At 31.7% G+C, this 54,156-nt stretch carries 67 protein-coding genes and 1 tRNA gene; 32 read left to right on the top strand and 36 right to left on the bottom strand.

All coding sequences use genetic code 11. From position 1 onward, the window contains the following. Positions 1-460: 460 nt before the first annotated feature. The gene (locus ACW9W4_RS00005) at positions 461-934 is read right to left on the bottom strand and encodes a hypothetical protein (RefSeq protein ID WP_457760508.1); all 474 of its coding nucleotides are present in this window, start codon (positions 932-934) and stop codon (positions 461-463) included. Positions 935-1,016: 82 nt separating this feature from the next. Beyond that, a complete protein-coding gene (locus tag ACW9W4_RS00010; protein ID WP_179362664.1) occupies positions 1,017-1,250 on the bottom strand; it encodes a hypothetical protein in 234 nt (77 codons plus the stop codon). Positions 1,251-1,496: 246 nt separating this feature from the next. Here ACW9W4_RS00010 and ACW9W4_RS00015 point away from each other — a divergent pair, with 246 nt between their 5' ends. Further along, positions 1,497-1,973: a peptidylprolyl isomerase gene (locus tag ACW9W4_RS00015; protein ID WP_457760509.1), complete on the top strand. Its 477-nt coding sequence runs from the start codon at positions 1,497-1,499 to the stop codon at positions 1,971-1,973. Then, positions 1,974-2,867 carry a hypothetical protein gene (locus ACW9W4_RS00020; protein ID WP_457760510.1) on the top strand — a complete coding sequence of 298 codons (894 nt, stop codon included), beginning with the start codon at positions 1,974-1,976 and terminating at the stop codon, positions 2,865-2,867. On the opposite strand, the gene ACW9W4_RS00025 is transcribed toward ACW9W4_RS00020, so the two are convergent. Next, positions 2,854-3,009 carry a hypothetical protein gene (locus tag ACW9W4_RS00025; RefSeq protein ID WP_179362667.1) on the bottom strand — a complete coding sequence of 52 codons (156 nt, stop codon included), beginning with the start codon at positions 3,007-3,009 and terminating at the stop codon, positions 2,854-2,856. The genes ACW9W4_RS00020 and ACW9W4_RS00025 overlap by 14 nt on opposite strands. A gap of 48 nt (positions 3,010-3,057) precedes the next feature. On the opposite strand from ACW9W4_RS00025, the gene ACW9W4_RS00030 reads away from it, so the two are divergent. After that, positions 3,058-3,249, top strand: a complete 192-nt coding sequence (locus ACW9W4_RS00030; RefSeq protein WP_457760511.1) for a hypothetical protein — start codon at positions 3,058-3,060, stop codon at positions 3,247-3,249. On the opposite strand, the gene ACW9W4_RS00035 is transcribed toward ACW9W4_RS00030, so the two are convergent. After that, entirely contained in the window at positions 3,242-3,727 is a 486-nt protein-coding gene (locus ACW9W4_RS00035) for a hypothetical protein (protein ID WP_457760512.1), read from the bottom strand. The two genes, ACW9W4_RS00030 and ACW9W4_RS00035, sit on opposite strands and share 8 nt — an antisense overlap. 129 nt (positions 3,728-3,856) lie before the next feature. Here ACW9W4_RS00035 and ACW9W4_RS00040 point away from each other — a divergent pair, with 129 nt between their 5' ends. The 3 genes from ACW9W4_RS00040 to ACW9W4_RS00050 are packed head-to-tail and all read left to right on the top strand — an operon-like array spanning position 3,857 to position 5,592. Then, positions 3,857-4,306 carry a hypothetical protein gene (locus ACW9W4_RS00040; RefSeq protein WP_457760513.1) on the top strand — a complete coding sequence of 150 codons (450 nt, stop codon included), beginning with the start codon at positions 3,857-3,859 and terminating at the stop codon, positions 4,304-4,306. Between the two features lie 11 nt (positions 4,307-4,317). Further along, positions 4,318-5,211 carry a PfkB family carbohydrate kinase gene (locus tag ACW9W4_RS00045; RefSeq protein WP_457760514.1) on the top strand — a complete coding sequence of 298 codons (894 nt, stop codon included), beginning with the start codon at positions 4,318-4,320 and terminating at the stop codon, positions 5,209-5,211. 39 nt (positions 5,212-5,250) lie between these two features. Further along, the gene (locus ACW9W4_RS00050; protein ID WP_457760515.1) at positions 5,251-5,592 is read left to right on the top strand and encodes a dUTPase; all 342 of its coding nucleotides are present in this window, start codon (positions 5,251-5,253) and stop codon (positions 5,590-5,592) included. Positions 5,593-5,597: 5 nt separating this feature from the next. Here ACW9W4_RS00050 and ACW9W4_RS00055 read toward each other — a convergent pair whose 3' ends face one another. Together ACW9W4_RS00055 and ACW9W4_RS00060 are read right to left on the bottom strand one after the other, a co-directional pair. Continuing rightward, positions 5,598-6,065, bottom strand: a complete 468-nt coding sequence (locus ACW9W4_RS00055) for a tetrahydromethanopterin S-methyltransferase subunit A (RefSeq protein WP_457760516.1) — start codon at positions 6,063-6,065, stop codon at positions 5,598-5,600. Next, positions 6,062-7,144: a DegT/DnrJ/EryC1/StrS family aminotransferase gene (locus ACW9W4_RS00060; RefSeq protein WP_457760517.1), complete on the bottom strand. Its 1,083-nt coding sequence runs from the start codon at positions 7,142-7,144 to the stop codon at positions 6,062-6,064. The genes ACW9W4_RS00055 and ACW9W4_RS00060 overlap by 4 nt, the downstream gene beginning before the upstream one ends. 82 nt (positions 7,145-7,226) lie before the next feature. On the opposite strand from ACW9W4_RS00060, the gene ACW9W4_RS00065 reads away from it, so the two are divergent. Both ACW9W4_RS00065 and ACW9W4_RS00070 read left to right on the top strand, forming a co-directional pair. Further along, positions 7,227-7,802 (top strand): hypothetical protein, encoded by a 576-nt coding sequence (locus tag ACW9W4_RS00065; RefSeq protein WP_457760518.1) that lies wholly within the window; start codon positions 7,227-7,229, stop codon positions 7,800-7,802. A 63-nt stretch (positions 7,803-7,865) separates the two neighbouring features. Then, complete coding sequence (locus tag ACW9W4_RS00070; RefSeq protein WP_457760562.1) at positions 7,866-8,054, top strand: C2H2-type zinc finger protein; 189 nt, start codon at positions 7,866-7,868, stop codon at positions 8,052-8,054. Between the two features lie 2 nt (positions 8,055-8,056). On the opposite strand, the gene ACW9W4_RS00075 is transcribed toward ACW9W4_RS00070, so the two are convergent. Continuing rightward, a complete protein-coding gene (locus ACW9W4_RS00075; protein ID WP_457760519.1) occupies positions 8,057-8,266 on the bottom strand; it encodes a hypothetical protein in 210 nt (69 codons plus the stop codon). 94 nt (positions 8,267-8,360) lie between these two features. Here ACW9W4_RS00075 and ACW9W4_RS00080 point away from each other — a divergent pair, with 94 nt between their 5' ends. Beyond that, on the top strand, positions 8,361-9,407 hold the full coding sequence (locus ACW9W4_RS00080; RefSeq protein WP_457760520.1) for a tyrosine--tRNA ligase: 1,047 nt from the start codon (positions 8,361-8,363) through the stop codon (positions 9,405-9,407). Here the strand turns inward: ACW9W4_RS00080 and cobJ are convergent. Genes cobJ through ACW9W4_RS00110 form a run of 6 tightly spaced genes read right to left on the bottom strand, consistent with a single transcriptional unit; the run spans position 9,404 to position 14,563 of the window. Further along, positions 9,404-10,198 carry a precorrin-3B C(17)-methyltransferase gene (cobJ, locus tag ACW9W4_RS00085; RefSeq protein ID WP_457760521.1) on the bottom strand — a complete coding sequence of 265 codons (795 nt, stop codon included), beginning with the start codon at positions 10,196-10,198 and terminating at the stop codon, positions 9,404-9,406. The two genes, ACW9W4_RS00080 and cobJ, sit on opposite strands and share 4 nt — an antisense overlap. Before the next feature lie 45 nt (positions 10,199-10,243). Then, positions 10,244-11,707, bottom strand: a complete 1,464-nt coding sequence (locus ACW9W4_RS00090; protein WP_457760522.1) for a DUF7482 domain-containing protein — start codon at positions 11,705-11,707, stop codon at positions 10,244-10,246. A gap of 38 nt (positions 11,708-11,745) precedes the next feature. Further along, positions 11,746-13,149: an aspartate kinase gene (locus ACW9W4_RS00095; protein ID WP_457760523.1), complete on the bottom strand. Its 1,404-nt coding sequence runs from the start codon at positions 13,147-13,149 to the stop codon at positions 11,746-11,748. Positions 13,150-13,184: 35 nt separating this feature from the next. Next, positions 13,185-13,931 (bottom strand): proliferating cell nuclear antigen (pcna), encoded by a 747-nt coding sequence (gene pcn, locus ACW9W4_RS00100; protein ID WP_179362692.1) that lies wholly within the window; start codon positions 13,929-13,931, stop codon positions 13,185-13,187. Between the two features lie 34 nt (positions 13,932-13,965). After that, positions 13,966-14,283 (bottom strand): transcription factor S, encoded by a 318-nt coding sequence (locus ACW9W4_RS00105; protein ID WP_457760524.1) that lies wholly within the window; start codon positions 14,281-14,283, stop codon positions 13,966-13,968. Between the two features lies 1 nt (position 14,284). Beyond that, on the bottom strand, positions 14,285-14,563 hold the full coding sequence (locus ACW9W4_RS00110; RefSeq protein WP_179362694.1) for an RpoL/Rpb11 RNA polymerase subunit family protein: 279 nt from the start codon (positions 14,561-14,563) through the stop codon (positions 14,285-14,287). Positions 14,564-14,614: 51 nt separating this feature from the next. Between ACW9W4_RS00110 and ACW9W4_RS00115 the strand changes: the two genes are divergently transcribed. Genes ACW9W4_RS00115 through ACW9W4_RS00125 form a run of 3 tightly spaced genes read left to right on the top strand, consistent with a single transcriptional unit; the run spans position 14,615 to position 15,492 of the window. Then, a complete protein-coding gene (locus ACW9W4_RS00115; protein ID WP_457760525.1) occupies positions 14,615-15,151 on the top strand; it encodes a hypothetical protein in 537 nt (178 codons plus the stop codon). A 31-nt stretch (positions 15,152-15,182) separates the two neighbouring features. After that, complete coding sequence (locus ACW9W4_RS00120; protein ID WP_179362696.1) at positions 15,183-15,335, top strand: hypothetical protein; 153 nt, start codon at positions 15,183-15,185, stop codon at positions 15,333-15,335. A 10-nt stretch (positions 15,336-15,345) separates the two neighbouring features. Further along, complete coding sequence (locus ACW9W4_RS00125; RefSeq protein WP_457760526.1) at positions 15,346-15,492, top strand: hypothetical protein; 147 nt, start codon at positions 15,346-15,348, stop codon at positions 15,490-15,492. A gap of 1 nt (position 15,493) precedes the next feature. On the opposite strand, the gene ACW9W4_RS00130 is transcribed toward ACW9W4_RS00125, so the two are convergent. Next, positions 15,494-15,988, bottom strand: coding sequence for a dual specificity protein phosphatase 23 (locus ACW9W4_RS00130; RefSeq protein ID WP_457760527.1), 495 nt, complete (start codon positions 15,986-15,988; stop codon positions 15,494-15,496). A 45-nt stretch (positions 15,989-16,033) separates the two neighbouring features. Beyond that, entirely contained in the window at positions 16,034-16,675 is a 642-nt protein-coding gene (locus ACW9W4_RS00135; RefSeq protein WP_457760528.1) for a cyclase family protein, read from the bottom strand. A gap of 60 nt (positions 16,676-16,735) precedes the next feature. Here ACW9W4_RS00135 and ACW9W4_RS00140 point away from each other — a divergent pair, with 60 nt between their 5' ends. Further along, positions 16,736-17,008 carry an Lrp/AsnC ligand binding domain-containing protein gene (locus tag ACW9W4_RS00140; RefSeq protein ID WP_457760529.1) on the top strand — a complete coding sequence of 91 codons (273 nt, stop codon included), beginning with the start codon at positions 16,736-16,738 and terminating at the stop codon, positions 17,006-17,008. On the opposite strand, the gene ACW9W4_RS00145 is transcribed toward ACW9W4_RS00140, so the two are convergent. Next, positions 17,003-18,154: an aminotransferase class V-fold PLP-dependent enzyme gene (locus tag ACW9W4_RS00145; RefSeq protein WP_457760530.1), complete on the bottom strand. Its 1,152-nt coding sequence runs from the start codon at positions 18,152-18,154 to the stop codon at positions 17,003-17,005. The two genes, ACW9W4_RS00140 and ACW9W4_RS00145, sit on opposite strands and share 6 nt — an antisense overlap. 26 nt (positions 18,155-18,180) lie before the next feature. Here ACW9W4_RS00145 and ACW9W4_RS00150 point away from each other — a divergent pair, with 26 nt between their 5' ends. Together ACW9W4_RS00150 and ACW9W4_RS00155 are read left to right on the top strand one after the other, a co-directional pair. Then, positions 18,181-18,783: a hypothetical protein gene (locus tag ACW9W4_RS00150; protein ID WP_457760531.1), complete on the top strand. Its 603-nt coding sequence runs from the start codon at positions 18,181-18,183 to the stop codon at positions 18,781-18,783. A gap of 99 nt (positions 18,784-18,882) precedes the next feature. Next, positions 18,883-19,182, top strand: a complete 300-nt coding sequence (locus ACW9W4_RS00155; RefSeq protein ID WP_007402606.1) for an ATP-binding protein — start codon at positions 18,883-18,885, stop codon at positions 19,180-19,182. Positions 19,183-19,223: 41 nt separating this feature from the next. On the opposite strand, the gene ACW9W4_RS00160 is transcribed toward ACW9W4_RS00155, so the two are convergent. Continuing rightward, complete coding sequence (locus tag ACW9W4_RS00160; protein WP_457760532.1) at positions 19,224-20,210, bottom strand: cupredoxin domain-containing protein; 987 nt, start codon at positions 20,208-20,210, stop codon at positions 19,224-19,226. A gap of 137 nt (positions 20,211-20,347) precedes the next feature. Here ACW9W4_RS00160 and ACW9W4_RS00165 point away from each other — a divergent pair, with 137 nt between their 5' ends. Next, the gene (locus ACW9W4_RS00165; RefSeq protein WP_457760533.1) at positions 20,348-22,096 is read left to right on the top strand and encodes a HAMP domain-containing protein; all 1,749 of its coding nucleotides are present in this window, start codon (positions 20,348-20,350) and stop codon (positions 22,094-22,096) included. A 41-nt stretch (positions 22,097-22,137) separates the two neighbouring features. Here the strand turns inward: ACW9W4_RS00165 and ACW9W4_RS00170 are convergent, their stop codons facing one another. Then, complete coding sequence (locus tag ACW9W4_RS00170; protein WP_457760534.1) at positions 22,138-22,503, bottom strand: DUF6659 family protein; 366 nt, start codon at positions 22,501-22,503, stop codon at positions 22,138-22,140. Continuing rightward, positions 22,500-23,828: an ammonium transporter gene (locus ACW9W4_RS00175; RefSeq protein ID WP_457760535.1), complete on the bottom strand. Its 1,329-nt coding sequence runs from the start codon at positions 23,826-23,828 to the stop codon at positions 22,500-22,502. The genes ACW9W4_RS00170 and ACW9W4_RS00175 overlap by 4 nt, the downstream gene beginning before the upstream one ends. 116 nt (positions 23,829-23,944) lie before the next feature. Between ACW9W4_RS00175 and ACW9W4_RS00180 the strand changes: the two genes are divergently transcribed. Then, a complete protein-coding gene (locus ACW9W4_RS00180) occupies positions 23,945-24,274 on the top strand; it encodes a P-II family nitrogen regulator (RefSeq protein ID WP_457760536.1) in 330 nt (109 codons plus the stop codon). 227 nt (positions 24,275-24,501) lie between these two features. Here the strand turns inward: ACW9W4_RS00180 and ACW9W4_RS00185 are convergent, their stop codons facing one another. The 3 genes from ACW9W4_RS00185 to ACW9W4_RS00195 all read right to left on the bottom strand — a co-directional run bounded on the left by ACW9W4_RS00185 (position 24,502) and on the right by ACW9W4_RS00195 (position 26,826). Then, on the bottom strand, positions 24,502-25,083 hold the full coding sequence (locus tag ACW9W4_RS00185) for a P-II family nitrogen regulator (protein ID WP_457760537.1): 582 nt from the start codon (positions 25,081-25,083) through the stop codon (positions 24,502-24,504). A gap of 74 nt (positions 25,084-25,157) precedes the next feature. Next, positions 25,158-26,303 carry a J domain-containing protein gene (locus ACW9W4_RS00190; protein WP_457760538.1) on the bottom strand — a complete coding sequence of 382 codons (1,146 nt, stop codon included), beginning with the start codon at positions 26,301-26,303 and terminating at the stop codon, positions 25,158-25,160. 100 nt (positions 26,304-26,403) lie between these two features. Then, positions 26,404-26,826, bottom strand: a complete 423-nt coding sequence (locus ACW9W4_RS00195; protein ID WP_457760539.1) for a universal stress protein — start codon at positions 26,824-26,826, stop codon at positions 26,404-26,406. A gap of 101 nt (positions 26,827-26,927) precedes the next feature. On the opposite strand from ACW9W4_RS00195, the gene ACW9W4_RS00200 reads away from it, so the two are divergent. Then, positions 26,928-27,611 carry a VIT1/CCC1 transporter family protein gene (locus ACW9W4_RS00200; protein WP_457760540.1) on the top strand — a complete coding sequence of 228 codons (684 nt, stop codon included), beginning with the start codon at positions 26,928-26,930 and terminating at the stop codon, positions 27,609-27,611. A gap of 28 nt (positions 27,612-27,639) precedes the next feature. On the opposite strand, the gene glnA (ACW9W4_RS00205) is transcribed toward ACW9W4_RS00200, so the two are convergent. Together glnA (ACW9W4_RS00205) and ACW9W4_RS00210 are read right to left on the bottom strand one after the other, a co-directional pair. Then, positions 27,640-29,085 (bottom strand): type I glutamate--ammonia ligase, encoded by a 1,446-nt coding sequence (gene glnA, locus ACW9W4_RS00205; RefSeq protein ID WP_457760541.1) that lies wholly within the window; start codon positions 29,083-29,085, stop codon positions 27,640-27,642. A 72-nt stretch (positions 29,086-29,157) separates the two neighbouring features. After that, positions 29,158-30,522, bottom strand: a complete 1,365-nt coding sequence (locus ACW9W4_RS00210; protein ID WP_457760542.1) for a KamA family radical SAM protein — start codon at positions 30,520-30,522, stop codon at positions 29,158-29,160. Between the two features lie 147 nt (positions 30,523-30,669). Here ACW9W4_RS00210 and ACW9W4_RS00215 point away from each other — a divergent pair, with 147 nt between their 5' ends. Genes ACW9W4_RS00215 through ACW9W4_RS00235 form a run of 5 tightly spaced genes read left to right on the top strand, consistent with a single transcriptional unit; the run spans position 30,670 to position 35,942 of the window. Beyond that, a complete protein-coding gene (locus ACW9W4_RS00215) occupies positions 30,670-32,457 on the top strand; it encodes a mechanosensitive ion channel family protein (RefSeq protein ID WP_457760543.1) in 1,788 nt (595 codons plus the stop codon). 42 nt (positions 32,458-32,499) lie between these two features. Continuing rightward, positions 32,500-33,375 (top strand): ribose-phosphate diphosphokinase, encoded by an 876-nt coding sequence (locus ACW9W4_RS00220; RefSeq protein WP_457760544.1) that lies wholly within the window; start codon positions 32,500-32,502, stop codon positions 33,373-33,375. A gap of 2 nt (positions 33,376-33,377) precedes the next feature. Beyond that, the gene (locus ACW9W4_RS00225; protein ID WP_457760545.1) at positions 33,378-34,325 is read left to right on the top strand and encodes a DNA methyltransferase; all 948 of its coding nucleotides are present in this window, start codon (positions 33,378-33,380) and stop codon (positions 34,323-34,325) included. Continuing rightward, a complete protein-coding gene (gene rnz, locus ACW9W4_RS00230) occupies positions 34,322-35,221 on the top strand; it encodes a ribonuclease Z (protein WP_457760546.1) in 900 nt (299 codons plus the stop codon). The genes ACW9W4_RS00225 and rnz overlap by 4 nt, the downstream gene beginning before the upstream one ends. Before the next feature lies 1 nt (position 35,222). Continuing rightward, positions 35,223-35,942, top strand: coding sequence for an SIR2 family NAD-dependent protein deacylase (locus ACW9W4_RS00235; RefSeq protein WP_457760547.1), 720 nt, complete (start codon positions 35,223-35,225; stop codon positions 35,940-35,942). A gap of 1 nt (position 35,943) precedes the next feature. Here the strand turns inward: ACW9W4_RS00235 and ACW9W4_RS00240 are convergent, their stop codons facing one another. From ACW9W4_RS00240 to ACW9W4_RS00250, 3 genes are all read right to left on the bottom strand, one after another. Then, positions 35,944-36,666 carry a hypothetical protein gene (locus tag ACW9W4_RS00240; protein WP_457760563.1) on the bottom strand — a complete coding sequence of 241 codons (723 nt, stop codon included), beginning with the start codon at positions 36,664-36,666 and terminating at the stop codon, positions 35,944-35,946. Between the two features lie 89 nt (positions 36,667-36,755). Continuing rightward, positions 36,756-37,148, bottom strand: a complete 393-nt coding sequence (locus tag ACW9W4_RS00245) for an RNA-binding domain-containing protein (protein WP_457760564.1) — start codon at positions 37,146-37,148, stop codon at positions 36,756-36,758. Then, positions 37,145-37,696 (bottom strand): AAA family ATPase, encoded by a 552-nt coding sequence (locus tag ACW9W4_RS00250; protein ID WP_457760548.1) that lies wholly within the window; start codon positions 37,694-37,696, stop codon positions 37,145-37,147. The genes ACW9W4_RS00245 and ACW9W4_RS00250 overlap by 4 nt, the downstream gene beginning before the upstream one ends. A 69-nt stretch (positions 37,697-37,765) precedes the next feature. Between ACW9W4_RS00250 and thpR the strand changes: the two genes are divergently transcribed. From thpR to ACW9W4_RS00265, 3 genes are read left to right on the top strand one after another with little or no spacing between them, the layout of a single operon-like run. Next, positions 37,766-38,308, top strand: a complete 543-nt coding sequence (gene thpR / locus ACW9W4_RS00255; RefSeq protein ID WP_457760549.1) for an RNA 2',3'-cyclic phosphodiesterase — start codon at positions 37,766-37,768, stop codon at positions 38,306-38,308. After that, positions 38,305-39,636 carry a CCA tRNA nucleotidyltransferase gene (gene cca / locus ACW9W4_RS00260; protein ID WP_457760550.1) on the top strand — a complete coding sequence of 444 codons (1,332 nt, stop codon included), beginning with the start codon at positions 38,305-38,307 and terminating at the stop codon, positions 39,634-39,636. The genes thpR and cca overlap by 4 nt, the downstream gene beginning before the upstream one ends. Further along, complete coding sequence (locus ACW9W4_RS00265; protein WP_457760551.1) at positions 39,611-40,372, top strand: serine/threonine protein kinase; 762 nt, start codon at positions 39,611-39,613, stop codon at positions 40,370-40,372. Before cca ends, ACW9W4_RS00265 begins: the two co-directional genes overlap by 26 nt. On the opposite strand, the gene ACW9W4_RS00270 is transcribed toward ACW9W4_RS00265, so the two are convergent. Further along, positions 40,373-40,446, bottom strand: a tRNA-Pro gene (locus ACW9W4_RS00270). Positions 40,447-40,502: 56 nt separating this feature from the next. Between ACW9W4_RS00270 and ACW9W4_RS00275 the strand changes: the two genes are divergently transcribed. Then, on the top strand, positions 40,503-40,712 hold the full coding sequence (locus tag ACW9W4_RS00275) for a hypothetical protein (RefSeq protein ID WP_457760552.1): 210 nt from the start codon (positions 40,503-40,505) through the stop codon (positions 40,710-40,712). 1 nt (position 40,713) lies between these two features. On the opposite strand, the gene ACW9W4_RS00280 is transcribed toward ACW9W4_RS00275, so the two are convergent. Next, positions 40,714-41,862 (bottom strand): NAD(P)/FAD-dependent oxidoreductase, encoded by a 1,149-nt coding sequence (locus tag ACW9W4_RS00280; RefSeq protein WP_457760553.1) that lies wholly within the window; start codon positions 41,860-41,862, stop codon positions 40,714-40,716. A 1-nt stretch (position 41,863) separates the two neighbouring features. Next, positions 41,864-42,604: an SDR family oxidoreductase gene (locus tag ACW9W4_RS00285; protein ID WP_457760554.1), complete on the bottom strand. Its 741-nt coding sequence runs from the start codon at positions 42,602-42,604 to the stop codon at positions 41,864-41,866. Between the two features lie 107 nt (positions 42,605-42,711). On the opposite strand from ACW9W4_RS00285, the gene ACW9W4_RS00290 reads away from it, so the two are divergent. After that, a complete protein-coding gene (locus ACW9W4_RS00290; protein ID WP_457760555.1) occupies positions 42,712-42,939 on the top strand; it encodes an AN1-type zinc finger domain-containing protein in 228 nt (75 codons plus the stop codon). Here the strand turns inward: ACW9W4_RS00290 and ACW9W4_RS00295 are convergent. Then, the gene (locus ACW9W4_RS00295) at positions 42,936-43,220 is read right to left on the bottom strand and encodes a hypothetical protein (RefSeq protein ID WP_457760556.1); all 285 of its coding nucleotides are present in this window, start codon (positions 43,218-43,220) and stop codon (positions 42,936-42,938) included. The two genes, ACW9W4_RS00290 and ACW9W4_RS00295, sit on opposite strands and share 4 nt — an antisense overlap. A gap of 31 nt (positions 43,221-43,251) precedes the next feature. Further along, complete coding sequence (locus ACW9W4_RS00300) at positions 43,252-43,809, bottom strand: DNA replication complex GINS family protein (protein WP_179362726.1); 558 nt, start codon at positions 43,807-43,809, stop codon at positions 43,252-43,254. Between the two features lie 51 nt (positions 43,810-43,860). Between ACW9W4_RS00300 and glnA (ACW9W4_RS00305) the strand changes: the two genes are divergently transcribed. Continuing rightward, positions 43,861-45,321 carry a type I glutamate--ammonia ligase gene (gene glnA / locus ACW9W4_RS00305; RefSeq protein ID WP_457760557.1) on the top strand — a complete coding sequence of 487 codons (1,461 nt, stop codon included), beginning with the start codon at positions 43,861-43,863 and terminating at the stop codon, positions 45,319-45,321. Here the strand turns inward: glnA (ACW9W4_RS00305) and ACW9W4_RS00310 are convergent. Both ACW9W4_RS00310 and thsB read right to left on the bottom strand, forming a co-directional pair. Next, complete coding sequence (locus ACW9W4_RS00310; RefSeq protein ID WP_457760558.1) at positions 45,318-45,596, bottom strand: hypothetical protein; 279 nt, start codon at positions 45,594-45,596, stop codon at positions 45,318-45,320. The two genes, glnA (ACW9W4_RS00305) and ACW9W4_RS00310, sit on opposite strands and share 4 nt — an antisense overlap. Positions 45,597-45,650: 54 nt before the next feature. Then, positions 45,651-47,360 carry a thermosome subunit beta gene (gene thsB, locus ACW9W4_RS00315; protein WP_457760565.1) on the bottom strand — a complete coding sequence of 570 codons (1,710 nt, stop codon included), beginning with the start codon at positions 47,358-47,360 and terminating at the stop codon, positions 45,651-45,653. A 103-nt stretch (positions 47,361-47,463) separates the two neighbouring features. Between thsB and ACW9W4_RS00320 the strand changes: the two genes are divergently transcribed. Next, the gene (locus ACW9W4_RS00320) at positions 47,464-48,786 is read left to right on the top strand and encodes a serine hydroxymethyltransferase (protein ID WP_457760559.1); all 1,323 of its coding nucleotides are present in this window, start codon (positions 47,464-47,466) and stop codon (positions 48,784-48,786) included. A gap of 2 nt (positions 48,787-48,788) precedes the next feature. Here ACW9W4_RS00320 and ACW9W4_RS00325 read toward each other — a convergent pair whose 3' ends face one another. Together ACW9W4_RS00325 and ACW9W4_RS00330 are read right to left on the bottom strand one after the other, a co-directional pair. Next, complete coding sequence (locus ACW9W4_RS00325; protein WP_457760560.1) at positions 48,789-52,166, bottom strand: DNA polymerase II large subunit; 3,378 nt, start codon at positions 52,164-52,166, stop codon at positions 48,789-48,791. Positions 52,167-52,177: 11 nt separating this feature from the next. After that, positions 52,178-52,930 carry a phosphoglycerol geranylgeranyltransferase gene (locus ACW9W4_RS00330; RefSeq protein WP_179362731.1) on the bottom strand — a complete coding sequence of 251 codons (753 nt, stop codon included), beginning with the start codon at positions 52,928-52,930 and terminating at the stop codon, positions 52,178-52,180. A gap of 64 nt (positions 52,931-52,994) precedes the next feature. Here ACW9W4_RS00330 and ACW9W4_RS00335 point away from each other — a divergent pair, with 64 nt between their 5' ends. Further along, a complete protein-coding gene (locus tag ACW9W4_RS00335) occupies positions 52,995-53,357 on the top strand; it encodes a hypothetical protein (protein ID WP_179362732.1) in 363 nt (120 codons plus the stop codon). 127 nt (positions 53,358-53,484) lie between these two features. Further along, on the top strand, positions 53,485-54,087 hold the full coding sequence (locus ACW9W4_RS00340) for a winged helix DNA-binding protein (RefSeq protein WP_457760561.1): 603 nt from the start codon (positions 53,485-53,487) through the stop codon (positions 54,085-54,087). Positions 54,088-54,156 lie beyond the last annotated feature (69 nt).

Raw genomic sequence — 54,156 nt, forward strand, 5'->3', positions numbered from 1 at the left:
CAGAGCTCGTCGGCAGCGTCAGATGTGTATAAGAGACAGAATTTACAGTGAACATTAGAAATTTAGAAGATATGAAATGATTTACGTTATTTATATAATAAATTCTATCCAATATTTTATTTTAAAAATTTTTGATTTATGAAAATAATTAATTCAAAAGAATTTTTGTTAAAAAGGAATTCTCTTAAAAATTACTTGATAAATATTTCATTAATAAATAAAATCTACATTATTCAAATAAATTTATTTCAAATATCAAAAATTTATCAATAAAGGGATAACCAAAATTGATATTTTAATGCAAAAGTCAAATAATAACATCATTTAGAGAACATATTATGAATTTGAAACAAGATCCAACTGAATTATGTTCATGTAAATGTCATTTTGGAGGGGCAGTTAGTTGTCCAGGTTGTAAAGAAAATCACGGTGAAGTTTGTCCCCATTGTAAAGATTAAATCTATTTACTCTTAGTTTTTCTTTCAGAAGCTAGCATTTTGAGATTAGCTAATTCAGTTTTTAGCGACTCTATCTGAACAAGAGTTTCAAGATTAGAAATTTCTTGATTTAATCTTTCAATTTCACTGTCTTTTAGTTTTACAGTTTCTTTTACATTGTTTAATTCAAGAGATAATTCATTTTGGATTTGTTTAATTTCTGAAAGACTAACTTGTGAACCAGTAGTTGTAGTTTCAATGGTTTGTGTATTATTCAAGCTTTTTTTTTCTACATGAGATGGTGCATGATTATGCATGTAATCTGTACTTTTTTGAGATATCCAGCATGTGAAAGCCATAAACCATGTAATAGGAACTGCCATCAAAAATATAAAATCCAATATTGGTGATAAATCCCAAAATGCCCAAAGTCCGGTCAATACTGCTGCAAAAACTCCGGTTACTAATGTGGCTAAATGGTTACCAACATATCCCATAATTATTTTAAAATTTCATTATTTATAACAGTAATGCTAAAAATCATAAAATAATATAATTAAAAAGAAAAAAGAGCCGAGTTTATTCGTCTGCTTCAGTGGTAGCGACAGTTGCTTTTGGCATATCTGATTGTAAGATTTGGATTTTTTGCAATAGTTCAGTTCTTAGATCTCTTGCAACTCTTCTTACAGTTGGTCTTGGAACTCCAAGTTCATCAACCACTTTGGTGTAGATATCCTGCTTGTCGGTTACCCCTTTGTCAAGATAAGAATTAATCGCTTCTTTAATTATCGTGCTTTGGTTTGTACGATTCAACGAATTCTACATTTTAATTGTTCTATATAAGACTATAACTTTTGTAATTTCAAAATTGTCATTTTTGATTAATTCAAATAGTATAGATAAAACTAAAACAAAAAATTTCATAGTCCACAAAAATTAATTTTCTAACGAAAACCGTACAGAACGTTATGGATTTTTCAATAATGCTAAACTATCTGCAAGAATATTCCAAGTCATTTCCACAAAAGACTATTAAGATGTATTTACAGATTCATCCTAATGGCCACAGTGAATATTGAAACTAATTTAGGGAATATTTCATTTAAACTATTACCTGAACTTGCTCCAGAAACTGTAAGAAATTTTGAAAAATTAGCTAAAGACGGATTTTATGATGGAACTCTTTTTCACAGAGTCATCCCAGGATTTATGATTCAAGGGGGCGATCCTAATACAAAAACAGACAACAAAGGTTCGTGGGGAATGGGAGGACCAGGTTACAATATCAAGGCTGAATTTAGTTCAAGATCCCATTTGCGAGGCATAGTTTCCATGGCTAGATCGCAAGATCCAAACAGTGCAGGTTCACAATTCTTCATCGTTACCTCTGATAGTGCATTTTTAGATAGAGAATATACTGTGTTTGGTGAAGTAACTGAAGGAATGGATGTTGCAGACAAAATTGTAAATCTTGATAGAGATGGAAATGATTGTCCACTAGAAAAAACATCAATGATTCATGTTACAGTGGAATAAATGAAAATAATTGGAATATTTATCATAATTTTACTAGTATTAGTAATTCCTTCAGCAACTGCTCAAGAATTCAATATAGGAGAAAAAGCAAATCAAAAATTAGTTCAAGTAGAAATCGATATCGAAGGAAATATCCATGTTAAACATGTTGTAGGTTCCTCTACATCCACAAAACAAGTAGAATTGATTGATGGTGATATAGAAAATTTGCTTTTATTTGATAATGAAGGTAAGGAGCAAATGGTATCTGTAACAGGCAATAATGACTCTGTACTAATTTTCCCATCAGACAGTGATTCAATTATAGAATATGATTTAAAAAATGTACTTTTGCTTAAAGATAATTTATGGAGATGGGAGTTTAGATATTTACAAACAACAAATTTTCAAATTCCTGAAGAATTAGATTTGATTTTTTTAAATGATAGACCATTTTACTTGGATGAGAAAAAAGGATTTTCATGTCATGGTTGTCAATTAATTTTGGAATATGCAATAGATGAACCAAAAAATATCTTTGAAGTTAATTGGGAAGATAAAAAATTTCTAGTAGAAATTGGGACTTTGGCAAATATAGATAATTTTGAATTTAATCAACCTACAAAAGAAATTAGTTTTGATGTTAACGATAGTAATCAATTCTTTACCATAGTAATGCCATTGGAATTATTGTGGGGACCATATGCAATAATCCACAATGATAAGAGTATTCAATTTCAAGATCATAAAAATAATGGAACACATGTTTGGATTAACATGAGGCCTGACACAGTAGGTGAAACTATCATCACAGGAACCACAGTCATACCTGAATTTCCAATAATTGCACCATTAGCAATTGGATTTTTAATAATTATGATAATGCCATTTGTAAGAAAATTTAATCTCCCTTAGAGCCACAAGAACAAAAACCATATTCATCAATTCGAACATTACAAACTGCACATTTTTCACCATACTCCACTTCCCATGGTTCTTTTCCAAAAAGCTTGAAATGATCATCAATTTCTATTGGTATCTCTCTTTTCTTTTCCAATGATTTGTATAGTCATTTCAACTATACATACATTATCGGAGAATAGTCATGAAAATTGAATGTGGATGTCATTGTATAAAGTGCAAAAGTACTGATTTAGAATCAAATAGAATTGGAGAAGTTGAGAATGATGGGTATTTTGACATGCATCATACATGTAAACAATGCAATACACATTTTGATCATTTAGATGGGGAAATTTTTTCAAACTGTGAAAAATGTAAATATTTTTCTAGTTAGCTACTAAAGATTCCTGAACAAAATAGTGAGTACGATTTTCTTTAGAATTTTTCATTATTTCTTTGTTAGAAGCCATTTTAGCTAAAGATTTTGAAACATCTAATGGACTTGCCGCCCATCCATATTCTCTAAGTTGTTGAACAGTTTCAGTAACTGTTCTAGGAGAATCAAAAAATTTACTTGTTTCTAAAATTCTTAGTTTTGATTTAATTTCATGAGATGTGATATATTTTGGTTCATTAAATTCAGGTTCATATGCTTCAGCATCATCTAGATATTCCAATCCAAACTGTGCCGGATGTTCTGCCTCAATTGGTGATTGAGCAGTATCTGTTTCATAAACAATTTTAGCTTGATTTTCAGGTAAATGCTGAGAAATATCATCAATGATTTCGCCTAATGTTTGATTATCAACATAGAAATCTCTAGAGTCGACCTCAATTTCATTTTCGCCTAGTTTGAGTTTAATTCTAGCCATACGATCATATCACCTATTTTTGATTTATTCTGGTAGCTCTAAGGAGCTTTAAGATTAGATCAAAACTTTTACACAATTTATTGGGATTTTTTCCCACTCAGGTTAAATGTAAATTTTCAAAAACTAGTCATGAAATCTTCAAAAAAAGCAGGCATAGTTGTTTTGTTTGTATTAGGCATGAGTATTTTTGGATATTCACAATATGCATCTGCTTCACAGATTGGAGTAAGCATTAGTCAAAGTGAATTATTAGATAAAAACGATGAAGGCTCAAACTATAATATTGAATTACAATTTGAAAATCCTTCATTGTTGATATTAACTGCAGGAGAAACAGAATTCTTTCTAATTTCAAACGATGAAATTATTGGAAAAGGTAATCTTGAATCATTTACTTTACAACCATTAGATAGTAGTTTTGTAAAGGGAACATTTCATACAGATATTAATTCTGATGAATCACCTTCAGTGAAGATTTCAGGAGTAATAAAATACGATCTACTAGTTACATCAATAGATGTTCCATTTGTTTACTATCCAACAGAAGAACAAGCAAGAGAATTTATACATCAAAATTAATTTCTCATCATATGCTTACTGTTTTTGGATCTACAGCACTAGATACCATTAGAACTCCAAAAAAAACATTAAAGAACGTTTTAGGTGGGGCAGCTACATTTGCAGCAATTTCAGCTAGTAATTTTGTAGATACAGGTCTAATTGCAGTAGTTGGAAAAGATTTTCCTAAAGAACATCATAAAATTTTATCAAAACATCTTGATTTACAAGGATTAACTATCAAAAAAGGAAAAACATTTCGTTACGATGGAAAATATGATAATACTCTTAGTACAAGGTCTACATTAAAAACAGAATTAAATGTGTTAGCAGATTTTAAAGCAACTGTACCTGAAGCGTATAAAAAATCTCAATTTGTATATCTTGCAAATAATGATCCAGAACAGAATACTTCTCTAATTAAAGAATTTGATAATGTTAAATTTTCCATGTGTGATACAATAGACTTTTGGATTTCTACTAAACGTGAGGCAGTAATTAAAATGATCAAGGCAGTTGATGCTGTTGTAATTAATGATGAAGAAGCTAAACTCCTAACAAAAGAATTCAACCTGATTAAATGTGCAAAGAAAATGATGCAATGGGGAGCAAAATATGTCATTATTAAGAAAGGTGAGCACGGTTCTTTGATGTTTTATGATGATGTAATTTTCCCAACTGCAGGATTCTCTCTAGAAGATGTTGTAGATCCTACAGGTGCAGGAGATTCATTTGCAGGTGCAATGATTGGATATCTTGCAAGTAAAAAATCTACAAAGATATCTGATATCAAAAAGGCTGTCATTTATGGAAATGTTTTAGGATCATTTGCTGTAGAGAAATATGGTCTTGATGGATTATTAAAAATAAAAAATGGTGATATTGCAAAACGTATCAAGACATATGAAAAAATGATTCGATTCTAAAAAGACTTAAGTTCAATTATTTCTCAAATTTATTTATCGTTGTCAGAAGAAAAAGATCGACTAGAGACAATATTCAAACTTCAAAAAGGACTATCAAGTATGATGAAACTGGATAGATATCCAAAAGATTCTGAAGGAAGAATTTCTGCTTTATGTACTGCCATAATGCATGAGGCAGTAGAACTACAAAGGACAACAAACTGGAAATGGTGGAAAACTCCTGTAGAATTTAACGAAGCCGAAGCAAGAGAGGAATTGATCGATATTTGGCATTTTGTTGTACAGGCTTCTCTAGAACTAAAACTTACACCTGATGATATTTTAGATGAATACAAAAAGAAAAATGAAATCAATCGTGAAAGACAAAGAACAGGCTATTAAAAAAATTAGAATTTTTTTAAAATTAATTCAATTTCAGTCACATTAATCAAATTTACAAGTTTCACATTATCTTGAAAATACTTTATTTCTGATTTTGAAACGGTGAGAAATGGATCAGGACTAGATGAATTAATTATTCTATTATTTTGATCAATTCCATTTTTATGAAGTTGAAATAACGAATGACCAGATTTATGTCCCCAGACATCTTTACCACATACAATTATGGTATTGACTTTATGATTTTTGTTTACATATTTAATAATAGAATCAATTCCTTTATTTTCAGAAAGTAATCTCCCTACAATTGATATTTTGTTTAGAATTTCAGAATTTGTAATATTTTTGAGTAAATCTATGCTTGAAAGAGTACAAATTGCTATCTTAGAATTAGGATTTCCAAGATAAAATTCTTCATTAATAGGTAAAATGACTTTACAAAGTTCTCCAATAGCCTCACCAATCACATTCACAATATTTCACGCATTGTTTTAGCAATAAATTCAATATTTTTTTGAGTTACATTTGGATGAATGGGTAAAGATAGCACATGTGAAGCTGCCCAATCAGTTACAGGTAATTTTATTTTGAGTTTGTAAAATGGTGTTTTATGAACAGGTGTAGGATAGTAGGATGCTGCACCTATTCCTTTATCATTTAATTTTTTTAAAAGTTTATCACGTTTATCAGTTGAAATTGTATATAGATACCAATTTACATTTTCATTTTTTCTTTCTTTTGGTAAAACAATATTAAGATCAGGGATCAATTTTGTTAAACATTGAGAATTATTTTTTCTAGATTTTAAAAATTTAGGAAGTTTTTTCATTTGTACAGTTGCTATTGCTGCATTTATTTCGGGCAATCTTAAATTTAGACCAAACACTCGAGTATCATATCCATGAACCATTCCATGATTTCTAATCATTAGCAGTTTATCTCTGAGATTTTTATTATTAGTTACAATAAAACCGCCTTCTCCAGCAGTCATTACTTTTGCAGGATACATACTGTAACATCCCATTTCAAAGAAAGTTCCAGTGTGTTTTCCTTTGTAAGTAGAACCTAATGATTGAGCAGAATCTTCTATGATAGGAATATTATATTTTTTAGATATTTCAGAAAGTCTTTCAATAAATGCTACATTTCCATACAGATGAACTGGGATTATTGCTCGTGTGTTTTTTGTAATTTTTTTTATTAAATCATCAGGATCTATAGTATAATTTTCTTTTAAGATATCAACAAAAACAGGTTTTGCTCCAGTTGCAACTACTGCATTTGCAGTTGCTACAAATGTAAATGAAGGGAGTAAAACTTCGTCTCCTTTTTTAATATCTAATGCATAAAGTGCTGCCTGTAATGCTGCTGTACCAGAATTTACTGCAATGGCATATTTTGATTTTACAAAAGATGCTACAGATTTTTCAAATTCCTGGACATGTTTTCCGCCTAAATTGGCAGCAGATGTTAATGCTCCATTTTTAAGAATTAACGTGACTAAATCTATCTCTTCTTTGCCTATAATAGGAATGTTAATTGCAATTTTCAACAATATTCTTGTTTATAACTAGTCTATAAATCTCAGCAAAGAAACATGAATTTTTATATTTCAAAATTTGGCAAACGGCATTATGAAGCCACGTCATCTTGAAAAAACTGATTCAGGCTACAAAGTATATCTGTACATTTTCTATGTCTGCGGATTCATCATGGTATCATCATTAGTTTTCGGAGTATATGTCACTACGATAGAATGGATGGAAAATGGAACATATGTTATGGGAGAAGCAATTCACAATACAACCATACCATTTGAAAATTTTGCAAGAGTGACCACTTGGATATTTTTCTCTACAATAATTGGATGGTATTGTGTTACAAGAATTGGATGGAGAAGAACTGCTGGTGATAAAATTGTCGGTACAAAAATGGCATTACTTCAATTAATGTTGCTAGGATTTTCAATAATTTCACTCTATGAAGTATTATACAATTTTACTGTGCTAAATGCACAAATGACTGCAGGTATTATCAATGGAATGGTTCCAGACATTGATAAATTGTCAGTTGCATATCCAGATCCTGATAGACCATGGAATTTAGTATTTGCAACCAAAGTTTTTCTTGCATCATTTATCATTAGCACTCATGGATTTTATCTCAGTATAAAACCTAGAAAAAATCTAGATGAATCCGAAATGGAATAGTTTGTTCTATATAGAATAATTTTCTGAAAAAAACTATATCAACTATGAATGGTAAATTTGTTCATGGGGTTATTTGGCTCTAGTAAAAATGAATTAAAATGTAAAAAATGTGGTACAGTCCTTCCAGATTCTGATAGATTAAAGAAACATCAAGAAAAAGCACATAATAAGAAAAAAGAAAAATGTAGAGCTTGTGGAGCTGAATTTGATTATTCAGAAGATTTAAGAAAACACAAAAAGAATTGTAAATGAAATTATTCAGACAATCCAGATTGATAATTTGGTTGTCTTTTCAGAGCTTTTTCAATTGCATCTAAATTTTTAATTTCATTTTTAGAATTCATTGATAAAGTATTGATCATTTCTGAGCCTAATTGGACTGATTGTTCTGGTAATGTTTCAAGAAATTTTTCAAGGGCTTTTTTATAATTTGAAATTAATTCTAAACCTTCTTCAAGAGTCATAAACAGTATGAAAATATGTTCTATTCAAACCTTCTAGATTGAAATTAGAACTTTGAATAACTTTATACGTTTACTTCTCAAAAGTTGTTTTGATTTGGATATTACAGAAAAAGTAGATTTGATTCAAAGACCACCAACTGAAGAAATAGTAACACAGGAAGAATTAATTGAACTATTCAAAACTAATTCATCTCCAAATCATTACATTGGTTTAGAAATTTCTGGTTTCTTGCATCTTGGCAGTCTAATTAGTACAGGTTTTAAAATTAATGATTTTGTGAAAGCTGGTGTAAAATGTAAGATTTTTCTGGCTGATTGGCATACTCTGATAAATGACAAACTAGGTGGGGATTGGGAAACAATTGCAAAAGTTTCAAAATATTATCAAGATGCTTTCAAATTAGTTTGTCCTGATGCAGAAATAATTTTAGGATCGAAACTGTATGAAGAAAAAACAGAATATTGGTCTGAGCTTGTAAAATTTACAAAACACATGTCAATTGCAAGAACAATGAGAACTTTAACTATAATGGGTAGATCAGAAGATGACAAAAAAATTGATGTTGCAAAATTACTTTACCCTGCAATGCAAGCAGTTGATATTCATTCTTTAGATGTAGATATTGCTCATGCTGGAATGGATCAGAGAAAAATCCACATGTTGGTTAGAGAAATATTTCCAAAAATGAAATGGAAAGTACCTGTTGCTGTTCATCATAAATTATTACCAGGACTTTCAAAACCTGCAGACTCTAGTGATGAGAAAATCGTAGGTAAAATGAGTAAATCTGATCCAAACTCAGGAGTGTTTATTCATAATACTGATGATGAAATAAGGAAAAAAATAAGCAAGGCATGGTGTGAAGAAGCAAATATTGAAAATAACCCATTATTAGAAATTTCAAAATCTGTAATTTTTCATGAATTTAATGAAATGAATGTAGAGAGACCTGAAAAATTTGGTGGAAATGTATCATATACTAATTACAATCAACTGGAAAGAGATTTTGCAGAAAAGAGATTACATCCTGGGGATTTGAAACAAACAGTTGGGAATTATTTAGTTAAGGTAGTTTCTCCAATTAGAGAAAAATTAAATCTTAGTGAAGAGTTGAATGATGCAATTAAGAAAAGCTTTTAGACTTTAAGATTAGGATTTGTCTGTTCTTCTAAATTATATTTTGATTTGTAACCTCTTGGGTTAATCATTAAATCTTTGTAAGTATAAGTTGATGAATTTCCAACAATCACAGTGCTAACCATGCCTAATTGATCTGAATGATTGGGTAAATTTTCTAAATCAGTCATTACTACAGTTTCAGATTCTCTAAATGCGCCTTTGATAATTGCAACAGGTGTAGTAGGTTTTCTATATTTTAAAAGAACTTTTCTTGTATCTTGTAATTGATGAATTCTTTTTTTACTGGCAGGATTATAAATTACAATTACAAAGTCACCCTGAGCTGCCGCTTCAACTCTTTTTGAAATAACTTCCCATGGAACCAGTAAATCACTCATACTAACAACTGCAAAATCAGTCATTAGAGGTGAGCCAATAATTGATGCGCATGAATTAAGTGCAGATACGCCAGGAACAATTTCCACTTGAAGACCATCTTTTGGATTCCAACCAGATTCAGCAAGTGTTTCATAGATTAATCCTGCCATTCCATAAATTCCAGGATCGCCACTTGATACTAGTGAAACAATTTTTCCAGATTTAGCAAGATCAATACATTGATGAGCTCTTTCCACTTCTTGTGTCATTGCATAACGATGAACAGTTTTTCCTTCAATAAGATCTTGTACTAAATTAACATAAGTTTCATATCCAACAATTGTGTCACTCTCACCAATCACTTCTTTTGCTCGAAACGTCATATGGTCATGATGGCCAGGTCCGACACCGACAATGTAGAGTTTACCAGTCAATTTTAAAAGAAATTTTTTATCAAGTAATTTATCCCTTTAGTGGATCTATTGGAATGGATCAATAAATGGACAGTTTACTATATGATCACTGTTAGTTGGTCTGGCAATACTAACTGAGAGTTTATCCTCTTTACTAAAAGAATCAATATCAGACCTTGTTTCTAGAATTTTTGCAGATTTTGCATCATTCCATTCAACCAGATAGATTCTCCACATAGGACTGTAATTTGCATCTCCAAGTGATGCTCCAGCAATTCCTGCTTGGAATCCCAATGGGCCAGAACCAATTATTCCATTTTTAAATTGGAACAAATCTACTGCGCCTGAATGAGCAATTAGATTTGCTGAACTGGGAGATGAGACAACGCCCATTGTTTCAGCAGGTCCTGATGGTGTTGCATCAGTTACAATATAGTAAATGGTTCTTCCATCAGGTCCCCAACCTCTATGAGCTACAAAAGTTACAGTCATTTCCTCTTCATTAATTTCAGTAATTTGACCACCACTGTAGGACATTTTATCAGAAATTTCTTTGTCTGAACGAACTTTCATTTGTCCATCAGGCCAAATAATTTGTGGAGTATTTAGCACAATTCCTGTTTCATTAAATTTAATTCGACCACCTTCTTCAGCTACAATTACATCTGCTACGGATTTAAATTCAATTTCTTTTTGACCAACTTTCCAAGTAACTTCAACAATAGAATTTAGTGCACTGTATTCTGATTTTTGTGATGGAGTGCTAGAAAATACTTCATTTTGGAATCCATATATCCCATTGCCCTTTACTCCATTTTTAAAAACATATAATTTTTGAAGTGCTTTTTCTGGTACATCTGCAAGAACTGGTGCAAATTCTACATTCCATTCTTGTTTATCTGAAATAGTTTTTGCATAATTTTTATCACTACCATCAGTTATGATGTAATGAATTTCATTTCCTTCATAGATTCCTTTGTGCATTGGAATTGTAGCAGGTACATTTGTTCGTGAAAGTAAATACGATGATTCATCTTTTTCAAACTCAATTTTTTGCATTATTACTTCAGTAGGTTGTCCTCTAATCCATCCATCTAGACTAACAGTAGATGTAAATTTTTTGGAATTTGGTGAATGTAATGCAAGAGCTGCTCCCGTAAACTCAAATGAACCTGAATTTTTTTGCAAATCAATTAATGATAAACCATAGATTGTTTTTCCATCAACTGTCCATGTAGGTTGGCCTTTTGATTCTTGTAAACTAATTTCATGTAAAACTACAATCTGTACAGGCTCACTTGAGGTAAATGTCATAGAACCGTCATAGATTGTTCCCTCATTTGGAGATAAAATCAATGCAAGTTGATGATTTTCATGTCCTTGACCAGGATCTTGTGATGATATTATAGTTTCAGTGAAATGGATTTTCTTTCTTGAACCTGCATCAACTAGTTGATCAGATGATGAGGATACAAAAATTATACCAATAGAAATAATTCCAATTATTAACAAAGATTGAAGTTTATTCAATAAATAATCTTGAGATTATTCCCTTAAATGATTTTGTCTTAATTGATTTTATCTAGTGCAAATTCATTATGCAAAGCTCGTACAGCTGCATTTGTATCAGAATTTTTTACAACGAATGCAAGATTAAGTTCAGATGATCCTTGAGTAATCATAGACACGTTTACTTTGTTTTTCTCAATTGCACCAAAAACTTTGGAGGCAACTCCAACAGTTCCTCTCATTCCTGAACCAATTAATGCAATTATTGCAACATCTGTAGTAACATCTAATTTTTTGATGATTTTTCCCAATAATTCCATCTCTAATGCACTAACTGCTTTATCAAGATCTGCATTTTTTACAACAATTGTAATACTTGATTCAGATGGATTCTGTGAGATCATCATTACATTAATTCCGGCTTTTGCTAACGTTGCAAATATTTTTGCTGCAGTACCTGGAGTTCCAACCATACTACCGCCTTGAACATCAATTAATCCGTTATTTCGTACATTACTTACGCACTTTACTGTATTTTTTACAGCTGAAGAAGTTGATGCGGAAACTAGGGTTCCTTCATTTTTGATATTAAAAGAATTTCTAATCTTCATTGGGATTTTCTTTGATATTAGAGGTTCAAAGGTTCGTGGATGTATTTGCTTTGCACCAAATAGAGCCATTTCAACTGCTTCAATATATGAAACTTCTTTGAGTAATTTTGCATTTTTTACAATTTTTGGATCTGCAGTCATTAAACCATCTACATCACTCATTAACCAAATCTCATCTGCTTTTATGCAAGAACCGATAATTGTTGCAGAATAATCAGAACCTCCTCTACCAAAGGTAGTAACATGACCATGTTGATCAGCACCAACAAACCCTCCAACAACAGGAATTGTTTTCTTTGAAAATAAAGCATCTACAGTCTTTGATACTCTCAATCGTGTTGTATCAATGAGTGGTTTAGATTCACCAAAATTAGAATCAGTAACGATTCCCACTTCTTTGCCAGTAAGAGGAACTGATTTTTTTCCTGAATCATTAATTGCTGATGAAACTAATTTTATTGACAATCTTTCTCCAAACGAAAATAGATAATCCATTGTTCTTGGGGTAACTTCACCTAGTAACACCATTCCATCAATTAGGGCAACAAGTTCATCAAAATCCTCATCATATTTTGAAAGTAATTTTTTTCTTATGTCAGATTTTTTTATCGTCTGTTTAGCTAATTGTTTATGTCTATTGGTAATTTTTGATGCGAGTTGTTCAGCTTTAGATTTATTTTCTTTTTTTATTGATTCTGAAATTTCTATCAAATCATCTGTAGTTCCACTAGTTGCAGAACATACTACAACAATTTGATTTTTCTTTGATAATTCATTAAGATGTTTAGCTACTGCTTGGATGTCTTTTGCGGCAGAAATTGATGTTCCACCATATTTTATTACAAGTCTCAATTCAAAATACCTGAACTAGTTAATCTTTAAATGCTTTAACTTTCGACGCGTGGAGCGAGGTAAAAGTGAATTCTACCTATATTTGCTACTTTAAATTCAATTCTAAGAGGCTTTGCGCTTGAAAACTCACATGTAATTGAGCCTGCATTGGAACCTACTGCTTTGACTACAGGATTTAGATATTCAAGACTGTATGTACCAACACTGTCTTCTTTTGAAGAAATTTCTTCAATTTCTTTATCATCTTTGTCTAGTTCAATTACAACTTCACCAGAATCACCTTTTCCAGAAAAGTCTCCTTTTGAATCAGAAGTTTGTATAGTAAGATAATCAGATACAACCTGTACATCACCAAGAATTTTGTCAAACTTTGATGAAGTTAAAACAATTTTTGAATCATAAGGAATTTTTGGTAATGGTGTATCAGTTGCAGAACTTTCAATTAATCGCATTTTGTATTTTTTATTTTTTCCAACTGTTACAAGCAACATGTTTTGTTCAGAGATACTAATCTCAATGCTATCTTTTTTGTCTGCTCTTTTGATAAGTTTTGAAAATTCATCTATTCTTACACCAAATTTAATATCACTATCACACTCATATTTTTCAAATGCAGAATTAGGCCATGAAATATCTATCAGAGCTACATGTGATGGATCCATTCCTCTAAAAGTAATTCCTTCAGCTGTTGCAACAAAAGTTGCTTCTTCAACAAGTGTAGATATTGCAGAAATGATAGCTTTTAGATCATCAGATCCACTTGTTTTTGCACCAAAAGTCAAATCAATTTTCTTCCCTTTATGTTCCAGTTAAACCTTATGTGTAATCACGCCAGGTGTATTTGCATTTTTGACAACGATAGAATCTTGTTGTAGGTTCATCTGCACTTCTAGTTTGAAACATCCAACCAACTGCTTCATCATGTCCACATTTTTCACAGTCTATCTTGACAGTTGGATTAGATTCTTCACCTTCATCTCCTTCAAATGCAAGTAATGAGAAATCTGGTTCTTCTTTAGCAGCAATTTTTTTTGTTGGTTTAGCTTTTTCTCCATCAGTATAACCACATTTAGAACATTGAAGGCCTGATCCACTATTTTTTAATTTGACCTCACATTTGGGGCAAAACTTCAATCTAATTTACCTTAATTTGAGAATGGAATAATTGATTAAATTCTTGAGCCATTTTGATGGCTGAATCTGTTGCTTTTTTAATTTCACCGAGTGGTTTTGAACTAGAATTAACTCTCATCCAACATTCATTGGTAAGAGGATGCTTTACAATAACTCCTGCAAAATCAGTAGAAGATGCTTTTAGCAGTTCATGTTGAATTATGTATAAAATTCCAATATCAGTTTCAGTAATTGAAAGGCTGATCTCTTTAGGCTCAGAACTGATCACTTGTGCATTCATGTATTCAGAAAAAGCACATATTGCGGATATAAATCATTATGAGCGGTAACAATGGGAGAAAGCAAGATTTCAGTAATAGAATTGGTAAAATCCAAGGATGAATACTCATCTGACGAAAATATCGAGATAAATGTCCAATTTTCAGTCGAAGGAGACATTAGAAATGCCTTCAATGAGGCAAATTGGACTAAAGCCTACAACAATAATGACGTCTCATTCAAAATGAAACATGGTATAAAATTGACATCAGGTGGACTAAGAAAAAAGGAGTTAGGACGGACCATTGATAGTTATAGAAAGGCATCAATATTTTGGACTCGAAATCCAAAGCTAGTCAATCCAATGAAAGATAGACGAATTTGGGTACAGATAGCCAAAAATTTTGAACCATTTATCAGATTATCAGAAGAAGAAGTCAGACAAGAATTATTTGACTTTAATGAAAAATTCGTATTCAAAGCATCAGACTTGGGTAAAGGAAAACACAAGATTGGAGCAGAAGCTTTTGCATCTTGGCAGAAACATGACTTTACAGAAACTGGAAATATCAAAAACAGCTCAAGTGAAATTGAAATTACAATCAATTAGGGATATAAGGAACTTTTTTGGGTAATAATTAATGGCAAAATACGATGGTCTGTTAGGACAACCAATACTTGAAGTTGAAGAACCTGATAAGGAAGGTGGAATAACCTTTATCTTCAAAGACAACAGGTTTATGTTCATAAAAGCAGTTGATGGAAAAATTGAGACCGTATCAATTCCAGAATAGGTGAATATGAATGGAAAAATTTGAAGCAATCAAAATGTTAGAACTTGTTAAAGTAGAAGATCCTGATGCAGACGGTGGAATGACTTTGTTTTTTCAAGAAGAGAAAACCTTGAAGATTAAAGTTGTAGATGGAAAATTAGTTTCAGAATTTGTTTAAACTAATTTCTTACATGTTTTTCATAAAATCCGATAGCTAATTCTTGTACTTCAGATTGAATTGAGCCTGGTCTTTCGTCTCGAATTTTTTTAATTGCATTCTTGGCTGAAAAATTTTTGTATTTTATAAAATAACAAGCAAGTATTGTTCCAGCTCTTCCCATTCCGGCTGCGCAATGAACCATTACTGCTTGATCATTTTTAATTTGTTCATTAATGAAATCAACTGCTGAATCTATTCTGTCCATATCAGGAGCTGTCAAATCAGGAGTTGGAACATGTAGATATCCAATATTTTTAACCCAGTCATCTGGTAATGATTGTTCAGTCATGGTTACAATTGATTTAACGCCTTGATTTAGAAGCCAATCAAATTCATCCAAACTTGTTGGAATACCTGAACCTGCTAATTTTTCTTCAATCAACCAAGAAAAGTTTGTAGGTTTTTTTGTAATTTTACCATGAACCTTTCTCCAAATATTACCAGGTTTACTCATGTTAAATTTATGATTGCTCTGTATTTTTAGTATTACGTAGTGTAATCATGATGCTACTGCACGAACAGGAGAACCTGTAGCATCTTTTAGCTTTAATGGAAGAATTGTAAAATTAAATTCCAAAGATTGTATTTTATTCATATTTGCCAAATTTTCTACGATCAAAATATTATTTTTAGACAATATGTGATGTACAGAAAATGATTCGTCTTTTCCAAGATCTATACTTGGGGAATCTATACCCACTAAATTGATTTTTTTGGATGCAAGATACTTTGCAGATGATGCATCTAATCCAGGATTTTCAGTAAAATAATTATTTTTTTTCAGATTTTTTTGCCAATCTGTAAAGAAAAAAATAGAAGAATGATTTGGGATTTTACCATTCTTTTTTTCAAATGATGTAATATCGGATTTAGTGATAGGAGTATTCTTTGATTTTTTGAGTTTGATTAGAATTGCTTTTCCAAAAAGCCTATCAAGGGGAATTTGATGAATTTTTAGTCCATTTTTAACAAAATGGTAAGGTGCATCCAGATGTGTTCCTGTATGTGAACTTAGGAATAACAGTTCAAGATTATATCCATCATGATCAATATCTGACCAATCAATGAATTGAGGAGTTGGAGATCCAGGGAAACTTGGAATGGATTCTGAGATTGTAAGTGACAAATCTATTGGTTTCACATCATCAAGACGTATTGGTGATTAATCAATTTTGAAGAATGAAAGGTTAAATACGGTCTGATGAAAAAAACCCTTGTGCCTACAGCGTATGTTCTATTAAATTCTGATTTAGGATCAGATGAATCAATCATCAGTGAAGTAAAACAAATTCTTACAAAAGAGGATGTAAAGTATGAGGTTCAAGGCGTATACGGCGTATACGATATTGTCCTAAAGTTAACTTCTGATGATGCTGAAAAATTACGTGGAATCATTACCAACAAAGTTAGAAAAATTAGCAAAGTTCAATCTACACTAACAATGATGGTAATAGAAGAACAAGAAAGCCTATAATTTCTTTATTGCATCAATTACTTTTAAAATCTGAGATTCAGTATTAAAAAAGTGTGGAGATACACGTACAATCTTTTGGTCCATAATTTCTCTTACTGCTAAAATGATATTTTGTTTTTCAAGTTTATCAACAACATGTTGTGAATCAATTCCTTTGATGTTAAATGAAACAATACTTGTTCTAACGTTTGGATCCTCTGGTCCATACAAAATAATATTTGAAATTTTTGATAGTTCTTCTCTCAAAATATTGGACAATTGTTGATTTTTCTTGCGAATGTTATTCATTCCAAATTTCAACAAATAGTTTGCAGATGATTCCAATCCAACAATTCCCACATAATTTCTAAATCCAGTTTGAAATTTATCTGGTAATTCTTTGTATGCTAACTTTGAATCATCATAAATAATTGCAGATTCACCACCAATTGTTTTGGGTTCTAGTAATTTACTAGAATTTCTTTTGCAATAGAACAATCCTGTGCCCATGGGACCGCAAAGCCATTTAGATCCATTAAATGACATAAAATCACATTTAATTTTTGAAACATCGATATCTCCAATACAACCTATACTTTGTGCACTATCAATGAAGAATGGAATTTTATTTTCAAGAATTTTTCCTATTTCTTCTACAGGAATAATTGCACCTGTATTATACAATACATGGCTAAGTGCAACTAGTTTTGTCTTATCATTAACAAGAGATTCTAAATCATCTAATTTAAAAAAACCATTATCGTCAATAGGTAAATTTTGAATAGAAATTTTTTCTTGTAACTTTATCCATGGATAAAAATTAGCATGGTGTTCGTGTGACATTCCACGAATTATCATATTAGAGTTATCGTCAAAAGACAATCCATTTGCTACAAAGTTAATTCCATCAGTAGTACTTTGGGTAAGCACTACTTCATCAGGTTGACAAGAAATGATTTTTGCAATAGTTTTTCGTACATTTTGCAGTTTTTCATTGACAAAAGGTTCTGACTCTTTTGAATCAGGGCCAATGGAATTGTATGTGATTAGAAATTCTTTCATAGCCTCAATACTTTGAGTAGGCATTAAAGAAACAGATGCGTTATTGAGATAGATTTTCTTTGAGATTGGAAAATCATCTGAAATGTCTTTAGATACCAAATTCATTATTATATCTGTAGATTGCTAATTTGGTGTTGGATAAAAATCCTGAGATAATTGTAGGTGATGATTTAACACAAATTCAAATTAAATTTGAACAAAACAATCCCAACATTGTTTTATGTTCAAAACCATTCCACAAAATGGAATTTCTTAATAGATTAATCAATTCAACTGAAGATCCAATAATTTTCATTGACATGGATTTGCTATACACTGGATATGTAGAATCTAAAATGATTCAAAAAAAAGAAAATCTAACAATATTTTGCCCAGATAAAACAGATTGGGACGAGAAACTCTCAGAAATTATTTCCAAAGTATCAAAAGATAGATTTTTGGTAATTATTGACTCCTTTAATGGAATCTACAATTTGTTTGATGATTTAGAATCAGCCATATTCATTAATTCGTGTATAATGTTACTGGCATCAATTGGAAATCATGTTAACTCATCTGTTGTGATAACTGGAATGGCACGAAAAAAAGAAAATGATGGCTGGATTCTTTCGCCTGGTGGGAGACACATCATTAAATCAGAAAAAACATGTGTCTATTTTCTTAGAAAAACTGAAAATGACTTGATAATTAGCACATTAGATCAAACAGATGGAAAAAATAAAGATCTAAGATAGCGATCAAAATTAAAACGCCGTTATAAAATATCAAACGGCGTTATACGGTGATATTTTTAGGTAAATTATATAAAGATCAAATCGACAATTAATTTCGTTATGCCAGTAGGAATTATTCCAGACATCAGCGAACAAATGTGTATCGGATGCGCACTATGTGTAGAAATCTGTACCACACTTGGACCAGATGTCCTTAGAGTAAAACCAGTTGAAGGCTGGAAAAGAGGTAAAGCATTTGTCTTCTACCCAGAAAGATGTATTTCAGATGGTGCATGCATTGGTGTATGCCCAACAAAAGCAATCTTTTGGATGAGACCAATGGACTTTACAGTTGGACAACCAGTTCCACTCTACAAGAACTCAGTCTTCGTCAAAGGTTGGACTGAATTAATCGATTAGATTAGTTCGTCAAATTTTAATTTCTTTTTATTATTTTAAATTTAAACAGCGCTTGCTGAATCATCTTTAATTTTTGGTTTTTTCTTTAACCAAAACATAGCTGCAAGGAACATTACACCTGGAACAAGAATAATTAAAATCATTAATTCATAATATATCGTTAGTCTTTGAGCAGGTTTTGCATGATAAGTTTCATGAGATATTTTTTCCGGATTATCATAAACTGTCGTAGTAAAATCAACAGAGCGTTGTTCTTTACTTTCAACATTTCCAAATACAGTAACACTTTCCTCAGCAAAAATTGATGGTGACTGAATTCCTTCAATTCTTACTATGATAGATCCAGAGTCACTAAAAATAAAATTTCTGTAATCTCCTCCAATTTGGCTGAGTCCTTCATCTCTAAAAATTTCTTGTCCATTTTGAAATATTACAAAACTGTATTTCATTTCTGCAAGGTTAGAATTTGTTTGTGGATCATAGAATTGATAGACAAATTGAATTTTTTCATGAGTTTTAATAACTGAAGGATCCCATGACAAATTTGCTTCTATTTTTCTGTCTGGTGTGTATTGTAACAAAGGAAATTTTAATTTTTTGCCAGTAGCATCGTGTGGATAATCAGGAATTTGTTTTTCTACAATTAAAATTCCTTCCATCCATGGATGAATTGTACAATAATAAGAAAATGTGCCAGAATCTTCAAACGTGTATGACCATGATTCACCTGGCATAAATCTGCCACTATCAAAAATTTGATTTGGTTTTCCAAAGTTGTCACTCATCCAACCAAACCTTCCAGAGCCTTCCCCACTGGTAACAGTATGACCTTCTTTGTCATCATTATACCAAGTTACAGTATCACCTACAGTAACAAACATTCGAGGTGGATCATACCATACTTCAGCCACTGTATTTAGTTCTGGATTGTAGGCCCCTATTGGAATATCAATAATGTATTCCTCAGCATATGCAAAAGATGTTGAAGTCAAAATCACTAAAAATAAAGAATACAATAAAAATTTCATATTTTATAATCGAAATTCAGTTAATTAAAAACAAGAGCTTATTTTCAATATTGGAAGTGATTATCTATTCAAAGAATTACTACAGGCACAATATATTCAAAAAGAGTGATATTCGTATATAAAAAACATAGAACAAAATGGCTATTTCATTTAATCTTAGTAAAAAATTCATTTTTCTGATAATGATTGTATCATTTGTTGCTCTTTCAATTACAGGGTTTCTAAGTTTCTATTATGCTGATCAAATTCTAGGAGAAAGAGTAGGTGATCAATTATTAGGAGAATCAACTGTAAGAGGTGAAACACTAAGGTTACTTTTTGAATCAAGAATTGAACAAAACAATATTCTTGCAAATGATCCTATGATTCAGTTATTAGTTTTGGAAATGAATCAAATTCCTAAAGACAAACTAAAAGAATCTCAAGAAAATAATCGTAGGGATTTTTTAATCCAAATTCAAGCATTCCAAGAATTGATTGGATATTCCATTGGATTTGAAGATACAAAAATTATTGGCAAGGATGGAAAAATGTTTTTTTCGCTTAGTAGAAATATAGAGGAAGATTTTGTTGAAGATAAATTATTTCAAAGAGGATTAAAAGAATCATTTATTGAATTTGAACCAGCCAAAATTGGTAAAAAAATAATTGTTGTTTCACCAATTTTTGCAGATGGTAGTAAAAAAGGTGATGAACCTATTGGAGTGATAATTTCTAAAATGAGAACAACTTCAATTGACAATGTGTTAGTTAATAGAAGTGGATTAGGAGAATCAGGTGAAGTATACATTGTGAACAATCAGTCAATTATGTTATCTGAATCTAGATTTGTTGAAGATGTGGTGTTCAAACAAAAAGTGGATAGCTTAGCCGTACAGAAATGTTTCAATGAAGGAGAAGAAATGGTAGGATTTTATGATGATTACAGAAATGTTCCAATTTATGGATCATCTTATTGTGCAGATGATTTAGGCATAGTTTTACTTGTAGAAATTGACCAAGCAGAAGTAGAAAAACCAATAGACATTCTTCAGAACAGGATATTCTATACTGGAATAGTAATTACCCTAGTAATGGGAATTGTTGCATTTGTAATATCAAAATCAATTTCAAGACCCCTCCTTAAATTAAAAAATGCTGCAAATAAAATTGCAAGTGGGGATTTTAAAGTAAGAACTAACATAACAACTGGTGACGAAATAGGAGAGTTATCACATGCATTTGATTCAATGGCTCAAAAGCTAGAAGAGTCATTGATTGAGATTAAAGAGAAAGAAGAAGTCATTAAACAGCAAGAAGACATTTTGTTAAAATTTTCTCAACATGAACAAAATGATTGTGTAGGTGTTGTTGATATAACAGACTCTACAAGAATATCATCTAAATTATCTGATGATGATGTTAGTAAAATGTATGAAATTTTCCTTAATTTCATGGCAAAAATTATTCGCAAACACAACGGAGAAGTAGTAAAAAATATTGGAGATGCTTTAATGTTCAGATTTGCAAATGTTGATCCAAAAAATGTTCAAGTGATGAAAAATATCGTAGAATGTTGTTTGAATATGATCGAATCTCACGATGAACTAAAAAAAGAACTCAATGCTGAAAATATAGACGAGTTAGATTACAAAATTAGTGCAACATATGGTTCTGTAAAAGTAGCTGAAAGTACTACTTCAAAGATTTCAGACATTTTTGGACCTACAGTGAATAAATGTTTTAAAATAAATTCACTTTGTCCAAAAAATAGCATAGTTATTGGTAGCAATCTGTATGAAATTTTAAAAGACTTTGATGAATATGAATTTGCACAATTCTGTTCTATTGAAATGAAGAAAAAATATGGTTATAGTATTTTTGAAGTTAAAAGAAAACAGAATTAGAAAAAATATTTTAATCAGAAAACAAGGGGTTTGAGGCTAAATTATTCAGAATTTTTTAAAGCAGCATGAACAAAATCAATTATTTTTAAATAATCTGTTCTTGGTTCTGTACTAATCATAAACAAGTCGTTAGAATTGATTGGAATACTAATCATGGTAACTATAGCGTATTCTGTAATTGATGATTGTTCGTTACCGAGTTTGTATGCTAAATTTGTATAAAGATCTCTTTTTTGCAATGCATAGTGAATTGACATTTTGACATTATCTCCCTCTAAAATTTTCTCAACATTTTCTCTGTGTCCACCTGCAATCATCTCACCCTTGCTATTTGCAACACCTGCAAATCTAACTTGAGGATCTAAATCAAGAACTTGCTTTGACAATTCATTATAATCTACTGTCATTTTTTATTACCGTCTGATTTCTTTTTGAAAAGTATTTCATCCTTTTCTTCTAATTCTTCTGTATAATCATCCATATCCAGTAAGAACTCTTCTTCATCAGAATACGCAGATTCAGCATGTTCACTAATATCTAATCCTATATCTTCAACTTCAGCTGAAACTCGAATACCTATAGTACGTTTTAACACTTGAAGGATTATCCAAGTTCCACCAAAGCCCATAGCAGCTGCTACACCAACACCTATTGCTTGAATCCAGAGTTGATCTGGATTTCCAAATAGTAATCCGTCTACCCCTCCAGGATTAATTGCAGTACTTGCAAAAATTCCTATAGCTAACGCACCAACAATACCTGCAACACCGTGAACAGAACTTACATCAAGTGCATCATCAATCTTTAATTTTTCTTTGAACAGTACTACACCAGAGTATGAGATTACACCTATTGCAATACCAATTACAAATGCATGTTCAGCACTAACAAATCCAGATGCAGGAGTAATTCCAGCAAGACCTGCAATTGCTCCATTAATTGTGGCTACAACTGATGGTTTTCCAGTTCTAATCCATGAAAGTCCTGCCCAAATCAAAGCAGATACAGATGAGGCCATGTGAGTCACAATTACAGTATTACCAGCAACACCACCTGTTGCAGAAAGTGCACTACCTGCGTTAAATCCAAACCATCCTAACCACAATAATGAAGAACCAAGAACAGCAAGAGGAATACTATGAGGAATCATAATTGCTGGTCCGTAGTGTCTTCTTCTACCAAGAACTAGTGCGGCAGCAAGAGCTGCCATTCCAACACTTGTATGAATTACAATACCACCAGCAAAGTCGACAACACCAAGTTCTGCTAACCAACCACCACCCCAAACCCAATGAACTAGAGGGTAATAGATTAGCATAGACCATGCTGCAATGAAAATGATAAATGAATTGAATTTCATTCTTTCAGCAATAGTTCCCGTAAGTAATAGAGGAGTAATTGCTGCAAACATTAGTTGGAATTTAACAAATAATACACCAGGAATTGTTGGAGCATATTGTTCCAATGGTGCATCAGATGGAACCCCTTTAAGAAATACCCAATCAAAATTTCCAATTAATCCTTCAGTTGAATCACCAAAGGAGACACTAAATCCAAAAATAAACCACATGACACTCAAAAGTGCCAAACCAAAAAAGATCTGCATGAAAATCGATGCTGCATTCTTTTTTCTTAAAAGTCCAGATTCAAAGAGACCTAATGCGGGGATCATTAGTAGCACAAGACTACCTGCGACAAGCATCCATGCTGTATCCCCAGAATCTAGAACCATGATAAAAAATCTGAATTTTAAATTAATAACAATGTCTAAATTTGATTATCATTTGATTATCATTTGATTATCAAAATCAGAAATTATATTTGTGTAAATTGCAATACAATAACTGAATGCTCAAAATAGAAGTCATACTTGGAGAAAACGACGTTATGGCAATTAGTGAAGGATTAAAAAAAATCGGAATTGGGGGTCTTACTGTATCCAAAGTAAGGGGAAGAGGAAAGAAACCAGGTCCAGAAATTCATGCATCAAAAGGAAGTGAAATTTTTGTGCCTCAATTCAGTGATAAATACAGATTAGAAGCAATAATTTCAGATGCAAATGAAGATGAAGTTGTAGGAATTATTAAACAAAAGGGCAGAGTTGGTAAAATCTTTGTTTCTCAAATTTTACGAGCAGTGGATATTGCTACAGGGGATGAAGGGGAAAACACAATCTAAGGACATGAACATAAATTCTATTCGTAAAAGTAAATTGTTTCACAGAGAAGAAATGCAGCACTTGGAATCTAAAGACATACTCAAAGTCGTCGTAATAGCAGGGATCATTGTTATACCACTACTTGTTGGTTTAGTTGTATGAAATTATCCAAAATTTCTATCGCCAAACTAGTTCTTGCAGCAGTTGGAATGACGTTGGTTGGATTAGCTTTGTTTAATGGCTACTATTAAAAATCGCCAAAATTATTTTCATAAATAATTGTAGGATTTTTTAGTTGTTTTTCTATTGTTGGTAATGATTTCATTATACAATAATTTACAAAATCACTAAATGATTTTATTCTATAATCATTACGCAAAGTTTCTTTGTTATCTTCATAAATTATTTGTAATTTATTCAAAGTAAATTTTTGTAATGGAACAAATCTACTTCGTTTAGGTAATTGTCTTAATTCTGAACTTGCTTCTGAAGTAAATTCAAGATCTTGTTTTCCATCAAGTGTTTCCATATCTACGACTTCTTCCATTTCAGAAACAAAGATTTTTCCACCATGTTTTGATGACAAGCCAGAATTTTTTGAAATCATTTCAACTACTTTTCTTGCATCTTTGTCAGAAACTACCATTTCGATTTTTGCTAATGGTACTGACTTTAATCCAGTTGAACCTACTCGAGAACCTTGAGACTCATCGTAAATATTACTGTCATCTAAATTTCGTTTATCAATGATGTAAGTTCCAACTATATTCAAATTCGTTTTAATGGTAGGGAAATTTTTTCTCTTAATTACAGCCTCTATCTTTTTCACGTTTAATATTCAAAAATAGGCATATTTATGAGAAATGATCATTATCATGCCTAAAAATTAGCATTTAGACATAATTATTTTTTAGAAAAGCCAAATTTTAATGCCCATCCTTGTTTTTTAGCAGGCTTCATAGAGAGATTATCTAGCATTGCATATGTTATAGTAAATCCATTTCCGATCATAGTAGCATCTTTTGTGTAATTTTCTTTGTTTGATACAAATTCATCAGCTAAATCTTTAATTTTTTTAGTCTTGAGATCAAACAATCGTATTTTTTTACCATTCTCAAGTTTAATTATCGCATCACCACTAAACCCCTGAATAGAAAAATTCTCAAAGAATCTAATCGTTCCACCTTCTTTAAGGATGATCTCAGAATCAAAAGTTAACTTTCCACCATAAAATAAAATTTCTCTTGCAGAAATTTTTACATCATCTTCAACATTCAAAACAATTACAGAATCAGCTTCAAGTGATACTGTATTTGCAATATTTTCTGCAATAATTTTTCCATTTAGTGCTGATATGTGAGTTCTATGTTCTTGAATTTGGAAAACTCCTACACGTATAGGATCTTCAATTTTAAATTTTCTTCCATAAACATTTCCAATAACAACATTACCATTATCTACAATTATTTTTGCACCATTATCAATTTTATATTTATTTTCTAGAGGATTAATGAATTTAAAATCCCCATTAGTCAAATGGATATTTGTCTGAAATTCTTCTGTCCACGAAGGGCTAGTAATACTCCCTTGCATAATAATAGGACCATCATAAGAAAAACTCCCTGCCATAAAATTTCCTTTAATTGATAGAGCACCGTTAGCTTTTCTTTCTAATTCAATTTCTCCAAGAGTTTTTGAACCAAATAATCTAGAAGCAGTTGTGTTTGAACTATTCAAAGCAGCTGCCCATTCTTGAGCAGTTTTCATTTCTTTGAATAGTTCTTGACCCAAAATCTGATTTTTTCTTCTTACATCGGCCTCAGTATCACCAGAATATACTTTGGAATTTTTTAATTTTTCATAATCTGTTTCAGGATATTTTTTACCAATTTTTAGATCATCGTATGCTTGTTTAATTTGAATAAATTGTTCGTTTTCACCTCCACGATCTGAATGAAATTGAAGAGCCAATCGTCTAAATGCATCTCTAATTTCTTTCTCAGTTGTACCTTCTGTAATTCCTAAGATATCATAATTGCTTTCTACCATATTCTATACCAATGATAATTTTTCAAATTCCTATACTTGTAGGTTATTAGGCATAGAATATCAAGGATATGAAAAAAATGAAAAAAAAGTCCAGATTTGACTATTTTACTACTAAAACAGGAACTGCAGTTTTATGCATTACATAATTAGATGTGCTTCCTAGAAATGCCTCTTTTGCACCACCCAATCCTCTTGCACCTATTACAATCATGTCAAATTTTCCATTCTTAGCAAATTTAACAATTTCAGAACCAGTATTTCCACCACCAGTTTTGTATTTGAAAACAGCACCCGCCTTTTGAGTTTTATTCATGGCAGGACCAATAGCTTTGACAGCTTTTCTTTGTGCTTCTTCTTTCATTTTTGCTGTATATTTGATTCCTGCTGCCATGGGCAAATGAAATACATAAAATCCTGTAATTTCTGCATCTCCACCTTTAGCAATTTCAATTGCTCTATCTAATCCTCTCATAGAATTTGATGAACCGTCAAGGGGAACTAGAATTTTTTTGAATTTGGCCATATGTTACAGCAAAATTTATTCAATATAAGAAACAATGATGATTTTCAATATTGGAATTGTTCATGCATACTAATCAAATATCTAACTTGATCTAATTAAAAATGAAAATATATTTTGATGATTTTATTTATGGTTCTATAGATGGAGCAGTTACAACTTTTGCGATAGTTGCAGGAGTTATGGGTGCATCATTACCTTCTGCAATAATCTTAATTCTAGGATTTGCAAATTTATTTGCTGATGGAGCTTCTATGGCTGCATCAAATTATCAAGCATCAAAAGCAAGAAATGAATTTGTACAAATGAAAAGAAAACAAGAAGAGTGGGAAATAGATAATTTAGAAGAACAAGAAAGGGAAGAAATCAGAAAAATTTACAGAGAAAAAGGTTTCAAGGATGAATTATTAGAAGATGTTGTAAGGATAATCACATCAAAAAGAAAGGTGTGGATAGATACAATGATGAAAGAAGAATTAGAATTAATTGAAGATGCTAAAAATCCCATTCATAGTTCTGTAAGTACATTTGTTGGTTTCAATCTTATTGGATTAATTCCATTAATTCCATTTATGATTTTTATGATAATAGGAATTGAATTGAATAAAGAAGCTTTTGCATATTCTATAGTAGGTGTTTGTGCTGCATTCTTTCTTGTTGGAATGATAAAAGGAAAGATTGTAAAAAAATCTATGATGCACTCTGGAATTAATACATTAATTATTGGCGGAATTGCTGCAATTATTGCATATTTAGTTGGTTATGGATTAAATTTTCTAATATCTTAGCATAATATCTGGATTTAATTGTCTCAAACTATGCATCTGCATACATTGAAACTTCCCAAGCTGTAGGAGTTTGTGCAAATGCAGTATATTCTTTGTATTTTAATTCGGAATATGCATCTAGAAAATCTTTTGTAAAAATATCAATTAAGAAATTTGAATCACTAGACAAAGAATCTAATGCACCTTTCAAAGATACAGGTAGAGAACCAATATTGTATTCTCGTTTCTTTTCTGTAGAAAGTTTGTAGACATTTTCTTCAACTGGATCGCCGGGATCTATTTTATTTTTAATTCCATCTAGTCCTGCAAGTAACAATGCAGCTTCTAAAAGATAGATATTTGCTGTTGGATCAGGTACACGATACTCAATTCTCTTACTTTTTTCTTGGTTTCGATTATACATTGGAACTCTAATAGCTGTAGAACGATTTGCTAATCCCCAACAAACATTGACTGGTGCTTCAAATCCAGGAACAAGACGTTTGTAAGAATTTGTAGTAGGATTTGAAATTGCACATAGAGCTGAAGCATGACTTAGAATTCCACCTACATAATATCTTCCAGTTTGACTCATTTGTGCAACATCATCATCTTTATCATACATTACATTTCTATTTTCATTCCATAAACTCTGATGAGTATGCATAGCAGATGCATTGTCACCAAAAATTGGTTTTGGCATAAAGGTTGCAACTTTATTTTTTCTTTTAGCTTTAACTTTTACTAAATTTTTAACTGCGATAACATTATCAGCCATCGTAATCATTTCATCATAAACTAAATTAATTTCACATTGACCAGAAGTTGCAACCTCATGATGTTCAGCTTCGATTCTTATTCCAAAATAATTGTATAAATCTTCACAAACATCTTTCCTAAAACCATTAAGAGTATCTTTTGGTTGTGATGGATAATATCCTTCCTTGATATCAATTGCAGTACTTACATTTCCTTTTGCCCATGGAGATTCTTTTGACTCAATTGAGTAGCCTGAGCCTCCACCAGAATGGGTTGCTGCGTACGGAGATGGATAAACATTGATTGCATCAAAAACAAAAAATTCTATTTCAGGACCCCAATTAGTGTGAGTTAATCCAAATTCTTTTAGTTTCTCAGATGCTTTGAAAGCTATACCTCTAGAATCTCTAGTGTATCTTGATTCTTTGTTTGTGCTTCCATCATAAAGATCACAAAACATTCTTGCATTTTTTCTATTACCTGGATCATAATCATTAGGAAGAATTTTGAATGAATTTGAATCAGGCATTAAAATCATATCAGAATTATTGACGGATTTGAAGCCAACTATTGAACTTGCATCTAATTTTTCAAGACCATTGACAAAACTATTTTCATCAATTGCATAGCTTGGCATTCCAACATTATGAAGCTCACCAAAAATATCTACAAACCAAAAGTCAATGAATGATATATTTTCATTTTGAATAGTCTGTAATACTTGATCTGAATTCAACTGACATTAATTGTAAATTAGTTTACTAATGTTATCTTGTAAGTTAGAGTTGTCAAGTTAGTCAGGTTAATTCTAAGATTCAGGATAATCTTCAGTTGGATGTGTTGCTTTGAAATTTTTCATTTCTTCATCAAAAAAGAATTTATCAGTAAGGGCAGGCTTCAAATCATCTAACCAAATTGCATTTTCATCATATTTGGCAAAGAATGGAACTTGAACCCAATCAGGATTTCTACCCTGTAAAAATCTCAATACAATTACTTTTTGATCACTCAGATTTGCAGTTCCAATAACATGGACTTTTCCTGGAGTTGCAGACATACTTGGTCCACGAACAGTTCTTGCTAATCCACTAACTGAAGAATATGCCTTTTTGAAAATTTGATAAGCTTTCACCAATGGGATTCCAAAGTAATGTTGAGCACCAGTATCTCTAACTACAAACATGTAGTATGGAATACATCCGAGTTGAACTTGTTTAGTCCACATTTTAGCCCACATTTCTGCATCATCGTTGATATGTGCTAGTATGGGAGATTGAGTTCTAATTTGTGCGCCTGTTTTTCTTACTTCTTTAATTGCATTTTTTACTGCATCAGTGGATAATTCATTCAAATGATTAAAGTGAGCCATAAATGCAAGATGCAAACCATTATCGGTAATTTTTTTGAAAACATCTAACATTTCTTGAGAATCTGAATCTGTCAAAAACTTGTATGGCCAATATGCTAATGCTTTTGTTCCAATTCTAATTGTTTTAAGATTTGGAAGTTTGGCATCAATTAAAGCATCAACATATTTTGAGAAAATTTTTGCTTTCATTATCATTGGATCTCCACCAGTAAAAAGCACATCAGAAATTTCTGGATGTTCTCTAACATATTGAACTAATTGCTCTCCTTCTTGCATTGCAAATTTCATCTCATCCATTCCAACAAATTGTGGCCATCTAAAACAAAAGCTACAATATGCATGACATGTTTGACTCTGACTAGGGAAAAAGAGACAAGTTTCTTTGTATTTGTGCTGCATTCCATAAAGTTTTGTTCCGTCTTTTAATGTTGGAACATTTAGTTCCATTTGACCTGCTGGATGTGGATTTAATTGTAAACGAATTTCATTTGCAATTGCAGTAATTTCTTTTTTATCTAAATTATTTTTTAAAGCAGTCTCCATTTTTTTATAATGTTCTGGTTTTAGCATTCCTTTTTGAGGAAATGTCAAGACAAAGATTGGATCATTTGGGATATTATTCCAATCAATTAATTGTTCAACAACATAATTATTTGCTTTAAATGGCAAAACATTACCTACAACTTCCATTTCAAATTGAGTTTCTTCACCAAGTTTTTGAATTTGTGGAAGAGTACGAAAATTTGATAATGTATATGATTTCAGTGATGGTGAATCACTCCATGCTGATTCTTGATAGGTCATTTTGTAAATAGTAACTTTACCCTTGTTAAAGGTTACAGAGTTTCTAGGCATAAATTTATCAATATTCTAAAATCGAGAATAAAATTACATTTAGAAATAATAATAGAGGTTACCTTTGTATTCTAGAATGGGAGAATGTGTTAGTTAATGGCCGAGGATGAAATAATAGGTGCAGTAGCCGGACAAGCAAGCGAATTTCAAAGTGTTACTGAACTAATAGCATCATCAGAAGCTTTACAGACCGCATTCACAATTCTTGTAATTGGAATTATTGGCATTACTCTAGTTTATCGAGTATTTTCAAAATGGGTTTTATCTCAAAAATTTAGTTACGTTAGACCTCATCTTTCAAGATTTGTCAGAGTTGGAGTTTTACCATTTTTTGCAATTATTTTAATCACCAGCATGAATGCATATATTCAATCTTTTGATTTGTTTGACAATGTCATAATCCCAGATTTGCAAAATAACTTGTCAAATATACCAGAAAATTTTGTTACCAGTGATAATTTATCTTCAGCTGGAACATTTGCAAAAATTCTCAATACCATCAATATTCTAGTAATAGGATATTCAATAGCGCACCTTATACCAATTATCATAAGTAAACGTGAAAAATCAAATTTGGAAAAAGAAGATTTTGAATCTTGGAAGGACATGAGAGGGTTTCTTGATGATAAAAATGATTTATTTCACAGATGTTTTCAATGGGTTCCTCCAAAAAATACTCCTGAAGATATTTCAGATGAGGAATTTTTAAAAAATCTCAAAACAGAGGATGGTAAAAAATTTTTAGAAGAATTCAGAACCACTAAAGGACTGCCAATTGGAAGTTATCAACAATTAGTAAAGAATCCATTTGAAGAATGGAAACAATCCGAGAGAGAGAAATATCTTGATTATTTTGAAAAATGTATTTCTGGAAATAATCAATCTGGAAAAAAACTCAGACTTGGGCAATCAGATGAAGAAATTTATCCAATAGATACTTGGAGAGAAGAAAAGAGATTAGAATCATATGAACCAATTGTTGCTGGTGGAAGACCACCGGGTTATGCAACACGAAAGAGAAAAAATCTTCCAAAATCAATTAGTCAGATACTACCACTAGGGATTTTTGTTGCAGTAGTTATTGGTGTAGTTAGTTGGTGGGGTGTTGATCTCTTTGTACTTGCTACTGCTACAGGCGGATTAGCAATTGGTGTTGGGTTAGCATTACAAGAAACAATGCAGAACTATTTTGCATATATTCTGATTAGAAAGGACAAAATATTTGCAGAAGGTGAACGAATCAAATTAGATACTGGTTATAATGGATATGTACATAAAATTACTCCTAGAGTCACGTACATTAGAGATGCACTAAATGAGTCCTTTGCAGTAATTCCAACAAGACAGCTTGTAAATGCACAGATCATCAACTATTCAAAAGAGATCAAAATGGTTCCTGCAATGGTTAAAGTTGGAGTTTCATACCTTAATGATCCTAAACAAGTTTCAGCAATACTTGTAAAAATTGGAAAACGTGTAATGAAAGAATCAGTAGATAGCAAAGGCAGGCATCTTGTAACTCAATTAAGATGTCCGTATGTGGAAGAAAACAAACCTAGTTGTGGGTGTGATAAAGATATTCATGTAGATATCAATCAACCAGTTGTCAGATTTAATAATTTTAATGATTCTTCATTAGATTTTTCATTATGGCTTTACGTTAGAGACTATGGTTCACAATTCAAAGCTAAAACAGAAATGAGGATAATTATGTATGAGGAATTTAAAAAATATGACATTAGAATTCCATGGCCTATTAGAACTGTATATCAAGGAGATGAAAAACGTGAGCAAGAAGAGATTGATCAGCTCAGTGAACAAAGGGATGGTGTTATTGATGAATATGGTATTGGAGACATTGGTCGTGGAAGTGGAGAAGACTAAAATTCTCAAAACTTAAGAATCCCAATAAATCACATTTCTTTGTTGAATAATTTATCAGTAATTGCAGGTAAATCATCTGAAGATGTAGCTAAAAAACTATCTAGAAAAATAAAGGCAAATTTTGTAAAATCACAAGTAAGAATTTTTGAGGATGGAGAAAGCAAGATTACTCTCAGCGGAAAAATATCAAAGAAAAAATCTATTGTTGTACAATCAATTTATCCTCCAGTTGATACAAATCTACTCCAAGCATTATCACTTATTTCAAAAGCTAAAGAGACATCATCTGAAGTAATTGCTGTAATTCCATATATGGGATATGCAAGACAAGATAGAGAATTTTTACCAGGAGAAATTGTAACAATGAAAGTTCTTGGCAAGCTGTTCAAAGGTGCAGGTGCATCAAAAATTATTGCTGTTGATATTCACAGTATGGTTGGATTCAAATATTTTTCCATTAAAACAAAGAATGTTTCTGCAATTCCAGAACTCGTGCGATATTTCAAAAAATTGAGCCTAGATAATCCACTTGTCGTATCCCCAGATCAAGGAGGAAAAGAAAGAGCAAAGGAATTTGCAAAGGAATTAGGCTCAGAATACATTGCTTTAGAGAAAAAAAGAGATAGAAAAACAGGTAAAGTTCAGATTAAAACAAAGAATTTAGAAGAAGTTGCAAATAGAGATTTGATATTAGTTGATGATATGATTAGTACTGGAGGAAGTATTGTGAAAGCTACTCAATTTCTTAAAAAACAAAAATGTAAAAAAGTGTATGTTGCATGTACTCATGCACTTTTAATGAATGATGCAGAAAAAAGAATTAGAAAATCAGGAGTTACTAAAATTATTAGTGCAAATACAATTCCAGGTAAAACATCTGTTGTAGATATTTCTAATACTATTGCAAAGGCAATTTAATTATGCCAGAAAGTTTTTTTGTTCTATCTAAAGATTATCTAGAACTTGCAATAGATGAGATCACAGCAATAGCAAAAATGTATGATAGATTTTCTAAAATCAAAGTAATTTCCAATCTGGTAATCGTGCAATCTAAAACAAATGTAAATGAAATAACAAAACGTGCTACTTTTGTAAAAACTTCAGGACAGATTTTACGAAAAATGTCTGGGTTATTTCTAGATGAAGAAAATGTCGGAGTTTTAAAAAATGCAAAAAGTTTTGTTTGCAGAGTCATTAATTTATCACCAAATCAATTCAACGTTCCAGAATTAGAGAGTTCTATGGGAGATATGATATCAAAATTTTCTCATGCAAAAGTAAATTTAGAAAATCCAGATATTACAGTATATTTGATTTTTACAAATGATGAAAACTTTTTTGGATTTTCAAAACGATCTAAAGGACAGGTAAGACCAAAAAAGATCAAGAAATACCCTCATGAATTGGATTGGAAGCTGACCAGAGTCATGATTAATCTGATTGGAATGAAAAAAGGAGAGACCGTTTGCGATCCATTTTGTGGAACAGGTACTACACTACTTGAGGCAGAATCAATGGGAATTCATGCAATTGGATTGGATTTTGATGAAAAAATGTGTGAAATTGCTAAGAAAAATCTCAAAGTGAATAATTATCATTCAAATGTGATAAATTCAGAATTTCATGAATTATCAAAAATATCAGACAAATTTGATGGAATTGTAACTGATTTACCATATGGAACAGCCTCAAAAACATCAGAAAAACCCCAAGAAATATTGAAGAAATTTTTCTCAATACTGCCTACACGAAAAAGAGTTGCAATTATGTACAAAAAAGAAATGGACTTTAACTCAAAATTAAGTGGATTAAAAAAATACCATATCTATAGGCATAAAAGCTTGACAAGAACAATTCTGATAAAATGAAACTTGTATTCCTAGGTACTTCTGCTGCCCAACCCACTGAAAATAGAGGGTTGTCATGTATTTGTTTAGAAAGAGATGGTGAGATCTTAATGTTTGATGCAGGTGAAGCTGCCCAAATATCATTTATGAAATCAGGTTTGGGTTGGAATAAAAAAATGAAGTTGTTTGTTACGCATATGCATGGAGATCATTGTGTAGGAATTTTAGGATTATTACAAACCATGTCAATGCAAAATAGAACTGAAACATTAGAAATTTTTGGACCAAATGGAATTGAAGAGTTTATTGCAGCAAACATCAAAGTGTTAAATTTTGGATTATCATTTTCTGTATTAATCACTACCATTAAAGAAGGAAAAGTATTCGAAGATGAAAAATTTTCTATTTACGTGTGTAAAGCAAATCATTCAGTAACTGCTTTTTCATATTTGTTTGAAGAAAAAGATAAACCGGGACGATTCAATCTTGAAAAAGCTAAACAATTAGGAATTCCTGAAGGAAAATTATGGAGTGATTTACAAAAAGGTCAGGATATTACAATTAATGATAAAATAATAAAGCCAGATCAAGTATTGGGAGAAAAACGTCCAGGTAAAAAAATTGGAATTTCTGGCGATACAATGCCTACTAAAGAATTAGAAAAATTTTTTGATAATTGTGATTATTTGGTATTTGATTCAACATTTTTAGAAGAAGAAAGAGATAGAGCAAGGGATACGTGTCATTCTACTGCAAGACAAGCAGCAACATTAGGAAAAAATGCTAAAGTAAAAAATTTAGTTTTAACACATTTTTCAGCTAGATACAAAGATGAAAAAGGACATTTAAAAGAAGCTAAAGAAATTCATGATTCAGTAATCACTGCAAAGGATCTCTTAGAGATAGAAATTAAATAAAATGTTTGAATCAATTAGTGATCAAATTAAAAATTATAAAAAAATTGTTTTTGTTACGGGGGCTGGGATTTCACAAGAAAGTGGAATCCCTACATTTAGAGGAAATGATGGATTATGGCGTAGTTATGATCCAATGAAGCTTGCAACTATTGATGCATTTTATGAGAATCCTAAACTGGTATGGGAGTGGTATAACGATAGAAGGAGCAATATTTTTCAGGCACAGCCAAATCCAGGACATAATGCAATATCTGAACTTGAAAAGTATGCTCAAGTTGTGGTTCTAACACAAAATATTGATGGATTGCACAAAAAAGCTGGAAGTTCAAATGTTTTAGAATTGCATGGGAGTATTGTAAAGATCAAATGTTCTGTTTGCGATTATAATGAAGATATTTTAACTGAAATTTCTGATCTTCCACCTCTTTGTAAATGTGGAAATATACTAAGACCTGATGTAGTATGGTTTGGAGAACCACTACCACAAGATGTATGGCAAAATGCTATTGAATTTGCAAGTGAGTGTGATTTGATGGTCATAGTCGGAACATCACTTGTAGTATCTCCAGCAAATACACTTCCACTATATGCAAAACAAAATAATGCAACACTAATTGAAATAAATCCGGAAAATACAGAGATGTCAGAAGAAATGGATGAAATAATTAGAAATACAAGTGTAGAAATTCTACCAAAATTAGTTTCATTATTTAAAAAATAAATTATGGCTGAGAAAAGATACCGTTAATTTTGGTATCAGAAGAATCTCCTGGATTGTAAACTGATGAAATAATTGTTCCATAATCTTCATGCTCTACAACCATATCTACATAATATGGAATTCCTGTTGCATCATTTACATTAGTATCAAACTTTGAGGTAAAGAAAGTACCAGAAAAAATTTCTTTGTCATCAGTTCTAATAATCACATTAACACTTTTTGTTTTTCCACTTGTATCAACATATTGAAGTAAAATATTATCATCTAATTGTTGTTTGGTAGATAAAGAAAGAGTTTCTGATATTTTTGAAACAGTATTTTGAGATGAAATATTGTTATCAGATAAATGACTGTTAGTATCAGAATTTGAATTACCATTAAAAATATTTTGGATTGACTCTATTGGATTAAAATTTGAAATTTCATCTTGGATAGTTTTTTGAGATGATTCTTTTACTTCAGAGATTTCATTGGATATTTTATCTCCAGTATCACTTAATTCATTGGATATTGATTCACTAGTTTTATCTACGATTTTATCTATTGATGAATCAATTCTTTGTTCTACTGAATCAGATGCCTTTGAACCAAAAATATCAACATCATTTTTCAGAGAATCAAGCACAGTTGCAGAAGTCGTAGGAAACAAGTTATCAATTTCATTTGAAAAAATCATCCCACCCAAAATTACAATGCCTGCAATTATGCCTAGTTTAATGAACATTACACAATAGTTCAAAAAAACGGATTTTACATTCAAACTGAAAAAAATAGTCAAAAATGAGTTAATTTTCTTAGCTAATTTTCCAAGATTTAGTCAGAAATCCAATCAATTATTCCATCAATGTTTGATGAATTCAGGATTACCTTAATTGGTCCAAGGGGGGATTCTTCTGCCTCATCGCATATTGCAACTTGATCTACAAAAGCTGCTTGCTTATTTAGAAAAAACCAAGTACTATTTCCTTCTAAATTATTTTCCAAATTACGTGTATAACTTTTTTGAGACTGTGTAGAAACAATTGATTCATAAATTTTTTCTAAAGATCTTAATTCATTTGATTGAGCTTTAATTGAAAAATTTTCATTTTTAATATTTGAGTGTGGAAAAATATTAGAAATTGCTTGTATAACTTTATCAGGATCTTCTGATAAGTTTACTGGGCAGACCATTTCAATTTTACAATTAATGTTTGGAATTTTCATTCTAACCATTTTTGAATGATTTTAAAAGTTTGTTCAATTAATTCTTCTTTTGTTTTACCGACATTAGATATTGCATTATCAGAAAGTGCAATAGAATTGCTTACACCAACTCCTAATTCACGATTATCTCTTTCTTCGAAATGTTGTTTTGTTTGAGGATCATCTGATCTTCCCCTTTTTTGTAAGAAATTGAATCTGGTATCAGTAGAGGCATGAACGGCTAATAATTTTACTGTGCCATATTTTTTCAATACTTGAATTTCATCATTGGATCTGACTCCATCAATTAAAATTACATTTGAGGTTGAAGATTCAATTTGTGGTTTAACTAATTCAGCTATTGCGCCAGGACCATTTTTTTCTCTTAATTCAAGCATTAATTTTCCTAAATTTTCTCTAGTGGATTCTAAATTTCTTTTTTTAGCTTCTTCTCTAACAGTATTTCCCATATTGATTATTTCGTATCCTTTAGATTGTAATCCTTCTGCAATGGTAGATTTACCTGCTCCGGGCATTCCTGTTAAACATACAATTAGTTTTGTCAACATATATCAAAAAAAAGGCTCGTCTATGAAGCTACCGGAAATTATTATAAACATCCTTCAAAAAATATTATGATGCGTGTTTTTGTGGCAATAGAAATTTCAAATAACAATACAATTAATGCAATTAAAGAATTTCAGAAAGGGGTCAATATCGATGCTAACCCAGTAGAATTGAAAAACTTACATTTTACTTTACAATTTTTAGGGGAAATTTCAGAGGAAATTACTCAAAAAATTATCCAATCTCTTAAAACAATTGAATTTTCAAGTTTTGATGTCAATCTAAAAGAAATTGGAGTATTTCCTAAGCCCAAATTTCCAAGAGTGATTTGGATTGGAACAGATGAGATTGGAGGAAATATGTTAATTCAGCTATCTAAAAAAGTAGAAAAAGTGTTAGAACCACTGGGATTTTTTTCAGATAAACCATTCAAACCTCATATCACAGTATTTAGAATTAAAAAGAAGATTGGAGACATATCAGGAGAAATGAAAAATTATAAAATGATAAATTTTGGAATTCAAAAAGTATCTAATATAAAATTGAAAAAAAGTGTTCTTACAACAAATGGACCAGTTTATTCAGATTTAATGGAGGTTGCTGCAAAAAAATGAATCCAATAATTTCTAAAGTTTCTAAAACTGTAATTCCTTCAAAAACAATTGAAAAATCAAAGAAGCAAATTGGAGAAACAGCTTTTAGATTGGTTGAAAAAGAAATTAAAAAATATTTGGAAGTGGAGGAATTAGAATTTGGCGGATCATTTGCTAAAGGAACTTGGTTAAGCAAAGATGCAGATGTGGATATATTCATAAAATTTAAAAAAAATGTATCTGAAGAAAAATTTGAGAAAATTTCCAAGAAAATTGGGTTTGATTCATTGAAAAAATATTCTCCTTATGTTAGATATTCTCAGCATCCATATGTTGAGGCTAAAATAAAAAATACTAAGATCAATGTTGTACCATGTTATGATGTAAAGATTGGAGAATGGAAAAGTGCTGCAGATAGATCACCATTTCATACAAAATTTATGGAAAAATCATTAACGCCAAAAATGAGAAACGAGGTACGAGTTTTGAAGACGTTTCTAAAATCAAATGGAATTTATGGTGCAGAAATAGCAAAACAAGGATTCAGTGGATATATTTCTGAAGTTTTGATTTTAGAATTTGGAAGTTTTGAAAATCTAATAAAATCAATTTCAAAAATTAATGAAAATCAAATCATTGGAAAAACAACTAAAAAATTTGATACATCAATTGTAGTGATTGATCCCATAGACAGTAATCGAAATTTAGCTGCTGCCATTTCTGATGAAAATATTGGAAAGTTTATTCTTATTTCAAGGGCATTTAAAGAAAAACCAAGTTTAGAATTTTTCAAGATTAGAAAACCAAGAACATCAAATAAATTTTGGAATAATTTATTGGTTGTAAAATTTAATTTCAAAGCTAGGAGTCCAGATATTATCTGGGGGCAAATTAAAAGAGCAACCTCAACATTGTCCACTCAGTTAGAACTAGGAGGATTTACTGTATTGAGAAGTAAATCCCACACAGATCAGCAAAAAGAAGCCTATCTTTTCTTCTTTTTAGAGTCTATCAAAATCAATGAAATTTATTCCAAAAGTGGACCTGAATTTTTCAGAGAAGATAGCACACATAGTTTCATTGCTAAAAATCTCAAAAATGCAGAATTAGTATGGGTTGGAAATAATAAAAAAATTATTTCCTTAGAAAAAAGAATTCATACTGATGCAGTAAATTTTATGAAAGAATTTTTGAAGAAAAATCTTCAAGTAGGCATACCAAAAGGTCTTCAAAGTGATTTTAAACAGGGTTTCAAAATATCCGTAGGAAACAAAAATCTAAGCAAATCAATTAAAGAGGAAGCAGGTGAATTAATTTCAGTAGATGGCACACTCCTTCATTTCAATTAAAAAATTTTTAGAAAAACCATATTCAAACATTATTGGATATCCAAATGCAACTAGTCGTCAAATTAAATCAAGAATAAATGAATTAGAAAAATTAAAAATTAAATCAATTTCCTTAACAGGTCCTACTACACTTGGAAATTTAGCAATTTTAGGAAAAGGATATGTTGGTGTTGTAGTAATTGCAAAGAAAGGCAACAAAGAAGTTGCCCTAAAAATTAGAAGAACCGATTCTCCAAGAAAAGATATGAAAAATGAAGCAGTATTATTAAAATTAGTTAATTCAGTTAAAGTGGGTCCAAAAATGATTGATGTCAGCAAAAATTTCTTAGTTATGGAATATCTCGAAGGGGAAAAATTCAGTAATTGGATTGAAATGTTAAAAGGGGTTGGAAGTGCAAAAAAATTAAAATCAACAATAAAAAGTGTATTAGAAGATTGTTATAGATTAGACCAAATTGGATTTGATCATGGTGAATTAAGCAATATTTCAAAACATGTTATTGTAGGTAAAACAAAATCTTCGCTAATTGATTTTGAAAGTTCAAGTACGAAGAGAAGACCATCTAATGTTACATCAATAACTCAGGCCTTTTTCATCGGATCTGGAATTTCCAAAAAGACTCAAAAAATTTACAAAAATTCATCCAAAGAAAAAATCATCGGGGCACTCAAATCATACAAACAAGAAAAATCTAAAGAAAATTTTGAAAAATTACTCAAAATTTTAAAATTATAATGGGATCGGCAGGATTTGAACCTGCGACCACTAGTCCCCCAGACTAGTATCATACCAAGCTAGACTACGATCCCTCGCTTCAGAGGCACAAAATGAAATTATTAAATCGTCCTATTGATAAATAGAATTAATGAAACTTTGCAATATTTGTCATAAGATTTCTGCTACAGATCAAGATCATCTTGATTGTGTTCAAAGAAGAAGTATTGAAACAGAGGCTGAAGATTTTAAAAATAATATTCCAGAAAAACTCAATCTTTCAAAAAATACTCAAGAAATAGATGTAGGGGTTAAAGCAATTTTAGAGCATCTTTCAAAAAGTAAAGATTCAGATGAATAAACTAAAACCATTTTTCTAGTCTTTCTTTTTCAAATTCTATCTTTTTAGAAAGATTATCAGAAGTTGATTCTGTGAGATTCGTCAATGGTTTTGATTGTGAAAACATATCAATTTCAATTACAGATGCGGTATCTCTGCCAGACTCAATAAAACAACCTCCTTTTCCATCAAACAATGCAGATTCTTCTTTGGACTGGATTTTTGAAATAATATTTTGTGCTACTGTAATACCTTCTCCTTCTGCAAAAATTCCAGCTTTTGGAACTGCCATTTTTTCTGCAACAGTTAAACTAGTTACATCACCTACTGCAAAGACATTTTCAATTGGAGTTTTACAATCTCTATCAATTGGAATAAATCCAGATTCTTTAGCTAATCCAGAATCATAAATTACTTTAGGAGCAATATGTGGGGGAATAGCTAAAAGTATATCAAAATCAGCTTCACTGTCTTCAAAAATTAATTTTTTAGATTCAACAGATTTTATTTTACAAGAATTATGAAAAATAATTTGTTCTGAATTTACTAGTTCAAGAATTTGTTTACTAACTTCAGGTCCAGCAGCTGGTAAAGTAATAGGGGCAGGACTGTAAAAATCAATTTGTACAGAATTGCGAATTCCTCGTTTTCGAAGCATAGAATCAATCAATAAACTAGCCTCAAATGGTGCTGGAGGACATTTGTAAGGCATTCCCATTATAGAAATTGCAATTTTTCCAGATTCAATACTTTCAAGTTTCTCCCGTATTTGTAAAAGTTGATTGTGATCATAAAGATTGAATCCATTTTGTTCCAATCCAGGAATTTTTTGAGGAGCTAATACTGCACCCATTGAAATAATTAGAAAATCAAATGAAATTTGTTTAGTTTTTGTTTTTACATTCTTATTTTCAAAATTAATTGATAAAATTTCATCTTTAACAAAATCAATTTCTTTCTTTTGTAGTTCGTTTAATGATCCTGTTGAATTTTCAAAAGTACGTGTTCCATTTATGATCCATAGCTTTGCAAATCCTACCATAAACCAGTCTTTTTTATCAATTACAGTAATTTTTACTTGTGATGATGGTAACGTGTTTCTTAATTCATTTGCAGCTGAGAGTCCACCAAAACCTCCACCTAAAATTACAACATGCGGAATATTGGCCAACTTAAAGTGCTTGAGTAGTAGGTCGTATCAAAATCTCATTTACATTAACATGTGGCGGAGAATCAACTGCATACAAAATTGCATTTGCAATATCCTCTGCTTGTAAAGATTCCATCTTCTTTGCGTTTTCAACAAATCCTTGCAAAGATTCATCAGTAATTGTATCATTTAGTTCCGTTGCAACAACTCCTGGTTCAATACTAGTTACTCTAATGTTAGAACGAACACTGAATTCTTGTCTTAATCCTTCAGTAAATGCTGCAACAGCATATTTAGTTGCACAATAAACACTACCTCCAGCAAAAACTATTCTTCCTGCTACAGATGATAGATTAACTATATGACCTGATTTCTTTTCTTTCATATGTGAAATTACCGCGCCTGTAGAATACAAAACACCTTTGATATTCACATCAACCATTCTATCCCATTCATCAACTTTGAGGCTTTTGAATAAACTCAAAGGCATCAAACCTGCATTATTTACAAGAATATCAATAGAACCCCATTTCTCTAAAACTGCTTTTGCAAAATTGTCACATTCAGCTCTTTGTGTTACATCTAATTTTTGATAAAATACTTCTCCGCCATCAGATGTAATTTTTTTTGCAAGTTCTTCTAATCTGTCAACTCTTCTAGCACCTATTGCAACTTTTGCACCTGCTTTTGATAAGGCCAAAGCAGTTGCAAATCCTATTCCACTACTAGCCCCGGTAATTATTGCAACTTTATCTTTAATCATCTAATCTTCAAACAAACTATGGTCGAACATCGTAAAAATGTTTAGACGTTAAGAAGTTTTAAGAAAATTCTAGCACCTTTATTAAAAGAAAAATAGTATTACAAAATATGCAGTCAGAAAAATGCGCTTATTGTGGTGATTTAACTGATATGCCTTTTCAATGCAATTATTGCAAAGATCCTTTTTGTGCAGAACATAGACTACCTGAAGAGCATAGATGTGTAAAACTCAGTCAAATTAGAGCTAAAAGATTTGGAGAGGGAAAAGTAATTCGTGATGGTGGACGTAACAAACCAAATATTTTAAAACGAATTTTTAGAAGACTTCGAAATTAATACGGACTTTTGTCAGGAGAAATTTTTGCTCTTCTTCCTTGATAAATCAAAGCTATAGCAAGTGCAAACATCACCATTGCAGTTAATGGAAAATTTTGTGGTGCTGGTAAAATGAACCAATAGTAAACTCCAAAACCTATAGACACAATTGCTTGTGTCCATAATTTTATCCATTTTGGTGCCTTTACTAATCTACTGATAAGTTCCACTGCAAAAATTCCGATTACAGGATAAATTGTATAAAAAAGAAAATCAACTACATCAACGCCTGTATGAGACATATTTTATGATGATTAAAGGTATAATTTCTATCTAGTCTTCCAAATGAACCTTAGTTGCTATATTTTTTGCAATTAAGGCCTGAGCATTCTCATATGGAATAGTAGCTATATCTTCAGTCTTGAAAGGACCATATTTTTCAAGATCTGCACCAACAATTTCATCTACTTCATGTAGAAATCTAATAACAATTTTTTTTGTTTTGTGATTCTGGGCTAATGATTCTAAAAATTTTGATTTTCCATTAATTGTTGCCGATACAATCATTTCTATTCTTTCTTTCTGATCCTCTTGGGAATCAAGAATAAATTTTTCTTCATCTAGTAAATAGCTTATTTCTAAATCAGAATTTTTTGAAATTTTATCTAATCGAATTTCTATTAATAATGATGTTAATTCTGTCACCATCTCCACCATAGTATTTTTAATTTTATTTTCTACTCCATCAAATTCTTGTTTTTGTAAATTTCCAATGAAATCAGCTAGGTTTCTGTAAAAATTGGGATCAATTTCTGAAATTGAATCATCTTCAATTTCACGTAAAACTATATGATGTAAAGAGTTGATATCGATTTGATTTGATTCTGACATTCTTACCTAATCCTTAAATGACTGTGTATTTGTGTTTGATTGAAGACTAAATTGCCATATAAAGTCAGCCACGGTAAAGCAATTCCAATAACATACTCACCAGACGAAGTTTTTGCAAGAATTCAGCATGAAAATATTCAGTTCATTGATCTACAATTTACAGGTCTTACAGGTCATTTTCATCATACTACAATTTCAGCAAATACCTTTACTCCAGAACAAATGAGAGATGGATTACCAAAATTAGATGGTTCATCAATTATTGGATTTGCCGACATTAATGATTCAGATTTACTTTTAAAACCTGATCCAAATACATTTGCAATAATTCCTTGGATGACTGAAAATAAAACAGCCAGGTTACTATGCGATGTTTACTGGGGAGAAGATAGAGGACGATTATCAAGAGACCCAAGAGGAATTTCTCAAAAGGCTGAAGAATACATCAAAACACAGGGATTTGATTTTAGTACATGGGGTCCAGAAGTAGAATTCTTTGTATTTGATAGAGTACATTGGGATGTTCTAACACCTTACAAAGGTCAATCATATTCTATTGAATCAAAAGAAGCTCCATGGAATCAATCAGGTGATGGTTATCCTATGGGATTACAAGAAGGATATTACCCAAGTACTCCAGCAGATACTCTTACTCCATATAGAAATGAATGTGTAAATATTCTCAATAAGAATTTTGGAATTTTATGTGATAATCATCATCATGAAGTAGCAACAGCAGGTCAATGTGAAATTGATATCAAATATGATCGCATGACAAATGCTGCTGACGCTGCACAATCATACAAATTTGTTATTAGAAATGTCGCACAAAAATATGGAAAAGTTGCAACAATGATGCCAAAACCAATTGCAATGGATTCAGGTTCTGGTATGCATGTTAATGTTAGTTTATGGAAGGATAATCTAAATGCATTTTATGATTCAGATGATGAAATTGAATTAAGTCAACTTGGACGATACTTTTGTGGTGGTATCATTAATCATGCAAAATCATTATCTGCTATTTGTAATCCTACAACTAATTCATATCACAGATTAGTTCCAGGATATGAAGCTCCAGCATACATTGCATGGAGTTCTGGAAATCGTTCTGCCATTGTAAGAGTTCCAAAACACCTCAAAGGAAAAAATTATGCTAATCTAAAACGACTTGAATTTAGAGCACCTGATCCTTCATCAAACCCATATCTAGTATTTGCAGCAGTTACTGCTGCAGGAATGGATGGAGTGAAGAAAAAGATGGACCCAGGGCCTGAAGTTCGTGATGATATCTTCAAGATGACTAAATCTGATAGAGCTAAAAGAGGAATTGGTGTTCTTCCAAAAAGCCTTGGAGAAGCATTAGATGAATTAGAAAGTGATAGAAAATATCTTAACACAATTTTCACAAATGATGTAATTGATAAAATTATAGAATTAGAAAGAAGAGACCAACGAGAAATAGCCATTAGACCACACCCACATGAATTTTATCTATATTTTGATGTTTAAGCTCTTCCAGTAAATTGAAAAATATAGAATAATGAAATAGCCATTAGTGTAAATCCACTTCCTAGAAATATCACTCTATTACTTTCAGATGTTGCAGCTCTGTATAGTAGAATTCCACCTGCAAGACCTACAAACAATACCAGCACTCCACTAATCACTCCATCAAAACTAGTGTTAGTGATAAGTGGATGAAATAATCCTGAAAGTAATGCAAAAAATGCAATTAAGTAAATGTACTTGAATCCAGTAAGGGCTTTAGATGTTGTTTGATTCAATATTTTTCGTAAATAGATTTAGCAATTAAAGGTTTGAAAACATTTCAAAATGATTTACATCATTCCGCCCATGTCAGGCATGCCACCCATTCCAGGCATTCCACCCATACCGCCCATTCCAGGTGGCATTCCAGGCATTCCGCCTTCTCCTCCTCCAGGAGGTCCACCGGCTGATTTTTGAGTAGCAATAACATCATCGATTCTAAGAATCATACATGCAGCTTCTGCAGCTGCTGAAACAATCTGTAGTTTAACTGCTAATGGTTCAATAATATCACTTGATTTCATGTTTGCAATTTTTCCTTTCATAACATCAATTCCAGTCCATTTTTCTCCTTTCTGTTGTTTAGAACGTAAAATTGTAAGAGTATCAATTGGATCCATTCCAGCATTTTCAGATAGTGTTAATGGAATTTCTTCTAAAGCATCAGCAAATTTTTCTGCTGCAAGTTGTTCTCTACCTTCTAAAGATTTGGCCCAACTTCTAATTTTTGTTGCTGCATAAGTTTCTGGGGCACCGCCACCTGCAACAATTTGAGGTTTTAAAATTACATCTTTTACAACCATTAAAGCATCATGAACAGAACGTTCTACCTCATCTACTACTCTTTGTGAACCTGCACGAAGAAGTAATGTTACTGATTTTGGATGTTTACATCCTTCAACAAATACCCATTTGTCCTCTTCAATTTTTCTTTCTTCTACAGTTTCAGCAATACCAAGATCTTTTTCAAATAAATCATCAAGATTAGTAACTATTCTAGCTCCTGTTGCTTTTGCAAGTTTAGTAAGATCACTTTCTTTAATTCTTCTAACAGCAATAATACCAGCTTTTGCAAGATAATGTTGAGCCATGTCATCTAATCCTTTTTGACATAATACTACATTAGCACCAGAACCAATTACTTTGTCAACCATTGTTTTTAGCATTCTGTTTTCTTCATCTAAAAATGATTTTAATTGTTGAGGATTTGAAATGTTAATTTTAGCATCAGTTTCAGTTTTACTAATTTCTAATGCAGTATTGATCAGTGCAATTTTAGCATCGGTGATTTTTCTTGGCATGCCTCCATGAACAATTTCTTTATCAAGAACAATACCTTGAATAATAGTTGAATCTCGGATAGAACCACCTGCTTTCTTTTCTACTTTAATATCATCAATGTCAACTTCAAATGATTCACCATCTTTTTCTGCAACAGCAAGTACTGATTTTACAATAATATCTGCAAGTAGATCAGAATCTTTTCTAACTAGCTTAGTTTGCATAGAAGTTTTTGCAATTTTATTTAGAATAGTTTTATCATTTGCTGAAATTGTAACTGCAATTTCTTCAAGGAATTCTTTTGCTTTTCTTGCAGCTTTTCTATATCCATCTACAATGATTGTTGGATGAACATCTTGATCAATTAATGATTCAGCTTGTGAAAGTAATGCACCTGCTAATACAACAGCAGAAGTTGTACCATCTCCTACTTCATTATCTGTAGTTTTTGATATTTCAACTAGCATTTTTGCTGCTGGATGTTGAACATCAATTTCTTTTAAGATAGTAGCACCATCATTTGTAATTGTAACGTCACCTAAGGAATCAACTAGCATTTTATCCATGCCTCTTGGGCCAAGGCTGGTATGAACGATTTCAGCAATAATTTTAGCTGCTGCAATGTTATTTTTTTGGGCTTCTCGTCCTTTAGTTTCAGTACCGCCTTCTTTTAGCAAAACAACTGGCATAGTACCTTTTGAAGTTGCCTGCATTCCCATAGATGCCAAAACTCCTAATTCCCCTTTTATACCTTCCAGATCAAGATCGGTAATGTCGAAATAACAGCGGTGTTTTTAAATTGGGAAAATCAAGATGAAAAATATGGTAAAATCGGAAAATAAAGAATCTTATGATAAAATTTTTACAAGTTTAAAAGAACATCATAAATGGTTTGAAAATTCAATTCCATTGATTGCAAGTGAAAATATTCCCAGTCCAGCAGTCAGAGAAGCAATAATTTCTGATTTTGGAAATAGATATGCAGAAGGATGGCCTGGAGAAAGAGTCTATGCAGGTTGTGTCTACATTGATGAAGTAGAGTTTGAATGTATGAAGTTAGCTAAAAAATTATACAAAGCAAAATTTGCAGATGTTAGACCAATTTCAGGAGTTGTTGCAAACTTAGCAATTTATTCTGCATTTACAAATCCTGGTGACATTATGTTAGCACCATCAATTCCTGCAGGTGGACATATCTCTCATGGTAAGAAGGAACATTCTGGAACTGCTGGATTAGTTCATGGATTAGAAATTGAATTCTATCCATTTAATGCTGAAGAAATGACAATTGACATAGATAAAACAAAACAAAAAGTAAAAGATCTTAAAAAACAAAATCGTCTTCCAAAAATGGCAATGTTTGGTGGTTCATTATTCTTGTTCCCTCACCCTGTCAAAGAATTATCAGATTTTCTAAAAAGTTACGATATGCATATCAATTATGATGCTGCTCATGTTGCAGGATTAATTGCTGGTGGAAAATTCCAGGATCCTTTACGCGAAGGTGCAGATACAATGACTATGAGTACTCATAAGACTTTGTTTGGTCCTCAAGGAGGACTTGTCTTAGGTTCAAAAGAACATGAAGAAGTTATCAAAAAAGCGACTTTCCCGGGTCTTACTAGTAGTCATCATATTCATCACATGGCTGGAAAAGCTGTTGCATTTGCAGAAGCATTAGAATTTGGAAAAGATTATGCAGTTGAAGTAATCAAAAATGCCAAAATATTTGCAGAAGCCTTGAGTGATATGGGATTCAAAGTGTTAGGTGAAAGTCGAGGCTTTACGGAATCACATCAAATTGCAGTTAATGTTTTAGATTATTCTGATGGTGGAAAGGTAGAAGCAGATTTAGAAAAAGCAAATATTATTGTTAACAGACAATTAATTCCTGGAGATATTAAAGCAGGAAGAAACTATTTCCATCCAGGTGGAATTAGATTAGGAGTTTCTGAAATTACACGATTAGGAATGAAGAAAAATGAAATGCAAGAAATTGCTTCCTATCTAAAACAAGTTGTAATTGATAAAAAAGATCCAAAAAAGATACTTTCAAAAGTTAAATCATTCAGAAAAGACTTTCAGAAAGTTAAATTCTGTTTTGATAATAAATTGGGCGCTTACGAATACGTCAAATTAAGATAAATTTACGAATAGTCTGAAAGCAAGGATTGATCTCCTCGACTCTTTCCAAATACTAGTTCAATTTCATCTGATAAGGCATGGATTCTTCCTTTTTGATATTCACCAACATCATATTTTTCAACAAGTCTTTTTGCAAGTTTCAAATATTTTTCTACAGAACCCCTGGTAATTGTGGCAATTAGTTTATGCCCACAAACACATGTTTGGATTAGAGGCATACGACGATATGATTTTCCACATGCTGTACATCTGAAACTTTGTCTTGCATATGCTCTAAGATTTCCCATCAAATCTGGAACTAAATGAGTTGAAATTACATTTGAAACAAGTTCTGCAGGATTTACAACATTGATTAATTCAGCATTTCTGACTTGCATATCAAATTTGTCAAGCATAGAGCCAAGTGTGGAATATGCACTTCTTGATTTGGATGTAGTAAGTGAGGAAGTGGAATGTGTAAAGTGATAATCATAGAATTGTCTTTCAGTATCAAGTCGTGATTTAATAATCTCAATTGAGGATACATCTGATGCTTTTACCTGTTCAAATGTAGATTCAAAAAATTCCAAAGGAAGTATTTTTGTAACTTCAAGATTATGTGCTTGAGGTTGAGATTCATGTGGTAAAACATGTGGTTGAATAAGTAAAGGTGCATCCATCAAACCACCAATTCTATCTGATAGAAACTGCCTTGAGAAATTCAGAAGGCTATCCATTAGTAACATTATAGAATCGGCATCTCCATCTGCATCTCTTCTTTTTGCAGAATGCCAATTTGGAGTTCCAAAACAAACATGAGTTTCAGTATATCCAATAATTCTTCCAACTATTCCCACTGATGTGTGAGGAGCCAAACCAATTATCAGATGTCCAATTAATTCGTCTGTGTTTTTTACATTATAAAACGAAGATTTTCCATAGAATTTTTCTAAAAGAACATCGACATATTTACAGGCATTAACTAGATATTTTCCGATTTCATTTGGTATAATAACATCCTGCATTCGAATCTCAATAATTTGATCAATGAATTCAAGAGGTTTTCCATCTATATCATGAGAATACCCTAATTCCTTTAATTTCTCAATAGATGTTCCAATCCAAGATGGTTTGAATTGAGTAAGTGGAGAATTTGTTGCATCACATCTTACTGTTCCGTCTTTGAAAGTGGTTAAACCAAAGTTTTGTCTTACAAGTCCCTTTTCTAATGGTTCGGCAATTTTATCTTGATTAATTAATTCCTTGACCCCTTTGAATGGTTCTTTTGCACGAATTCCCATTTTTTCCTGAGCTAAAAGTAACCTAGCTTTTAATGGAAATGCTTGATGGGAATGGGCAGGGGCTTTTCGTTTACATTTTTCGCAAAATGGTTCATTAAGAGTATCTCTGCAATTGGAACATCTGTAAATTATTGATGTTTTAGTACCACAGATAGAACATCTGATTCCAATAGAAGGTTGATTACATTGAGTGCATTGACGGTTAATTATATTAGCAAAAAAATGCTCAGCTCTCGATGCTTTGAGTAGATCTCTGGTAGGTCCACCCTTATCACTAATTGGAAACAATACATGAGTAGGAGGTTTCATTTGTCTTGGAGCTGCTTTTTCAGGTCTTCCAATTCTAACTCCAATGCTTGTAGAAAATTTATTCCTAATTTGAATACCTGATGATTGTGACAAAATTTTTGGAACAGATAAATCACTAATAATTGGTTTTTCCCTAAACAACAAATTAAAGAAAATTTTCGCTTCCTGATGTTCTAAGATCAATGTTTCATTTTCAACTTTATGAGGAGTTCCCAAGTTTTCAAGAATTTTTTTAACTTGCATAGAATATTCTATTGATGTTTCATTGACTTTTTTTGGTTCTAAAAGTATGAGAAGATCTTCAGATGAAATTTTATCCCAGAAATACAGGTAATGTGGATGTAGTGGGATTTTAAAATCAAGTGAAATTTTTAATGCTTCATCTAGTGTAGGAATTTCATTCAAAAATTGGTTTAGAACCTGATCATTTGGATCATATTTTTCAATTTTTTGTTTTAATTCTTCTATCCAGAATTCTTCAACATAAGCTGAAGGTACCAGTTGAGCATTATTTTCTAGAAAATCTCCAAATGAAATTAAAATATCTCCAAGATGTAGAATTTTTTCAATATCATTTTTAATTTCTAGACCATGTTTTACATCACGAATTTTTACAACACTGCCATTATTGAGACGAACAGTTGGAGTATCTATTGAATCAACAAATGCCACAGTTGCTCCTTTTCCAGGAATATCTATTTTGATTTGAGTTCCTACTGCTATCGTATGATCTAAAATTTCTGCAATTACTGGATGAATTCCTACTGCTGCAAAGCCAGTATTACATGATCTCCCATATCTTAAACGAAAGCCACCTAATTTGTTAGGCATAGATAGGACTGACCTACCTGTAATTACTTCGCGCATTCTTTTAGCTGCTGCATCTTCTTGATTATCACCAGTTTGAACTGCTCCTTTGAGATCATTGAGCCATTCCCACCCATCTAGATTATACAATTCAATTCTTTTCAGGAGTTTTTTTGATCTTCCAATCAGTCCATCATTTAAGACACGTAAGGCTCCTCCCCTAACTCGGTCAGTCTTGATTCTAGCCATGCCTTTGTGATTGACCACCTCATATGGATCAGTATCAACACCTGCCAATTCTACAGGAAGATTAGAAATTACATGTTCAATGTCTTCATCCAAAATATGGAATTGAAAGCTGCTTGCTTCTCTTTCATAGATTCTTAATTCTTCAACAAATCTACCTGTTTCATCATCAAATGAATTAGCTTGAAACTTTGATAGACCTGCAATTTTTCTGACATGATCTGCAATTAACAATGTAACAGCAGACTCTGTTCCACCTGCTGAACGCATTGGACCTGCAATTGAAACAGAGAGATATTCAGTGCCGTCTTTGTTTTTCTTAATTTTTACTTCGCTGATTCCTTGCAGTGGTGCAATAGTAACCCCTTCAGTAATAATAGCCAATCCTACACGTACTGCAAGATCTAATTTGTCCTCTAATGTAGCATCTGGAAGACAATATTTGCCCAGAGCAATCTCTTTTGCTAAAATTAATGCTGAAAGTTCTTTTCCATTAATTTTTAAAATTTCTCTTAATGGATCAGCAATATCAATTTCGTGCATTTTTGCAACTCGGTCTGCTAGGTCAAAAGCGATTTTAGGTTCAATAATACCTGAAGAGTCAACTAGACTAGATTTTGCAAAAGCTGCATGTTCAAATATCGAATACGTCTCATCTGAAAGACTGGTATAGTAATCCAGATAGTAATCTGGCATTTTGATATCACTAATTCGAGAGATTGCATCGTTTTCAGACATTAGTCCTCCTACTACTTGCTTCTTTGAATTGCTTTTGCTATTTCTTCGAGTTTTTTGATACTTCCGCCTTTTTCAAGAAAAGTTCCAATAACTAATGCATCTGCTCCGGCTTTAGCCAAACTTTCAGCAGTTTTTACATCTTTGATGCCTCCACCCACTATCAAAAATCCATTAAATGCGTGTCTGACAGTTTTTACCATTTCAGGAGTAACATGGGTTTTTGCACCAGATCCTGCCTCCAAGTAAACAAATCTCATACCTAAAAATTGAGCAGCGAGAGAGTATGCTGCAGCAATTTTTGGTTTTTCAAATGGAATTCCTCTTGCTGAACCAACAAACCATGCTGACGTTCCATCTCCTATTACTAAGTAGGCAGTTGGAAGCGGCTCTAATCCAAATTTTAGAACACTTGGAGCACCTAAAGCCTGTGCCTGAGTAATAAAATATGGATTTTCAGAATTCATCAGTGAACTAAATAATATGGCATCTGCATCAGGTACAACGCCTGTAACATTGCCTGGAAATAGAATAATTGGAATTTTTAGGCCTTTTTTGATTCCTTTTACAACTTGAGCCATCTCAATTTGATCAGTTGCTGATGAACCTCCAACTAGAATTGCAGAGGCGCCAATCTTTTCAACATCTTTAGCAAGCTTACTTGATGCCTCCAAGTTGGATACTTCTGAATCAATTAATACGAATAGTAATGTATTTTTCTTTTTTAATTCAGATTTTAGGAATGATTCAACTTTGTCTCCAGCCATAGAAAGAGTTTGTAGATGTCTCTTTAAAGTTTAATTGGAATGCTGTATACAGATTTGTATAGCTATGGACAAGTTAGAAGAATCTAATTTTAACAACATTATCCGTAAAATCATCAAAAAATCACTGTTTACAGAGCGACAAGTTGAAATTATTTTAAATCAGAAAGATCTTCTTGAATCCAATTTTTCTATTAGTAAAGGTGCGTATTATAGGCAGGTTGGTCAATCCAGAGATAAATTAATTGGATTATTCTACTCAATCATACTTTTTCGTGGCTTAGGCATACTTTTGCCTGATGATATTGATGTGATATCAAAACTTTCAGAACAAATTAGTGTGATTAATGAGAGTGATATTTTTCCTGAAAGGGAAGATGAAGTGATTGATGTGATTGATAGGCTCATTCGTCAGGCATGCAACATGTGATGTATGTGATTATTCAATATTATGGCTATTCAAATTCTATGTGATAATGTGTGTGAGATTGTTAATCTAAAGAGTGAAATAATATTGTTCAATCACGATAAATCACGTTGTAGGCATAGAAGTTGTGATGTTAGTAGAAATTCCTGAACCTGAAGTGATTTTAAGTGTGATTTTAGCATTTATCATTGGTATTGTTGGATTGTATACCTACTTCAAAGTACGTCCTTTTGTAAAAACTAGAAGTGATGTATTTGATGCCTCACAAGCTGAACGCTTAGAATATTATGAAAGACAGTTAATTGATATGAAAATACGCCTAGATGCCTTTGAAATGCAAGGACTTGAGCAAAAAGTAGAGGATCCTAACCTAGAATTAAAACAATTTTTAGAAAAATTAGCAAAGAATGAAGTTCAAGAAAGACCAGTTGAGGTTGTTCCTAAGGCTGAAGTTACACCTCAAAAGGAGGATTCTACACCTATTATTCAAAATATTACGCCTACAAATCCAATTGATTATGTGTTGCATCTAATCACAACCAAATCTATGACATCACGTGATATACAAATCACATTAAAGAAAAGTCGTGAGCATACTTCACGCCTGATGAAAAAGTTATTTGAAGAAGGATATGTGCAAAGAAATACTGAATCTAAACCATATACTTACTCAATTACTGAAAAAGGAATTGCAAAAGTAGAACAAACAGATGATAATCTCTTAGTGCAATAAGATATTTTTTAATTTTTTACTAGTAAATTTCTGTCTCTTATACACATCTGACGCTGCCGACGAGCTCTG

It is taken from the genome of Candidatus Nitrosopumilus sp. bin_7KS, from assembly GCF_054095835.1.

What these genes read in the sequence shown, in the direction of transcription:
- ACW9W4_RS00110 (WP_179362694.1), bottom strand. Translation starts at nt 14,563, where the DNA reads ATGAATGCACAAGTGATCAGTTCTGAGCCTAAAGAGATCAGCCTTTCA.
- ACW9W4_RS00195 (WP_457760539.1), bottom strand. Translation starts at nt 26,826, where the DNA reads ATGGCCAAATTCAAAAAAATTCTAGTTCCCCTTGACGGTTCATCAAAT.
- ACW9W4_RS00300 (WP_179362726.1), bottom strand. Translation starts at nt 43,809, where the DNA reads ATGTCAGAATCAAATCAAATCGATATCAACTCTTTACATCATATAGTT.
- ACW9W4_RS00265 (WP_457760551.1), top strand. Translation starts at nt 39,611, where the DNA reads ATGGCACACTCCTTCATTTCAATTAAAAAATTTTTAGAAAAACCATAT.
- ACW9W4_RS00330 (WP_179362731.1), bottom strand. Translation starts at nt 52,930, where the DNA reads ATGGCTGGAGACAAAGTTGAATCATTCCTAAAATCTGAATTAAAAAAG.
- ACW9W4_RS00175 (WP_457760535.1), bottom strand. Translation starts at nt 23,828, where the DNA reads ATGGTTCTAGATTCTGGGGATACAGCATGGATGCTTGTCGCAGGTAGT.
- ACW9W4_RS00250 (WP_457760548.1), bottom strand. Translation starts at nt 37,696, where the DNA reads ATGTTGACAAAACTAATTGTATGTTTAACAGGAATGCCCGGAGCAGGT.
- rnz (WP_457760546.1), top strand. Translation starts at nt 34,322, where the DNA reads ATGAAACTTGTATTCCTAGGTACTTCTGCTGCCCAACCCACTGAAAAT.
- ACW9W4_RS00170 (WP_457760534.1), bottom strand. Translation starts at nt 22,503, where the DNA reads ATGACAGTAGATTATAATGAATTGTCAAAGCAAGTTCTTGATTTAGAT.
- ACW9W4_RS00325 (WP_457760560.1), bottom strand. Translation starts at nt 52,166, where the DNA reads ATGTCTGAAAACGATGCAATCTCTCGAATTAGTGATATCAAAATGCCA.
- ACW9W4_RS00290 (WP_457760555.1), top strand. Translation starts at nt 42,712, where the DNA reads ATGCAGTCAGAAAAATGCGCTTATTGTGGTGATTTAACTGATATGCCT.
- ACW9W4_RS00145 (WP_457760530.1), bottom strand. Translation starts at nt 18,154, where the DNA reads ATGAATTTGGTATCTAAAGACATTTCAGATGATTTTCCAATCTCAAAG.
- ACW9W4_RS00035 (WP_457760512.1), bottom strand. Translation starts at nt 3,727, where the DNA reads ATGGCTAGAATTAAACTCAAACTAGGCGAAAATGAAATTGAGGTCGAC.
- ACW9W4_RS00155 (WP_007402606.1), top strand. Translation starts at nt 18,883, where the DNA reads ATGCCAGTAGGAATTATTCCAGACATCAGCGAACAAATGTGTATCGGA.
- ACW9W4_RS00070 (WP_457760562.1), top strand. Translation starts at nt 7,866, where the DNA reads ATGGGGTTATTTGGCTCTAGTAAAAATGAATTAAAATGTAAAAAATGT.
- ACW9W4_RS00200 (WP_457760540.1), top strand. Translation starts at nt 26,928, where the DNA reads ATGAAAATATATTTTGATGATTTTATTTATGGTTCTATAGATGGAGCA.
- thsB (WP_457760565.1), bottom strand. Translation starts at nt 47,360, where the DNA reads ATGGGAATGCAGGCAACTTCAAAAGGTACTATGCCAGTTGTTTTGCTA.
- ACW9W4_RS00030 (WP_457760511.1), top strand. Translation starts at nt 3,058, where the DNA reads ATGAAAATTGAATGTGGATGTCATTGTATAAAGTGCAAAAGTACTGAT.
- ACW9W4_RS00285 (WP_457760554.1), bottom strand. Translation starts at nt 42,604, where the DNA reads ATGATTAAAGATAAAGTTGCAATAATTACCGGGGCTAGTAGTGGAATA.
- ACW9W4_RS00340 (WP_457760561.1), top strand. Translation starts at nt 53,485, where the DNA reads ATGTTAGTAGAAATTCCTGAACCTGAAGTGATTTTAAGTGTGATTTTA.
- ACW9W4_RS00215 (WP_457760543.1), top strand. Translation starts at nt 30,670, where the DNA reads ATGGCCGAGGATGAAATAATAGGTGCAGTAGCCGGACAAGCAAGCGAA.
- ACW9W4_RS00225 (WP_457760545.1), top strand. Translation starts at nt 33,378, where the DNA reads ATGCCAGAAAGTTTTTTTGTTCTATCTAAAGATTATCTAGAACTTGCA.
- ACW9W4_RS00320 (WP_457760559.1), top strand. Translation starts at nt 47,464, where the DNA reads ATGGTAAAATCGGAAAATAAAGAATCTTATGATAAAATTTTTACAAGT.
- ACW9W4_RS00115 (WP_457760525.1), top strand. Translation starts at nt 14,615, where the DNA reads ATGGGAGAAAGCAAGATTTCAGTAATAGAATTGGTAAAATCCAAGGAT.
- ACW9W4_RS00120 (WP_179362696.1), top strand. Translation starts at nt 15,183, where the DNA reads ATGGCAAAATACGATGGTCTGTTAGGACAACCAATACTTGAAGTTGAA.
- ACW9W4_RS00125 (WP_457760526.1), top strand. Translation starts at nt 15,346, where the DNA reads ATGGAAAAATTTGAAGCAATCAAAATGTTAGAACTTGTTAAAGTAGAA.
- ACW9W4_RS00065 (WP_457760518.1), top strand. Translation starts at nt 7,227, where the DNA reads ATGAAGCCACGTCATCTTGAAAAAACTGATTCAGGCTACAAAGTATAT.
- ACW9W4_RS00180 (WP_457760536.1), top strand. Translation starts at nt 23,945, where the DNA reads ATGCTCAAAATAGAAGTCATACTTGGAGAAAACGACGTTATGGCAATT.
- ACW9W4_RS00075 (WP_457760519.1), bottom strand. Translation starts at nt 8,266, where the DNA reads ATGACTCTTGAAGAAGGTTTAGAATTAATTTCAAATTATAAAAAAGCC.
- ACW9W4_RS00245 (WP_457760564.1), bottom strand. Translation starts at nt 37,148, where the DNA reads ATGAAAATTCCAAACATTAATTGTAAAATTGAAATGGTCTGCCCAGTA.
- ACW9W4_RS00335 (WP_179362732.1), top strand. Translation starts at nt 52,995, where the DNA reads ATGGACAAGTTAGAAGAATCTAATTTTAACAACATTATCCGTAAAATC.
- ACW9W4_RS00015 (WP_457760509.1), top strand. Translation starts at nt 1,497, where the DNA reads ATGGCCACAGTGAATATTGAAACTAATTTAGGGAATATTTCATTTAAA.
- ACW9W4_RS00005 (WP_457760508.1), bottom strand. Translation starts at nt 934, where the DNA reads ATGGGATATGTTGGTAACCATTTAGCCACATTAGTAACCGGAGTTTTT.
- cca (WP_457760550.1), top strand. Translation starts at nt 38,305, where the DNA reads ATGAATCCAATAATTTCTAAAGTTTCTAAAACTGTAATTCCTTCAAAA.
- ACW9W4_RS00295 (WP_457760556.1), bottom strand. Translation starts at nt 43,220, where the DNA reads ATGTCTCATACAGGCGTTGATGTAGTTGATTTTCTTTTTTATACAATT.
- ACW9W4_RS00210 (WP_457760542.1), bottom strand. Translation starts at nt 30,522, where the DNA reads ATGACCTATCAAGAATCAGCATGGAGTGATTCACCATCACTGAAATCA.
- ACW9W4_RS00020 (WP_457760510.1), top strand. Translation starts at nt 1,974, where the DNA reads ATGAAAATAATTGGAATATTTATCATAATTTTACTAGTATTAGTAATT.
- ACW9W4_RS00235 (WP_457760547.1), top strand. Translation starts at nt 35,223, where the DNA reads ATGTTTGAATCAATTAGTGATCAAATTAAAAATTATAAAAAAATTGTT.
- ACW9W4_RS00130 (WP_457760527.1), bottom strand. Translation starts at nt 15,988, where the DNA reads ATGAGTAAACCTGGTAATATTTGGAGAAAGGTTCATGGTAAAATTACA.
- ACW9W4_RS00040 (WP_457760513.1), top strand. Translation starts at nt 3,857, where the DNA reads ATGAAATCTTCAAAAAAAGCAGGCATAGTTGTTTTGTTTGTATTAGGC.
- thpR (WP_457760549.1), top strand. Translation starts at nt 37,766, where the DNA reads ATGCGTGTTTTTGTGGCAATAGAAATTTCAAATAACAATACAATTAAT.
- ACW9W4_RS00275 (WP_457760552.1), top strand. Translation starts at nt 40,503, where the DNA reads ATGAAACTTTGCAATATTTGTCATAAGATTTCTGCTACAGATCAAGAT.
- ACW9W4_RS00240 (WP_457760563.1), bottom strand. Translation starts at nt 36,666, where the DNA reads ATGTTCATTAAACTAGGCATAATTGCAGGCATTGTAATTTTGGGTGGG.
- ACW9W4_RS00190 (WP_457760538.1), bottom strand. Translation starts at nt 26,303, where the DNA reads ATGGTAGAAAGCAATTATGATATCTTAGGAATTACAGAAGGTACAACT.
- ACW9W4_RS00045 (WP_457760514.1), top strand. Translation starts at nt 4,318, where the DNA reads ATGCTTACTGTTTTTGGATCTACAGCACTAGATACCATTAGAACTCCA.
- ACW9W4_RS00160 (WP_457760532.1), bottom strand. Translation starts at nt 20,210, where the DNA reads ATGAAATTTTTATTGTATTCTTTATTTTTAGTGATTTTGACTTCAACA.
- ACW9W4_RS00165 (WP_457760533.1), top strand. Translation starts at nt 20,348, where the DNA reads ATGGCTATTTCATTTAATCTTAGTAAAAAATTCATTTTTCTGATAATG.
- ACW9W4_RS00140 (WP_457760529.1), top strand. Translation starts at nt 16,736, where the DNA reads ATGAAAAAAACCCTTGTGCCTACAGCGTATGTTCTATTAAATTCTGAT.